Below are 57,671 nucleotides of genomic sequence, written 5' to 3'. Positions count from 1 at the left end.
GAACCGCATCCGATGAACACCCGCTTCAAGATGAAATATCTGACTGGCGGCGATGACTTCTTCGGCCCCAACTACGGCCAGGCGACCATCTACACCAACACCCGCAAAGGCTACAGTCAGGAGTGCAGCAACGTAGGTCAGTTGCTCAAGAACCTGTCCTTCACGCTGAACATGGAAAGCACCCTGATGGGCAACGTGCTGGACGACAAGATGAAGCCTGATGCCGCCGCCAAGGCGTGGATCAAGAAAAACCCTCAAGTACTCGACACCTGGCTCGCAGGCGTAAACACCGTCGATGGCAAGCCAGGCCTGGAGGCAGCCAAAGCCAAGTTGACCCAGTAAGCCGACAGCAGGCGGGACTGACCCGCCTGCTGCCCTCTTCACCTTCCGCAAGCGGACACCCGAAATCATGCTGACTGACCATAAAATCCCTCTGGGCGAGTACATCGCCGCATTTGTCGATTGGTTGACGGCCAACGGCGCCGATTACTTCGACGCGATAGCCTCGACACTGGAAATGATGATCCACGGGTTCACTTTCGCGCTGACCTGGTTCAATCCATTCGTACTGATCGGCCTTATCGCCGCCCTCGCGCACTTCATCCAGCGCAAGTGGGGCCTGACGGTTTTCGTCATCCTTTCGTTTCTGCTGATCCTCAACCTGCATTATTGGCAGGAGACCATGGAAACCCTGGCGCAGGTGCTCTTCGCCACGCTGGTCTGTGTCGTCATCGGCGTGCCGCTGGGCATCATTGCCGCGCACAAGCCGCTGTTCTACACCATCATCCGGCCGTTACTCGACCTGATGCAGACCGTGCCCACCTTCGTCTATCTGATTCCGACGCTCACGCTGTTCGGTCTGGGCGTGGTACCCGGCCTGATCTCGACGGTGGTTTTCGCCATTGCCGCGCCGATTCGCCTGACCTACCTGGGCATCCGTGATGTGCCTCAGGAGTTGCTGGATGCCGGCAAGGCCTTCGGCTCGTCACGCCGCCAGCTGCTGACACGCATTGAACTGCCCTACGCGATGCCCAGCATTGCAGCCGGCATTACCCAGTGCATCATGCTGTCGTTGTCGATGGTTGTTATCGCTGCCCTCGTCGGCGCCGACGGCCTCGGCAAACCGGTAGTCAACGCGCTGAACACAGCCGACATCGCGCTCGGTTTCGAAGCTGGTCTGGCAATCGTATTGCTGGCCATCATGCTCGACCGTATCTGCAAACAACCCGAAGCCAAGGTAGGGTCCGACGCATGAGTATCATCAAATTCGACAAGGTAGACGTCATCTTCTCCAAGGACCCGCGTGAAGCCCTCAAGCTGCTCGATGAAGGCCTCACGCGTGACCAGATCCTCAAAAAAACCGGACAGATCGTCGGCGTCGAGAACGCCAGTCTGGACATCGAGAAGGGCGAAATCTGCGTCCTGATGGGCCTGTCGGGCTCCGGCAAATCCAGCCTGTTGCGCTGTATCAACGGCCTCAACACCGTCAGCCGTGGCTCCCTGTTCGTCGAGCATGAAGGCTCGCAGATCAACATCGCCAACTGCAGCGCAGCCGAACTGAAAATGATGCGCACCAAGCGCATTGCCATGGTCTTCCAGAAGTTCGCCCTGATGCCCTGGCTGACGGTGCGCGAAAACATCAGCTTCGGCCTGGAAATGCAGGGTCGCCCCGAAAAGGAACGACGCAAGCTGGTGGATGAAAAGCTCGAGCTGGTGGGCCTGACCCAGTGGCGCAACAAGAAGCCCGACGAACTGTCTGGCGGCATGCAGCAGCGAGTGGGCCTGGCGCGAGCATTGGCGATGGACGCCGACATCCTGCTCATGGACGAACCCTTCTCGGCGCTCGACCCGCTGATCCGCCAGGGTCTGCAGGACGAACTGCTTGCCCTGCAAACCAAACTGAGCAAGACCATTGTGTTCGTCAGCCACGATCTGGACGAAGCACTGAAGCTCGGTAGCCGAATCGCCATCATGAAGGATGGCCGCATCGTGCAATACAGCGTGCCGGAGCAGATCGTGCTCAATCCGGCAGATGAATACGTGCGTACCTTCGTTGCACACACCAACCCACTCAACGTGCTGTGCGGGCGCAGTCTGATGCGCACCGTCGACGAGTGCACCCACGTCAACGGTTCGGTGTGCCTGGACCCGAGCGGCGACTCATGGCTCGATCTGGCCGACGGCAACGTGATCAAAGGCGCGCGGCAAGGTGCTACGGCCCTCGATCTGCAGAACTGGGTCCCCGGTCAGGACGTCGCCACTCTGGATCGACGCCCTACGCTTGTGCATTCCAACATCGGCATGCGCGACGCGCTGCAGATCCGCTACCAGACCGGCAACAAACTGGTCCTGCAGGACGGCAATAAAGTGGTCGGCATTCTGGGTGATACCGAGCTGTATCACGCGTTGCTGGGCAAAAACCACGGCTGACAAGGCCTGCAACCGACAAGCCCGCTCCACCGCGCTGGACTCATCCAGCCGGGAGCGGGCTTTTTTTCGTCCACAGCCTTTACCCGGGTAACTCCCCTGCCGCTATTTCTGCTCCCTCAGCCGCCATGTCGTAAACGCACCTTTGTGTGGCGTCCATAGGCATTTGGCGTCTTCGGTGCGGCCCTACCATCGCTCTCAGAGGGCTCTGTTCAGCCCGAACGACAAGTCAGGCGCCGCGCCGCCGCTGGGAGATCCGCGATGTTCAGCAAGCAAGACCAGATCCAGGGTTATGACGATGCACTGTTGTCGGCGATGAACGCCGAGGAGCAGCGTCAGGAAGACCATATCGAGCTGATCGCCTCGGAGAACTACACCAGCAAACGCGTGATGCAGGCGCAGGGCAGCGGCCTGACCAACAAGTACGCAGAGGGCTATCCCGGCAAGCGTTACTACGGCGGTTGCGAGCACGTCGACAAGGTCGAGCAACTGGCCATCGAACGCGCCAGACAGCTGTTTGGTGCCGACTATGCCAACGTTCAGCCGCATTCCGGAAGTCAGGCCAACGCAGCGGTCTATCTGGCGCTGCTTCAGGCCGGCGATACCGTGCTGGGCATGAGCCTGGCGCACGGCGGTCATCTGACTCACGGTGCCAAGGTCAGCTTCTCGGGCAAACTCTATAACGCCGTGCAGTACGGCATCGACACCGCGACCGGGCTGATCGATTACGACGAAGTCGAGCGCATCGCCGTCGAGTGCCAGCCGAAAATGATCATCGCCGGGTTTTCAGCCTACTCCAAGACCCTCGACTTCCCGCGCTTCCGCGCAATCGCCGACAAGGTGGGCGCCTACCTGTTCGTCGACATGGCGCACGTCGCCGGTCTGGTTGCCGCCGGTCTTTACCCGAATCCGCTGCCCTACGCAGACGTAGTCACCACCACGACCCACAAGACCCTGCGCGGCCCACGCGGCGGCCTGATTCTGGCCAGGGCCAACGAAGAGCTGGAAAAGAAATTCAATTCCGCCGTCTTCCCCGGTGGTCAGGGCGGCCCGCTGATGCACGTCATCGCCGCCAAGGCCGTGTGTTTCAAGGAAGCCATGGAGCCCGCCTTCAAGGCCTATCAACAGCAGGTCATCGACAACGCGCAAGCGATGGCGCAGGTGTTCATCGAACGGGGCTTCGACGTGGTCTCCGGCGGCACCGACAACCATCTGTTTCTGGTCAGCCTGATCCGTCAGGGCCTGACCGGCAAGGACGCCGACGCCGCGCTGGGCCGTGCGCACATCACCGTCAACAAGAACTCGGTGCCCAACGACCCGCAGTCGCCGTTCGTGACGTCCGGCCTGCGCATCGGCACACCGGCCGTTACCACCCGCGGCTTCAAGGTGACCCAGTGCGTCGAGCTGGCCGGCTGGATCTGCGACATCCTCGACAACCTCGGTGATGCCGATGTCGAGGCCGACGTCGCCAGCCAGGTCGCCGCCCTGTGCGCCGATTTTCCGGTTTATCGCTGAGTCAGGAGTAGCCTCACATGCAGCATTACTCAGGCTTCGGCCTTCTCAAGCATTCCCTCAGCCACCATGAAAACTGGCAGCGCATGTGGCGCACGCCGACCCCGAAAAAGATCTACGACGTGGTCATTGTCGGCGGCGGCGGGCACGGTCTGGCGACGGCCTATTATCTGGCCAAGGAGCACGGCATCACCAACGTCGCCGTGGTCGAGAAAGGCTGGCTGGGCGGCGGCAACACTGCGCGCAACACCACCATCGTGCGCTCCAACTACCTGTGGGACGAGTCGGCCCACCTGTATGAACACGCGATGAAACTGTGGGAAGGCCTGTCCCAGGAACTGAACTACAACGTCATGTTCTCCCAGCGCGGCGTCTACAACCTGTGCCACACCCTGCAGGACATGCGCGACTCCGAGCGCCGCGTCAGCGCCAACCGGCTTAACGGCGTGGACGGCGAATTGCTCAACGGCCAGCAGGTCGCCGAGGAAATCCCGTACCTGGACTGCTCGAAAAACACCCGTTACCCGATCATCGGCGCAACCGTTCAGCGCCGTGGTGGCGTCGCCCGTCACGACGCGGTGGCCTGGGGCTTCGCCCGTGCGGCCGATGCGCTTGGCGTTGACCTGATTCAGCAGACCGAAGTCATCGGCTTTCGCAAGGAAAACGGCGTTTGCATCGGTGTGGAAACCAACAAGGGTTTCATCGGTGCCAAACGTGTCGGTGTGGTCACCGCCGGCAACTCCGGGCACATGGCCAGGCTGGCAGGCTTCCGTCTGCCCATCGAATCACATCCGTTGCAGGCACTGGTTTCCGAGCCGATCAAACCGATTATCGACAGCGTCATCATGTCCAACGCGGTACACGGCTACATCAGCCAGTCCGACAAGGGCGACCTGGTGATCGGCGCCGGTATCGACAGTTGGGTCGGCTACGGCCAGCGCGGCTCGTACCCGGTGATCGAACACACCATCCAGGCCATCGTCGAGATGTTCCCGGTGCTGTCCCGCGTGCGCATGAACCGTCAGTGGGGCGGCATCGTCGACACCACGCCGGACGCCTGCCCGATCATTTCCAAGACCCCGGTGCCGAACATGTTCTTCAACTGCGGCTGGGGCACAGGCGGCTTCAAGGCCACGCCGGGCTCGGGTAACGTGTTTGCCGCCAGCCTGGCCAAAGGCGAGATGCATCCGCTGGCCAAACCGTTCTCCATTGACCGTTTCCACAACGGCGCACTCATCGACGAACATGGCGCTGCAGCCGTAGCCCACTAACAGGAGAACCCGACCATGCTGCATATCTTCTGTCCTCACTGTGGCGAACTGCGCTCCGAAGAGGAATTCCACCCGTCCGGTCAGGCGCACATCCCGCGCCCGCTGGACCCCGGTGCCTGTACCGATGAGCAATGGGGCGACTACATGTTCTTTCGCGATAACCCGCGCGGCCTGCATCACGAACTGTGGATACACGCCGCCGGTTGCCGCCAGTATTTCAACATGACGCGCAACACCGTGACCTACGAGATTCTCGAGACCTATCCGATCGGTACCAGACCGCAGTTCACGGATCAGGGAGACAAGGTATGAGCCAGACCCATCGCCTGCCCAACGGCGGCCGTATCAATCGCAGCAAGGTGCTCAACTTTACCTTCAACGGCCAGACCTACCAGGGCTTTGAAGGTGACTCGCTGGCCTCTGCCCTGCTCGCCAACGGTGTCGATATCATCGGCCGCAGCTTCAAATACTCCCGCCCGCGCGGCATCTTCGCAGCGGGTTCGGAAGAGCCCAATGCGGTGCTGCAGATCGGCGCGACCGAAGCGACGCAGATCCCCAACGTGCGCGCTACGCAACAGGCGCTGTACTCGGGACTGGTCGCAACCAGCACCAACGGCTGGCCGAGTGTGAACACCGATGTCATGGGCATTCTGGGCAAGGTCGGCGGCAAGCTGATGCCGCCGGGTTTCTACTACAAAACCTTCATGTACCCGCAATCGTTCTGGATGACTTACGAGAAGTACATCCGCAAGGCTGCCGGCCTGGGGCGCTCGCCGACCGAGAACGACCCGGACAGCTACGATGCGATGAACCAGCACTGCGACGTGTTGATCGTCGGTGCGGGCCCGGCAGGTCTGGCCGCCGCCCTGGCAGCAGGTCGCTCCGGTGCCCGCGTGATCATTGCCGATGAACAGGAAGAGTTCGGCGGCAGCCTGCTCGACAGCCGCGAAAGCCTGGACGGCAAACCGGCCGCCGAGTGGGTGTCGACGGTCGTCGCCGAGCTGAAAAGCCTGCACAACGTCACCCTGCTGCCGCGTGCCACGGTCAATGGTTACCACGATCACAATTTCCTCACCATCCACGAGCGCCTCACCGACCACCTGGGTGATCGCGCGCCAATCGGCATGGTCCGCCAGCGCATGCACCGGGTACGTGCCAAACGTGTGGTGCTGGCCGCCGGTACTCACGAGCGTCCGCTGGTCTATGGCAACAACGATGTGCCCGGCAACATGCTGGCCGGTGCCGTATCGACTTACGTCCGCCGTTATGGCGTGGCACCGGGCAAGAAACTGGTGCTTTCCACCAACAACGATCATGCCTATCGCGTCGCTCTGGACTGGCTCGACGCCAGCCTGCACGTGGTAGCGATTGCCGATGCACGGCATAACCCACGCGGTCCGCTGGTTGAAGAAGCGCGGGCCAAAGGCATTCGCATCCTGACCGGCAGCGCGGTCATCGAGGCCCGCGGCAGCAAGCGCGTGACGGCTGCCCGCGTTGCCGCCATCGACGTAAAGACGCACAGCGTGACCAGCCCCGGCGAATGGCTTGAATGCGATGTGGTTGCCAGCTCCGGCGGTTACAGCCCGATCGTGCACCTGGCCTCGCACTTGGGCGGCAAGCCGGTCTGGCGCGAGGACATCCTCGGCTTCGTACCAGGCGAGGCACCACAGAAACGTATCTGCGTAGGCGGCGTCAACGGCGTCTACAGCCTGGCTGACAGTCTTGCCGATGGCTTCGAAGGCGGCGTGCGCGCTGCCAGTGAAGCGGGCTTCAAGGTGGTCGAAGGCGTGATGCCCAAAGCCCTCAGCCGTGCTGAAGAGCCGACGCTGGCGTTGTTTCAGGTGCCCCATGAAAAAGGCACCGCTCGGGCACCCAAGCAGTTCGTTGATTTTCAGAACGACGTCACCGCCGCCGCCATTGAACTGGCAACGCGCGAGGGTTTCGAGTCGGTCGAGCACGTCAAGCGCTACACCGCGCTGGGCTTCGGCACCGATCAGGGCAAGCTGGGCAACGTCAACGGCCTGGCCATCGCCGCCCGTTCACTGAATGTGTCGATCCCGGAAATGGGCACCACCATGTTCCGTCCCAACTACACGCCGGTGACCTTCGGCGCGATAGCCGGACGTCATTGCAAACACATCTTCGAACCCGTGCGGTTCACCGCGCTGCATGCCTGGCATGTCAAAAACGGTGCCGAATTCGAGGACGTCGGCCAGTGGAAACGGCCGTGGTACTTCCCGAAAAACGGCGAAGACCTCCCCGCCGCAGTTGCTCGCGAATGCAAGGCGGTGCGCGACAGCGTCGGCCTGCTGGACGCATCGACACTGGGCAAGATCGATATTCAGGGCCCGGATGCACGCGAGTTCCTTAACCGTATCTACACCAACGCCTGGACCAAGCTGGACGTGGGCAAGGCGCGCTACGGCCTGATGTGCAAGGAAGACGGCATGGTCTTCGATGACGGGGTAACCGCCTGTCTCGCTGACAACCACTTCCTGATGACCACCACCACGGGCGGCGCAGCGCGCGTCCTGCAATGGCTGGAAATCTATCAACAGACCGAATGGCCGGACCTGAAAGTGTATTTCACCTCAGTGACCGATCACTGGGCGACCCTGACGCTGTCCGGTCCCAACAGCCGCAAGCTGCTCAGCGAAGTCACCGATATCGATCTGGGCCGTGAAGCCTTCCCGTTCATGACCTGGAAGGAAGGTCTGGTCGCCGGAGTGCCGGCCCGGGTATTCCGCATCTCGTTTACCGGCGAACTGTCCTACGAGGTCAACATTCAGGCCGACTACGCCATGGGCGTTCTGGAAAAGATCGCCGAGGCAGGCAAACAGTACAACCTGACGCCTTACGGCACCGAGACCATGCACGTGCTGCGCGCAGAGAAGGGTTTCATCATCGTCGGTCAGGACACTGACGGCTCGATGACGCCCGACGACCTGAACATGGGCTGGTGTGTCGGCCGTACCAAGCCGTTCTCCTGGATCGGCTGGCGCGGCATGAATCGCGAAGACTGCGTGCGTGAACAGCGCAAGCAACTGGTCGGCCTCAAGCCGGTGGACCCTGCCAAATGGCTGCCGGAAGGCGCGCAACTGGTCTTCGACACCAAACAGACGATTCCGATGAGCATGGTCGGCCACGTGACCTCCAGTTACGCGCACAACTCGCTGGGCTATTCGTTCGCGATGGGCGTGGTCAAAGGCGGCCTGGCGCGTATGGGCGAACGGGTCTTCGCGCCTCTGGCCGATGGCAGCGTGATCGAAGCCGAGATCGTTTCTTCGGTGTTCTTCGATCCGAAGGGCGAGCGGCAGAACATCGAGTAGCACGCGATGAGCCGATCATCCGCAGCACACAGAATTCAAGCAGGTGAATCATGAGCACAGCCAACGTTTACCAGCAGCGCCCGACCATCGACGTCAAAGCCGAGTCGCCGCTGTTCCATGCAAACCTCGACAGCCTGATCGGCAAAGGGCGCGCCAGCCCGGGGGTTTTCCTGCGCGAGAAAAAGCTGCTGGGGCATCTGACGATTCGTGGCAATGCCCACGATCCGGCCTTCGCCGCTGGCGTCCACAAGGCGCTGGGCATGGAGCTGCCCGCCGCGCTGATGCTTGTCATCAACGGAGAAAGCTCACTGCAATGGCTTGGCCCGGACGAGTGGCTGCTGATCGTGCCGAGCGGCGAAGAGTTTGCGGCAGAACAGAAGCTACGCGACGAACTGAGCGGGCAGCACATCGCGATCGTCAATGTCAGCGGCGGGCAGTCGATTCTTGAACTGAGCGGGCCGAAGGTGCGCCAGGTACTGATGAAGTCGACCAGCTACGATGTGCACCCGGACAACTTCCCGGTGGGCAAGGCAGTCGGCACCGTGTTCGCCAAGTCGCAACTGGTAATCCGCCGGACCGGAGAAGAAACCTGGGAGCTGCTGGTCCGCCGCAGCTTCTCGGATTACTGGTGGCTGTGGTTGCAGGATGCGAGTGCCGAGTACGGGCTGAGCATTCAGGCGTGAAGCGCCCGGAACCGGCGCTGAAACCGCAGCGTCAGTCTTAATGGAGACTCCTGCGGGAGCATTTGCACGATAGCCGACACGATGATTATCGTCCCCACGCTCCGCGTGGGAATGCAGTTCCGGACGCTCTGCGTCCAGCTTGAGCAGGCTGGCTGACACTGTCAGTCAGATTTGCGGATAACGAATACTCTGGAGCATTCATTTAATGAGCCGCGCGCCCGACACATGGATTTTGACCGCCGACTGCCCCAGCATGCTGGGCACGGTAGACGCAGTGACGCGCTTTCTGTTCGAGCAGGGTTGCTACGTCACAGAACACCACTCCTTCGATGACCGCCTCTCGGGACGCTTCTTCATCCGTGTGGAGTTTCGTCAGCCCGAGGCTTTCGACGAACAGGCGTTCAGGGCCGGGCTGAGTGAGCGCGGCGAAACGTTTGGCATGATCTTCGAACTCACCGCGCCCAACTACCGGCCAAAAGTAGTGATCATGGTCTCGAAAGCCGATCATTGTCTCAATGACCTGCTCTATCGCCAGCGTATCAATCAACTGTCCATGGACGTGGTCGCGGTGGTGTCCAATCACCCTGATCTTGAGCCACTGGCTGGCTGGCACGGCATTACGTACTACCATTTCCCACTGGACCCGAACGACAAGCCTGCGCAGGAAGCCAAAGTCTGGCAGGTCATCGAAGAGTCTGGTGCAGAACTGGTTATTCTTGCCCGTTACATGCAGGTCCTGTCGCCGGACCTGTGTCGCAAGCTGGACGGCAAGGCGATCAATATCCACCACTCGTTGCTGCCCGGTTTCAAGGGCGCCAAGCCCTACCATCAGGCGTACAACAAGGGGGTGAAGCTGGTCGGTGCCACGGCGCATTACATCAACAACGATCTGGACGAAGGCCCGATCATTGCCCAGGGCGTGGAAGTGGTCGATCACAGTCACTATCCCGAAGACCTGATCGCCAAGGGTCGAGACATCGAAGGGCTGACACTGGCCCGCGCGGTGGGTTATCACATCGAACGGCGGGTGTTCCTCAACGCCAACAGGACAGTGGTTTTGTAGGCGCAAGCTGCAAGCTGCAAGCGATCCGTATTTCTCGCCGCTTGAAGCTTGCAACTGTTCTTCTCTGCTCTAAATCTGCTTCATCACAATAAAAGCGAGGTGACATGTATGTCTGGTAATCGCGGTGTAGTGTATCTCGGCGCTGGCAAGGTCGAAGTGCAATCAATTCCTTTCCCGAAAATGGAAGATCCACGCGGCAAGCGCATCGAACACGGCGTGATTCTGCGCGTAGTCTCCACCAATATCTGTGGCTCGGACCAGCACATGGTACGCGGCCGCACCACGGCGCAGACCGGGCTGGTGCTCGGTCATGAAATCACTGGCGAAGTATTGGAAGCCGGTCGTGACGTGGAACATCTGAAAGTCGGTGATCTGGTTTCTGTGCCATTCAACGTGGCGTGCGGTCGCTGCCGCAGTTGCAAGGAACAGAACACTGGCGTCTGCCTGACGGTCAACCCTGCGCGTCCCGGTGGTGCCTATGGTTATGTCGACATGGGCGATTGGGTCGGCGGCCAGGCTGAATACGTGCTGGTGCCTTACGCCGACTTCAACCTGCTCAAACTTCCGGACCGCGATGCGGCGATGGAAAAAATTCGCGACCTGACCTGCCTGTCCGACATCCTGCCCACCGGCTACCACGGCGCAGTGACTGCCGGGGTGGGGCCGGGCAGCACAGTCTACGTTGCAGGCGCTGGCCCGGTCGGCCTGGCTGCGGCGGCGTCAGCACGCTTGCTGGGCGCTGCGGTGGTGATCGTCGGCGACGTCAACCCGACACGCCTGGTTCACGCCAAGGCCCAGGGCTTCGAAATTGCCGACCTGTCCCAGGACACTCCCTTGCACGAACAGATCGCTGCCCTGCTCGGCGAGCCTGAAGTGGATTGCGCCATCGACGCCGTAGGCTTCGAAGCACGCGGTCATGGTCATGCTGGCGCTCAGGCCGAAGCACCCGCCACCGTTCTCAACTCGTTGATGGGCGTAGTGCGCGTCGCAGGCAAGATCGGCATCCCCGGCCTGTACGTCACCGAAGACCCGGGAGCCGTGGACGCCGCCGCAAAAATGGGCAGCCTGAGCATTCGCTTCGGTCTGGGCTGGGCCAAATCCCACAGCTTCCACACCGGCCAGACCCCGGTCATGAAATACAACCGCCAGCTGATGCAGGCGATCATGTGGGACCGCATCAAGATCGCCGACATAGTGGGTGTCGAGGTGATCAGTCTGGATGATGCCCCGCGGGGTTATGGCGAGTTTGATTCGGGCGTGCCGAAGAAGTTTGTGATTGATCCGCATGGGTTGTTTAGCGGGGCGTAGATCCATCTTCGATCTTTTAAAGCAGCGTAAAGCAGCGCACTTATGCAGGTGCGCTGTTTCCTGAGAGGTCAGTCGAATTTCCTTTCTAAAACCGCACGGCAATATTCACGGAAGACGTGGGATCTGACTGCCTGAAGTTAACACTTACTGAAATACTTTAAGAATGATCTCTCTGCAACATTTCCCCTCTTCTGATTACCTTCAAGGCACGTGCTTGAGAGCGTGAAAGTCTTGGATACTGATAAATTGTATCCATTGGCAGATCTCCAGTGAGCACACGCTGGAATGGCGTTGCGGGAAGCTCGATACGCTTTGGACGGCGCACCACTCCGCTTGGGAGGTGGTAGATATTACGAGGTGCTATTGAGGACTTAGGGGCGGCCCATCTTGTATGCAGCCGCGCGTCGCTTGGTACCGCAGGTAAACGCCGTCGAGTTTTTAAATGAGCCGGCACATTTTCAGGTTGGGCCAGTTTATTGATGAAATCTGGAACAGCTACGGGCCCTTTAGCCCCTGAAACGCCTCCTGTACGCGTTAAACGCGAGGAGGTTGGACTGCCAGGCACAAGAACGCTATGGCGGTGCTCAGTGACTTTTTTCGCAGCGACCAAAGCTTGTCTATTACGGAATATCAGTGCCAGTATTCGAGCATTAACGTGCCCCGTCGGATCAACCCGATTAACCGGATCCCCCCCACAATACCCATACGCATTCACCCCACCCTCACCAAACGGGCTCAGACTGTCCGGGCTGTTAAACCTCATCAGCACGGGGTTAAACGCCCGATACCCGTTACCCAGCAAATAGTGCCCCGTCACCGGATCAACCCGCTGGCCGGTAAAGCCCGGCAGGTTTGCGGTGCCTGAAGGATGACGATGCCCGTAAGGCGTGTAGGCAAACTCCAACCCCTGAGCGACGGTCACTGACTGCTGTTGATCCGTCGCCAACAACGCGCCGTCGCGCTGATTATTTTCTGCGCTCAGGCACGCCAGCAAATGCTCATCCGTGCGCATAAGCGTGTGCTGAACCTGCCCCTGAATCTGCGTAGCCAAGAGTGTCTTCTGATAAAAAAGGCGAGTGCTACCCTGCCCCGCAGGCGAACAATCGGCCAGGCGATCCAATGGATCGTAGCGATAGACACAGAGCACGGATTGCCCGGACGACGCCATGTTGTCACTCCTTTGAAGTCACCCTATGGCAGCCAGTCTGGGCTGACTATCTGCTTGCGCCCAGCTAGCAGAACTACTAGGTGCCAGGCCGAAAGGCGCTGAACACAGTCACGCCGGCGCTCAGACCGAAGCGCCCGCCATCATGGAGTTTGATGCGGACGTGACGAAGAAATTGGTAATTGATCCGTGTGGGTTGTTGAGTATGACTTAAACACTGCAACCTTATTATCACCTTCATGATTAAAAGGCACCCCACCTACCCTCTAACCAACTGGGTGGTTGGCCATTATCGGAGTCGGGTTGGCACGCCTGCCGGCTTCTAAGACGACTTATTGCCACGCCGATGTTTTTCAACCACCTTTTCATAATATTTTTGTTCATTATCCATAGCAAACGGCAGCAAACCATCTCTTCGAACAACTGCTTGATTATCTCGGACCTGCTTAATAAGCAGCTCATTAGCTCCGTGAATGTCTATTGCATTACCCTGCGCATCCACGTACTTATATCGACGAGGAACGGGCGGCGTTACATTGTTCAGTTGCCCTCTCTTGGGAGGAAGGGCCGGCGGAATGCCGTTCAGCTGCCATGTCTTGGGAGGGCGGGGTGGTGGGACAACAAGGTGTGACCCATCAATAACACCAGATGCAGACACATGTACGCTCACCGACTTAGTTGAAGCAGCAACCTGTGTGGACCCGGAACTCTCCGCAGAATTAACCAACGGGGAAGATAGAGACTCTTGGCTATTTTTTCGACCAAGTAAACGCTTTTTCACACTGCGTCCTCTTTTCAAAATTTTCAGTAAAAACGTTGGCCAATGCCCGCTCGGATCAACCCGATTAACCGGATCCCCCTCACAGTACCCATACGCATTCACCCCACCCTCACCAAACGGGCTCAAACTGTCGGGGCTATTGAACCTCATCAACACCGGGTTAAACGCCCGATACCCATTGCCCAGCAAATAGTGCCCCGTCACCGGGTCAACCCGCTGGCCAACGTAGCCAGGCAGGCTCATCGGCCCTGCTGACGGGTGACGATGGCCGTAAGGCGTATAAGCAAACGTCGCCCCCTGAGCCACAATCACGGACTGCTGCTGATCCGTTACCAACAACGTGCCCTCGCGCTGATTATTTTCTGCACTCAGGCACGCCAGCAAATGCTCATCCGTGCGCATAAGCGTGTGCTGGACCTGCCCCTGAATCTGCGTAGCCAATTGAGTCTTCTGATAAAAAAAGCGAGTGCTGCCCTGCCCCGCAGGCGAACAATCGGCCAGGCGATCCAATGGATCGTAGCGGTAGACGCAGAGCAAGGATTGCCCGGACGAAGCCATGTTGTCACTCCTTTGAAGTCACCCTATGGCAGCCAGTCTGGGCTGACGCCCTGCTTCCGCGCAGCTACCAGAACTACTAGGCTGTTCCGCCTGCGGGACAAAAAACGCTGGGGAAGCGCCCTACTCGCGCACAGCCCTCACCAATACCGAGTAGTAATGCTCCTGCACGTAGGCGTTGCTGTCAGGTTCCGGCGACCCGCGCATGCTGTCGATTGACGGGAAAAGCCCCAGATTCCAGTTCCGTCTGGCCGGCAATTGCGGCGTGACTCCGTCTTGATCAGGCTCACGTGCAGGCTCGGACAAATCCGAGGCCAGCACCCCGGTAACCTGCCCGTTCTGGTCCAGCACTTTCCCGGCCACGAACATGAAATGAAACGGGTAGTCGGATGACGGGCTACCCTCCAGCCCCCCTCGCTCGATGAAACCGATACCTTCACCGATCTCGGGAAATGACTGCTCGCCGACGAAGTAGTCAGAGTGGCCGCGTGCATTTATCCAGTCATCGAGCGCTGTTGTCGTGATATTCAGGCTCACCGGCTGGCCATCCTGCAGGGCGACGACTTCGACATTGGGCACCACGGGCGTCGGATCGTTAAGGCTCTCGCCCTGGTAATCGAACGCGACTTGTCCACCGGCATATTTCGACACCAGAAACTCGGTGCTGGAGATGCAGCTTTCAGGCACCGCTGCTCTGGCTTCGAGCCTCACGTAGCCGTCACGATCCGCTGCGATGGGGTGGAACAGGCTTGATGGCACGTTAAGCTTGCCGGGCACCAGAACGTCGTCGTTCATGATGTGCAGGTCCTCATGGTGAACCTGAAGCGTTCCGCTCGCCGTGTCATGAGCGGAATGGGACTCGTGGGTTGCCAAACTACCGGCCGGCCGCCGGGTGCGGATGCTGCAGATCATTTGATCGACGACATTGCCGCCCTTGAGCATTGGCCGGTTGATCAGCGTGAACTCATGCCCGCCGATGTGACGCACCCAGGGCAGTGCCAGGCTCTCGGCGCGCGACCTGCCCTGCGGCGGCACCAGCAGAAACACCCGGTTGCGCTCATCCCATTCGGCCCGGTAGATCCTGCCGTTATCCAGCTTGATGTAGTCACGCCCCTCAATCGAGTAACTGCCGCGCTTTGGCCCGCTGCTGATCGCCTCGGCACCGGTCAGGTCGACAGCCGCGCTGGCAATCCCCACACCTCGGGTTCGCTCGGGATAAAGGGCATCGTCGATGTGCAGTTGCAGTTGCGCACCGCTCAGATGTGCATGCTCGGCCGGCTGCTCCAGGCTGGTGACCGACTCATAGGTGTAGCCGCGCTGCGAGGAAAGAAAAATGCGTCGCGCATCGGTTTCCGAGACGTCATCGAGCGACAGCACGGCGATACTTTCGATTCTCGACGGGTCGCTAAAACAGGCTTCGACATGATCGATGACCGACCCCGCATGACTCAGGTAAAACTCATCGTGCAGATGCCCCGCCAGCATACCGAGATGCCTGGCAGGCGAATGGGCGAACCAGGCTTTTTCCCCTGACTTCAGGCTGACTTCAGCCATCATCAGGTTGTTGCGGGCCAGCTTCTCCTGAAGCTGACTGACCAAGGCAGCTCGCTCGCTGGCGTGCGGCGGAATGTTTTCCTGCGCGGCCAGCAGCGGCCCGTTCAGACGAAGCTGCTTGAGGATACTTTCCCCCAGGCTCAACTCCCGAGATCTCGATGCCGCCCCCCATTCAATGGTATGGCCCAGCAAGGTATTGGCCAACGCCGCCTGGTTGCGCGCAGCAAAAAGAATGGCCAGTTCCTCGGGGGTATCGAGTACATAGTATGGATTTTCCACCGAGGTAATGGACGAGGGCAGCCGCGACTTGATTTTGGCCACGGCGTCGATGTTCCTGGCGACCCACTGAGGGTTGCGTGCATAGGCTTCGTTCGCCGCTTTCGCGCCATAGAACAGCTCCAGCGCAAAGTCATCATGGGCGATGCCGTCGCGATAATCCGACTGGTCGTGCCACAGGTGAGGCAACGCCCGTTTGGGATCGGCTTGCGGGCTGATTTTCTGCAGGGTCAGGGCAACAGGCCGCTGGTCGTGCAACGTCTCGCCCGGCGCCAGCGCCAGGAAGTGCTCGATGGGCAGCGTGCCGCGATAGTGAACGCCGCGATCCGCTTCGATCACCAGTTCCTGCCCGCGGCCATCACTGAGCGTCGCCAGAACGCCGGCCACGGTTTTTCTGCCGACCAGACCTTGCAGCGTATCGCTTATCCGGACAGTCACGAACATGCCCTGAGCGGCAACAATCTGTGCCTGAATTTCAGGCTTGTAGGTCGGGATTGCGGGCAAGACCCTGGCGACGTCCATGCGGCTGCCGTCAGCGCGAATGAAGGCGGTCGTCTCAACATCGGTGCCCGCATGTTCGAGTACTTCGACATGACCCTTACGCTCGGTGACGTATTTGTGCTCGATCACGCCAAGCGCCACGCTCTGCTGGCTTGCCCTGCCATCTGCGTCGATGACCCGCACGGAGGCTGTTTCAAGTGTCACCACGCAGTTGTCATACCAGCTGACCGTGTTGGCGGGAGCCAGAAAACGCTGCGGTCGGCCGCTGAAGCCAAGCGGAAAATCTTCGGTGTGGGCAAAACGTGAAAGCTGCGGGGCGTCGACCGTTGACTGCGGATGCCTGCGCCATTGCCCTGCTTCCAGGTCCAGCGTATGCAGCGGTCGCAATTCCGTTCCCGCCAGCCCGCTGACCATCCGGCAGGCATAGCCGTTGAGCATGTAAATCTTCTCGCTTATCCCACCCAGCAGCACCGCCCGAGCACCGCCCTCGACCATCGCGTTGCCGTTCCAGTCGAGGCGCGTGACCTTTCTGCCCGTGGGCCTTTCGGATATCTGTCCATCCTCGGAGACCCGCCAGTGCGAGCTGCTTGTCGACGGCCGACGCCTCGCGAGGTGTTCGCCCTCGGCTTCGCGCTCGATGGCATCGCTGTGCTCAGGGTGTCGAGCCGTTTCGGTCAGATCAGACCTGTCAGACACGCCGTGCTCGCTGACGATCTGTTGATAATGCAGTGTCGCGGAGCGCAGCCCTTTCACCGCCGATATGCCGCAGTGCAGCGCCGAACGCAGACCGACCAGCAGAAAACCGAAGTTCTTCACCGACGCCTCGTAGTCGTTGGCCCTGATCGACTCGCCGAGGGCCTGGACCTGCTGGCTCATCGTCCAGCTGTTGGTGCCTTGCAGCATCAGCACACCCAGCACCCTGGGAGGGAGCGTGCGCAGCTTGCACAGCACCAGCTCGGCAATGATGTTGAGTGCATCCATAGCGATGCCTTCATCATTGCCGTCGTAAATATCGAACCCCAGGTTGATGAAGTTGCCCAGCACAGGAATCAGTCCGCCGACCTGATGCACCAGTTGCAGCACATGCTGCGCGCTGGTCGACATGTTCTGAATGTCATCATCGTTAGCTCGGGCACTCAACATCTGCCTGAACGCCAGAGCACTGGCTTCAAGCCTGACCTTCTCGTCGGCGCTCAATAACTCGATGCAATGAACCGGCCTGTCACTGTCCGACAGCGTAGCCCCTTCCAGAGACTGCAAACGCTCGGCGGCCGTACCGGAGCCCAGCACGAGCCGCTCGGCCTCCAGCGCCCGGTAGATTTCGGTCGCCTGGATGGCGTAGTTCTCGGCCTCGCGCTTGAACGCTGCTTGTGGTGCGGTCAGTCGAGCAGGCAGAAGGCTGTTGTTGACGAAGGCAATGTTCGCCTCGAATAAACCGGTCAGCTTCGCCTGCAACGCGTCCAGACTTGCGGTGTAACGGGTTTTATCGGCGAGCGCCTGAGCCAGCTGCCCGAGCCGTTCATCACGATTGTCGGCAAGCGCCAGCTCGCGGCGCAGGTCTTCGTCATACACCACACTCAGCAGGGTTCGATAACCAAGCGACTCTTCGTGCCTGAAGAACGTGCCGGTATTGATCCAGCCGGCCTGGTAACTGATATCGAACGAAGACCGCGCAATCACCGGCCAGCAGGATTCGTTCAGCCCCAGATAACGGCACAGTTCACGCGCCACGAACTCCGGCTGGGTCGGCTGCAGAACGACTTGCAGTCGCTGTTGGTCCTCGAGGTTCTGCGCAATCACGCTGTAATAGGCGTTGACGGAATCATTCAAGCGCCGGGTATAGGCCGCCTGACGCTGCGCGTGCGGCAACGCCGGCAGGTCCTCCTGGTAATGGGCCAGCAGATAACGGACCGCGCGCTGCAATGTCACAGCGCGGCCGGCGTCCCATTGCACCTCGCGCAGCTCCTCGGTCAGCGCCACAAACCGCGACCTGATGACGTCATAAGCGCCCAGTGCAAGCGGGTCTACGTACAGAAACGGAGGTTCTTTGCTGCGGATATCGAAGGCTTCGATGTCGATATCGCTCAGCGGATGACGACGCTGGACAGGATTGGGCACGATCACTTGCACGATCAGCCGTTCGATATTGATCGCCCCCTCGGCCTCGCCATAGCGAATGGTATTGATCATGTAAGACGACAGTTCCTGGCGCGCCACGTCTAAATATTCGGCAAGATCTTTCGCGCGCCAGGGATTGACGGTGTGCTGCTCCCGGTAGATATCCTGGTGGCCGTCGCTGTCGTAAACGACCAGTTTCAGGGTGATGCCACCGGCTTGCTGGAACATTGTCAGCAGCGCGTTTTCGTTGTCTTGCAGCGATGCACCGAAATGCCGGTAGCTGTTCAGCAAGGTGCGGCATCGACCCAGATGCCACTGCATCTCCTTCTCCAGCTCAAGGTCGATGACACCGTAATCGTCAGTGCCATGCGCCTGGACCTTGTGCTGCCGAAAGGTGTAGACCTGCGACGTATCGAGCATGAAACGCTGGTGTTCTGCCAGGGTGAAAGGCAACGCGGGCGCCATCACTGCGGGGTCGGCTTCGCGCTCTCCGGGCAACAGCGCAGTGATCGCCTGCAGCAGATCGTCTCGGGTGGCAGCCAGGGGAATGTCGACACCGTAGTAATCGAGCAGGCCGTGCAATGAGACGGTTCGATCGTCGCGAATGGCCAGAATGCACCTGGCATCTGCGGACTCCAGATGCGGCGCCAGCGGGGCCAGGCAGTCCGTGAAACGGATCACTCGCAGGTGCAGGTCTGACAGCGTGGCGTGCGCAGGTTGCCGGCCCTCGGAAATGCCCTGCAGTTGCAGCGAGTGAACCGGCCTGCCCTCATTCATCCTGACATGCAGCACACAGGTGAAAGGCTGCCTGAAGTCCACCTGAGTCGTGTTGACCAGATCAAGAACGTAGCGCAGGTCTTTAAGGCGTACCCCGGGCAACAGATCTTCATCGATATCGCCAGCAGGGTCCACGCCGGCGATAGCCCGGAGCAACACCTTGAACTGCTGCACGATAGAACCGCCAAAAGCGACGCTCGCAAACAACGGCGAGTCATCGGCCACGGCCATGAACACTCTGTTGGTCGCACAGGTGCCGGTCGTCACGTCCCGTATTCGTGCCCGCAGCGTATTCAGCAACCTGCGGTAATCGCCCCGGGTACGATCGATGCGCTCGCTTCGGACACACGACGAATGTGACTCGCGCTGATGACTCTGCGCAATATCGAACGCCGCTTTGGCCAGTTCGTGCTCGGGGCCTTCCCCCGATGCCGGCGAAGCGACAGAACGGGTAACGCGTTCTGCGCTGTCGCTGAGGGCGTTCAGGTCGTCATCGAACAGCATTGATTTCAGGGTACTCAGGAGTTCGATGTCGTCGGCCCATCGCCCGAACGAGCTGGCAGCCCCAAGTACCTGGATCTCGTCCAGTAGCGTGAAACCTTCGGGTCGGGGACGTTGCAGAATGGCGGCCAGTTGCTCGCGACCTTCAGTTGCCAGTACGAGATGAAGGCTTTCCCTGGTGGCAGCTGGCATGGAAGGAAGTGAGGTGTAGGTGTCGGTCATTGCTGATGCTCCGTGCATTCCAAATGACCGACACCATGCTGTTTCGCGGAAAAAGCGGGGTAATACATAGATGTTTCAGGACGACCCAGGTCCAGTCACCGAGCAAATACCGGACGTTGCCGTGGTTCGCGGCCCCGCCCCGGGAACAAGCTTCTGTTCCTCCAGTCAAACCCTCTGCTTCATCGCCCACTCACGGGCGGTTCGAGTTCGATAAAGGTGACGCAATGAAAACTGCACGCGCAATGGCTTTGGCAACGTTGATGGCTGTGGCGGCAAGCCCGGCATTTGCCTTCAATCTGAATGACGCCGCGAACGCGGTCTCCAATGCCACCAACGGCAATCAGAAAGCCACGGCGGCACCCGAAGTCGCGGGGCTGCTCAATACCCTGGGTACGCAGCTCAATGTCACCCCGGAACAGGCGGTTGGCGGGACGGGCGCATTGCTCGGGCTGGCGAAGAACAAACTGACCAGCACCGATTACTCGCAGTTGGCCAAGTCGGTCCCGGGCCTGGAGCAAATGTCCGGCACGTCCGCGCTGGACAGTCTGGGCGGCGCCAACGGGCTGGGCAGTCTGCTGGGCGGCAAGTCAGGCAATAGTTCGATGCTCAACAGCGCACTGGGCAACGTGCAGAGCATGGGTGATGTGAACAATGCCTTCAAGGCGTTGGGCATGGACAGCACGATGGTCAGCCAGTTTGCCCCGCTGATTCTGCAATACCTGGGACAGCAAGGTGCCAGTGGTTCGGCGTTGCAGAGTCTGAGTGGGTTATGGGGTACCGGGAGCTGAGCCGGACCTTATACGCGTAGCCTTCCTCAATATATCTCCGCTCTTGTACTGCTTTTTTTGCATAGCGCCCGAGATCATCGCACCTGCTGAATTGAAGGCCGCACCCACCATGGCGGTGCTGCGGCCTTCAGGTAATTGCCGAGCCCATTTGAAAGCAGCCGCCCCAAACGCTGTCGAGTCGTTTTTTTTCCCGGAGTACACTTGCGACGCCAGTCGCGCGTAATACTCGGCCTGCTCAAAACTCAACCCTGAGTCTCCGTGACTGGCAAAATTGCGATTCACTTGACGGAGGTTTTTGATGAAGGAAGACTGGCTGTCATTGAATGGTTCAAGCGCGTCATCAAGCCATTTTCTACTGCCTTGCAGAGGCATCGGTGAGCTAGCAGCAGGGATTAAGCCTTTGCGGGTTGTTTCAATCACATCGCCAAATTGCTCGCTGATCAGTTTTACCGACTTTAGCGCACGCGGAATGAACACTGCCAAAACCATCTGAAATACTTGCCCCGTCGGATCGACGTTATTGACAGGGTCTCCTCCACAGTAGGCATAACCATTTATCCCGCCCTCACCAAACGGGCTCAGCGTATCCGGGCTGTTAAAGCGCATCAGCGTCGGGTTGAACGCGCGAAGTCCATTGCCCAGCAAGTAATGTCCAGTGATCGGATCAATCGTCTGCCCTGTAAAGCCTGGTACGTCCGGTGCAGCTGTTTGCAGGGATCGCCTGCCATAAGGGCTGTAGACAAACGCCTGATTGCGCATGGCATCAAGGCTGTGCAGCACCGAGCTGGCTTGATCTGTCGCAAGCAGATCGAACTGGAGCTGATCAGATTCCACACGGCGCAATGCCAGTAAAAGATCCTCTGTCTGAACGACAGACTGGCGGGAAGTGCCCTGTATTGCTGTGGTCAGGCGGTTGTTTCGATAGAAACGCCTGACGACCTCCTGCCCCGCTGGCACTATGCTTGCCAGTCGGTCCAGTCCGTCGTAACGGTATAAGCCGATCAGCGAAACATCGGGCGATGACATGAGAGCGGATTCCGGCAACATTAAAGGCCAGTCTCATCCGCCCGTTTCGCCTCGTCTACCTGTCAGAACTGTCAGTGCCCGGGCAACTCCAGCCGCAACGCCGCAATACGCGCGTCCTTTTCGTCCCAGAGCTGATTGACCCAGCCCTGCACTTTCTCGCGAAATACAGGGTCGTTTTCGTAATCGCCCTGCCACAGCGCCGGGTCCAGTTCACGGGTCTTGATATCGACGATCACTTTGGAGACCCGACCGCAGAGCATGTCCCAGAAACCGGGAATGCCTGAATCGGGATAGACGACCGTGACGTCCAGAATGGCATCGAGTTGCTCGCCCATTGCCGCCAGCACGAAGGCTACGCCGCCGGCCTTGGGTTTGAGCAGATGGGTGTAGGGAGAGCCCTGGGCGGCATGTTTGGCTGCAGTGAAGCGCGTGCCTTCCAGGTAGTTGACGATGGTCACCGGCTGGCGCTTGAACAGCTCGCAGGCAGCCTTGGTGATTTCCAGGTCCTTGCCCTTGAGCTGCGGATGCTTCGCCAGGAACGCCTTGCTGTAACGCTTCATGAACGGGTAGTCCAGCCCCCACCATGCGAGGCCCAGCAGCGGTACCCAGATCAGTTCCTTTTTCAGGAAGAACTTGAAGAACGGCGTGCGCCGGTTGAGTGCCTGGACCAGCGCGGGAATATCCACCCACGACTGATGATTGCTGATGACCAGATAGGAGGTGTCACCACGCAGCCCCTCATCGCCACGAATGTCCCACTGCGTCGGTATGCAGGTGGCGAAGATGACCTTGTCGATCTCGGCCCAGGTTTCGGCGATCCACATCACCGCCGCTGAACAGCGATCGCGCATCCGGCCTCTGAACAACAGCTTGAGCAACGCAAAAATCAATAGCGGACCGATAAGCAGCAGCGTATTGATCAGTAACAGCAGGGCAACAAAACAGCCGGTGAACAGACGGCGCATGACGGACTCTTGAAGGTTCAGGGGCGGCAATAATAAAGATCCTCGCGTTTTACGCCAATTACACAGGTACTTACAAATGTTTCACGTGTCGGCCTTTATGCTGACGCCACATTTATCCTGACGAACCTACTGCAGGTTCGCTGTCTAAAACCGGGCGCCAATCGGGCGCTGACTATTGCGAGGAACCTCCCACGTGAAACCGATCCTGGCGCTATTGTCTTTGCTGGCCCTGCCGGTCATGGCCGCTGAACCGACGTTGTATGGTCGCTACGAGAACATCAAGGTTGCGGAAATAGGCCAGACCTTCAAGGCCAAGATGGACACCGGCGCACTGACCGCCTCGCTGTCGGCTAAGGACATCGAGTTGTTCAAGCGCGATGGTGATGACTGGGTACGTTTCCGCCTGGCAACCAAGGGTGCAGACAACAAGGTGTATGAGCACAAGGTGTCGCGGATCAGCAAGATCAAGGGGCGTGCAGAAGGTGACGACGATGACGACGAAAGCATCAACCCTGCCAAGCGCCCCGTCGTTGACCTGGAACTGTGCCTGGGCGACAAGAAGCGTACGGTCGAGGTCAACCTGGTGGACCGCAGCCACTTCAACTTCCCACTGTTGATCGGCGCCAAGGCATTGCGTGAGTTCGACGCCGCAGTCAATCCGGCCCGTCGTTATACCGCTGACGAGCCTGATTGCTGAGGTTGTTCACAGCCTTCAGCTACCGTGCCGTGCGGCGCAGACCTGTGACGCAGAGCATCACCCACGGCATTCCCACGCTGGAGCGTGAGGAACGATACCGCCCGCGAGAACACCATCGTACCCATGCTCCGCGTGGGTATGCATTTCTGGACGCTCCGCGTCCTGGCTGACTGTGCGGCGCGGCGCAGATCTGTGACGCAGAGCGTCACCCACGGCACTCCCACGCTGGAGCGTGAGGAACGATAGCCGCCCGCGAGAACACCATCGTGCCCATGCTCCGCGTGGGTATGCATTTCTGGACGCTCCGCGTCCTGGCTTGACTGTGCAGCGCGGCGCAGATCTGTGANGCTGGAGCGTGAGGAACGATAGCCGCCCGCGAGAACACCATCGTACCCATGCTCCGCGTGGGTACGCATTTCTGGACGCTCCGCGTCCTGGCTTGACTGTGCAGCACGGCGCAGATCTGTGACGCAGAGCGTCACCCACGGCATTCCCACGCTGGAGCGTGAGGAACGATAGGTGACCGTAAGAACACCATCGTACCCATGCTCCGCGTGGGTATGCATTTCTGGACGCTCTGCGTCCTGGCTTGACTGTGCAGCGCGGCGCAGATCTGTGACGCAGAGCGTCACCCACGGCATTCCCACGCTGGAGCTTGAGGAACGATAGCCGCCCGCGAGAACACCATCGTACCCATGCTCCGCGTGGGTATGCATTTCTGGACGCTCTGCGTCCTATCCCGAATGTGCGGCGCGGCGCAGATCTGTGACGCAGAGCGTCACCCACGGCACTCCCACGCTGGAGCGTGAGGAACGATAGCCGCCCGCGAGAACACCATGGTACCCATGCCCCGCGTGGGTATGCATTTCTGGACGCTCCGCGTCCTATCCCGAACGTGCGGCGCGGCGCAGATCTGTGACGCAGAGCGTCCCCCACGGCATTCCCACGCTGGAGCATGAGGAACGATAGCCGCCCGCGAGAACACCATCGTACCCATGCTCCGCGTGGGTATGCATTTCTGGACGCTCTGCGTCCTGGCTTGACTGTGCAGCGCGGCGCAGATTGACTCAGACCGGCGGCTGGGTCGCGATCATCGACGGGCGTTGACTGACGTCCAGGTACCAGGCGGCCAGTCGCGGATAAGTGCTGCGCCAGTTCAGATCCGGCTGGCGGAAATCCAGATAGCCGAGCGCCGCGGCGACGCTGATCGATGCGACATCGAACGACGTGCTGAGCTCGGTGACCGCATCGCTTTCGAAGTAATGCAGCGAGCGTTCAATCTTCTGCTGCTGGTTGTCCAGCCACTGATCCCAGTGTTTTTCCTGCGGACGCAAGGCGGTTTCATAGCGGATCAGCACCGCTGCATCCAGCACCGCATCGGCCAGCGAGGCCAGGGTCATGCGCCTCCAGCGTGCCGAACCTTCCCGTGGGATCAGTGGCAGGCCCACGTGCTGATGGTCGAGGTAATCAAGAATCACCCGGCTGTCATGAATGACGTTGCCGTCGGCCAGCCTTAACGCGGGAAGTTTGCCGGCCGGGTTGTCTTCATTGAGCTCGGCAGACGGGCTGACCGGTGTCAGTACTGTGGTCTGCAACTCGACGCGATCGAGCTGAGCGGTTTCATGCAGCATCACCATCACCTTGCGGGCGAAGGGCGAAGCGGCGTTGAAGTACAACGTCATCGTGGGCGCTGACATGGGTATTCCTCGAATGAGACAGGATCCTAGACTAGTCAGCCTGTGCTGTGCATGCAATCAGCGCTTCAATCAACCGCGCCGTACCAGCAAGCCCTTGATACTCAACAGGGCCGCCGTCCCCATGCCCAGCCACGCCAGCGTATCCCACCAGCCGTCACCCAATAGCGCAGCGAACAGCCCACCGCCGATAAGCAGCGCTATGACGGCGGGTATCGCAAAGGTCTTCCAGAATCGCGATGGCTTCGAACTCATTGCGCCACCTGAGCCTGAACAGCACTCACCGAGCGCGCGGCACGACGCCTCACCCACCACAGATAAACGCCGCTGCCGAGTACGATGATGGTCAGCACGTCCAGCACCGCCCAGAGAATCTTCATCGGCATGCCGCCGTAATCACCGAAATGCAGCGGTTGCGACATCCCCAGTGCGTCCATGTACCAGGGACGTTCGACCACGGCGGTGACGTGCAGGGTCTGGGCGTCGATCAGCACCGGTGTGGCGAGGTGCGCAGTCAAGTGTGTATTGCCTTTGAGGAACACCGCGTAATGATGCTCGCTGGAGAAGCGCGTGCCGGGGAAGGCGATGAAATCGGCCTGCATGCCGGGCGCAGCGGATTCGGCAATTTCCAGCAATCGAGTCGCCGGGGCGCGCTGGGTCAATGGCGGCGCGTCCTTGTAAGGGGCGATCATGGTGGCCAGCGCATCGTTGCGCCAGGAGGCAATCAGCAGATCGGCGCAGGCGCTGATCACCCCGGTCACGCCGACCACCAGCGCCCAGGTCAATGTCACTACGCCAATCAGGTTGTGCAGGTCCAGCCAGCGCGTACGCCTGGATTTATTGACCCGCACCTGACCGAACTCCAGCTTGCGCATGAACGGCGCATACAGCACGGTCCCGGAAACGATCGCCACCACGAACAGCAAGCCCATGAACGCCAGCAACAGTTTGCCGGGCAGATTGGCGTACATGTCTACGTGCAGGCGCAGCATGACCATCATGAAGCCGCCGTTGGCAGAAGGCATCTCCAGTGCCTCACCGGTGCGCGCATCGAGGGCGAAGGTGTGCGAGGAGTTGGGCTCGGTGCCGGCGGTTGCAGCGGTGATTGCCATGACGCCATTGGGGTCTTCATCGTCCCAGCCAAAATACTGCATCACCTCGCCGGGGCGATGCGCTTCGGCAGCCCTGGCCAGTTGCTCCAGGTCCAGGCGTGGCGTATCGGCAGGCATCTCTTTGTAATGCGGAGCGTCGCCAAGCAGATGATCGATTTCATGATGAAAGATCAGCGGCAGGCCGGTGACAGCCAGCATCAACAGGAACAGGGTGCAAATCAGGCTGCTCCAGGTATGCACGATGGACCAGCGGCGCACGGTTTGGCTTTTCATGGTTTATCCACAGACGAAGAGACGCAGCGCTGGGCGCGTCCCCGAAATGACTTGTAAGACTAAGCCGCTCGAAACCGAAAAAGTGTCAGGGCGATCCGTTGTCCGCATGAAAGGGTATGTTTCAGAGTTTTGCCGGAGGGGTGCCGGGCTGTTGATCCCTGGGCAGCACCGACACCCACCACGCAGTGTGTTGCTCGATCTGCACAGGCAAGGTCGGCAACAGCGCCTTGAGTGCCAGGTCGGTGTCTTGCAACGGGAAGGTGCCGGTGACGCGCAGATCGGCCACCTTCGGGTCGACGCCCAGATGTCCTGTCCGGTAACGCCCCAGTTCAGCGAGCATGTCTGCCAACCGCGCGTTGTCCACCACCAGCATGCCGCGCGTCCAGGCGTCGACGCCGGAAGGCATGCCAAGCAACGGGCCAAGTCCGTTGCGGGTCAATAGCACCTGTTGGCCCTCGCGCAGAACCTGTTCACCGGAAGCATTACGCGGGTGGGCGACAACCGCCGATTGCAACACGCTGAGCAGGGTTCCATCGGACTCGCGCCGGACCAGAAAACGCGTCCCCAGGGCGCGCATCTTTCCATCCGCCGTCTCGACGATGAAGGGCCGCGGGTCGTCATGATCGCCGGTCTGCACCAGTATTTCACCGTCCTGCAGAATGACCCGACGTTGCTGCGCATCGAAGCGCACATCGATTGCGCTGTGGGTGTTCAGGCGAATCAGGGTGTTGTCCGCCAGACGCACGTCGCGCTGTTCACCGGTGGCGGTGCGCTGGTCGGCAAGCCAGTAATCGATCGGCAGATAGCGATCGCCGACGAACAATGCCAAGCCCAAGGCCATGAACACTCCGGCCAGACCGCCACCGAGCTTGCGCAACCTGTGTCGCAGGGCACCCGGTGACTGTTGCAAGGCCTTGCAGGCCGGACCTGCGGGCAAAGCAAAGCGCTGATTGACCATGCCCAACTGGCTCCAGGCCCGGGCATGCTCTTCGTCGGCGGCCAGCCAGCGCGCCAGCTCGGCGTCATTGCCGCCGTTGCTGTCCATGTTCAGTTGCCACTCGATGGCCGCATTGAGCACACGGGCAGAGACCGGTCTGGTGTTCACGTCGGCTCACCGTAGAGCGCCACGTAGCACTGACGCATGGCCTGAGCCAGGTACTGCCTGACGCGCGAGACCGAAACGCCCAGCTGCTCGGCAATCTCGGCGTGACTCATGCCGTCGAGGCGACTGTACAGAAAAGCTGCACGCGCTTTGCTGGACAGTGTGCCGAGCATGCGGTCGATGGCCTTGAGGTCTTCCACAATCAGCAGCTGCTCTTCCGGAGAGGGCTGCTCGGCCTCGGGCACCTGCATCAATTCCCCGAGGTAAGCCTGCTCCAGCGCAGCGCGTCGGAAGTGATCGAACATCAACCCTTTGGCGACGGTTGCCAGGAAAGCACGCGGTTCTCTGGGCGCAAGCAATTCATGGCGCCCCAGCAAGCGCACGAACGTGTCCTGACTCAAATCCTGAGCACGTTGCGGGCAGGCGACATTGCGTCTGAGCCAGGCCAGCAGCCAGCCGCGATGATCGCGATACAGCGCACCAACGATCTCGCTATGAGTGCTTGGGACTGACGACACGAATGGCCTCGATGAGAAAGTTCTAACTAAAGAGAATCATTCGCGATTGTGGCAGAGCGGAGGGGTAGTGGCAATTCGCGTCTGTCGGGAGGAGGGTCTGAATCGAGCGGGTTCTCGTCCCCACGCGGGAGCGTGAGGAACGAGAATCTCGTAACTATCGTGCCAATGCTCCAGTGTGGACATGCATTCCACGCTGGAGCATGCACAACGCAAGGCGTCCCGGGAGGACGCCTGGTCGTCGGATCAGGCCTGGTGGCTGATCTCGCGCAGCGGCTTGCCACGTGCCGGCTTGTCGCCTGCGACGAAGTAGTCGGCCGTGCTGCGTGGCAGAGGCTGACGACCACGGATCTTGTCGGCGATTTTCTCGGCGATCATGATCGTCGGTGCATTCAGGTTACCGGTGGTGATGATCGGCATGATCGAGGCATCGACCACGCGCAGGCTTTGCAGGCCATGCACGCGACCCTGACCATCGACAACCGCCATCTCGTCGGTGCCCATCTTGCACGAGCAGGACGGGTGATAAGCCGTTTCGGCATGCTCACGCACGAACTGGTCCAGCGCCTCGTCGGACTGCACGTCGATGCCAGGGCTGATTTCGCGGCCACGGTACGGGTCCAGCGCCGGTTGCTGCATGATCTCGCGAGTCAGGCGGATGCCGTCACGGAACTCCTGCCAGTCCTGCTCGCTGGCCATGTAGTTGAACAGGATGCTCGGGTACTCGCGCGGGTCTTTGGATTTGACCTGCACACGACCACGGCTCGGCGAACGCATGGAGCCGACGTGAGCCTGGAAACCGTGCTCCTGAACGCCCTTGGTGCCGTTGTAGTTAATCGCCACCGGCAGGAAGTGGTACTGAATGTTCGGCCATTCGAACGCTTCGCTGGAGCGAATAAAACCACCGGCTTCAAACTGGTTGCTCGCGCCGATACCTGTACCGAGGAACATCCACTCGGCACCGATGGCCGGCTGGTTCCACCACTTCAGCGAAGGATACAGCGACACCGGCTGGGTGCAGGCGTACTGCAGGTACATCTCCAGGTGATCCTGAAGGTTCTGGCCAACGCCCGGCAGGTCATGAACCACCGGGATATCCAGCTTGTTCAGCACTTCGGCCGGGCCGACGCCGGAACGCTGGAGAATCTGTGGCGAAGCGATCGCGCCGCCACACAGCAGCACTTCCTTGCGGGCACGGGCCTGGATGCGCGTGTCGCTGTCGCCCACCAGGTAGGCCACGCCGACGGCACGCTTGCCTTCGAACAGAATGCGATCGGTCAGCGCGTGAGTGACGATGGTCAGGGTCGAGCGCTTCTTGGCCTCGTCCAGATAACCACGGGCGGTACTGGCGCGACGACCGTTAGGCGTCACGGTGCGGTCCATCGGACCGAAACCTTCCTGCTGATAACCGTTGAGGTCGTCAGTGCGCGGGAAACCGGCTTGCACGCCCGCCTCGACCATCGCGTGGAACAGCGGATTGTTGCCCGCCTTGGGCGTGGTCACGCTGACCGGACCTTCACCACCGTGGTAATCATTCGGACCGATGTCGCGGGTTTCGGCCTTGCGGAAGTACGGCAGGCAGTCGAGGTAGCTCCAGTCTTCGAGACCTGGCTCCTTGGCCCAGCCGTCGTAGTCCATCGCGTTGCCGCGGATATAGCACATGCCATTGATCAGCGATGAGCCGCCCAGGCCTTTACCGCGACCGCATTCCATCCGGCGGTTGTTCATGTGCGGCTCTGGCTCGGTCTCGTAGGCCCAGTTGTAGCGACGGCCCTGCAGCGGGAATGCCAGGGCGGCAGGCATCTGGGTACGGAAATCCAGACGGTAGTCCGGGCCACCGGCTTCGAGCAGCAGAACGGTGACGCCTGCGTCTTCGGTGAGACGGGCTGCCAGGGTGTTACCGGCCGAGCCGGCACCAATGATGATGTAGTCGTATTCGGATTGAGTCGTCATAGAGGCTCCCTCATAGAGCTGCGAGTTTCAAGCCTTGGCCGCAAGCAGAAGCCGCCAGGCGATACTCGTGAAAATGGGGTGCGGCAGGCAGCTTTTGAGTGCGTCTGCTTGAGGCCTGCCGCGTGCCACTGAAACCGTGCTTAGAAAACCGAGGCGTAATCGCCCAGTTCGATCTGTACCGACTTGATGCGCGTGTACTGGGCCAGCGAGCTGATGCCGTTCTCACGGCCGACGCCCGACTGCTTGTAACCGCCGACCGGCATTTGTGCCGCCGACTCGCCCCAGGCGTTGATCCAGCAGATACCGGCTTCCAGCAGATGAATCACACGGTGGGCGCGGTTCAGGTCACGGGTCACGATGCCTGCGGCCAGACCGAAGTCGGTGTCGTTGGCGCGGCGCACCACTTCATCTTCGGTGTCGTAACCGAGGATGCTCATCACCGGGCCGAAGATTTCTTCACGCACGATGGTCATCTCGTCGGTGCAGTCGGTGAACACGGTCGGCGCAACGAACGCGCCTTTGTCGAACACACCGCCGGTCAGGCGATCGCCGCCGCACAACAGACGTGCGCCCTGCTCTTTGCCCTTGGCGATATAGCCCAGCACGCTTTCCATGTGCTCGAAGCTGACCAGCGGGCCGAAATTGATGTTTTCGTCTTCCGGGTTACCGGCGCGGATGCGCTTCACACGCTCGAGGATCTTCGCTTCGAACTCGGCTTTCAGGGCATTCGGCACGAACACGCGGGTGCCGTTGGTGCAGACCTGGCCGGAGCTGTAGAAGTTGGCCATCATCGCGATGTCAGCGGCGCGATCCAGATCGGCATCGTCAAACACGATCAGCGGTGACTTGCCGCCCAGTTCCATGGTCACTTCCTTGAGCGACGAGCTCGAGGCGCTGGCCATGACTTTCTTGCCGGTGTCGGTGCCGCCGGTGAAGGAGACTTTCTCGATGCGCGGGTGCTCGGTGATCCAGGTGCCGACTTCACGGCCGCTGCCGGTCAGCACGTTGAATACGCCGTTCGGTACACCCGCTTCGGTGTAGATTTCTGCCAGCTTCAGGGTGGTCAGCGAAGTGACTTCACTCGGCTTGAAGATCATCGCATTGCCGGCCGCCAGAGCCGGGGCGGATTTCCACAGTGCGATCTGGATCGGGTAGTTCCAGGCGCCGATACCGGCTACCACACCCAGCGGCTCGCGGCGGGTGTACACGAAGGAGGAATCGCGCAGCGGGATCTGCTCGCCTTCGATGGCCGGCACCAGACCTGCGTAGTATTCCAGCACGTCGGCGCCGGTCACGATATCCACGTAGCGGGTTTCGGAGATGGCCTTGCCGGTATCCAGGGTTTCCAGGGCGGCCAGTTCATCGTTGCGCTCGCGCAGGATGTCGACGGCACGGCGCAGGATGCGCGAGCGCTCGACCGCAGTCATGGCGGCCCAGATTTTCTGACCCTTTTCGGCCGCGACGACGGCGCGCTCGACATCGTCCTTCCCGGCGCGCTGGATCTGCGCCAGGACTTCGCCGTTCGCCGGGTTGATGGCGTCGAAGGTTTCAGGGTTGCTGGCATCGACATAACCGCCATCGATGTAAAGTTTCTGCAGTTCAAAACGGGCCATAAAGTCCTCGCAAATTCAGTGGGGGGCGATGACTGCTTTCAGTGTGCCGGGTTGGTTCGGCAACAGGCTTATACAGTCGCTCGGTGAGGAGCTTCGAAAGCTTCAGCTCGCCGATTTCGCCAATTGAAAATCCATGTACTCGTAAGCGATCCGTTGCGCTTGCTCGGTGTCGAATGCATCGCCTGACAGCGCGCCTCTCAGCCACAACCCGTCTATCAGGGCTGCCAGCCCGCGGGCGGCGCTGCGTGCCTGTTCCAGTGGCAAGGTGCGGCGGAACTGACAGCACAGGTTCGAATACAAACGGTGGTCGTTGATACGCTGCAATCGGTGCAGCGAAGGGTGATGCATGCTGGTCGCCCAGAAGGCCAGCCAGGTTTTCATGGCCGGGCCGCTGACCTGACTGGCGTCGAAGTTGCCTTCGATGATCACTTGCAGGTGAGCCCTGGGGCTGTCTTCGGTCAGCGCCTGACGGCGTTCGCGGACGTTCTGGATCAAGGCGTTCATCAGGTGCCGCATCGTGGCAGCGATCAGGCCGTTCTTGTCCTGAAAATAGTGACTGATGATGCCGTTTGATACGCCTGCCAGCCGCGCAATCAAGGCAATGCTGGCGTCACCCATACCGACCTGATCGACCGCAGTCAGCGTGGCCTGGATCAACTGTTGGCGGCGGATGGGTTGCATTCCGACCTTGGGCATTGGCGCGATTCTCCCGGGTGTCTGCAGTGATCGTTGTATCGAAATGACGGGGCCAGTCTAAAGATTTTTTATTGAACGATCAATCAATAAAAAAAAGAGGCGCGTTTTCACTGCCTGTCGGGCAGTCTGAATCCGTCCAGCCATCACTTTGCGGCAAGGCACAGATCTGTGACGCGGAGCGTCACGCAAGGCATTCCCACGCTGGAGCGTGCGGAACGATAGGATCTACAACTATCGTGCCCATGCTCCGCGTGGGTATGCCGTTCTGGACGCTCCGCGTCCTCCCTTGAGCAGGTGGCGCGGCTTGGATCTGTGACGCGCAGAGCGTCACGACAGGCATTCCCACGCTGGAGCGTGAGGAACGATGACCTCAACTATCGTGCGACGCTCCGCGTCGCATGCCGCTCTGGACGCTCTGCGTCCGCTCTTCAGCGCCGGAACAGTTCAATCCTGCAAAACCACATCCGCCAGCTCAACAATCGCTTCCTGCCGCTCAGCCTGATTCGGTTTGGGATGTGGGTTGAGCGTCGACCACTGCGGGTGGGCGCGGGCTCGGGAGAGGGGTTCGGGGATTTTGCCTTTGCGCCAGGTCTTGTCCTGCGGTGTGGTCAGTTCGATGCTGTGCAAGGCAGCGTGGCCCCTGACACCCAGCGCCAGCAGCAAGTGACGCTGACGCAGGGCAAGCAGGCGCAGCACCGCATCATCGACGGTCAGTTCTCTGCGCCCCTTGAGCTTGCCGAGCAACCGGCCGCCGTAGCTGCGCGCGGTGGATAACGCACCACCGGCAATCGCTCCGACCAGCGCCGCCGCACCCAGCGTCACGCCGCCGACCATCAGGTCGACCCCTGCCCCGGCCGCCGCGCCAGCCGCCACGCCGCCGCCAACGCGCACGCCCATCAACTTCAGGGTTTCCGGGTTGAACAGGTCATCGCCCCAACGGCCGTCCATCAACGGCAAATCGCTGCTGGACACATCATCCTTGCGAAACGCATACAGCTTGAGCAGCGCCTCGACGCACTGCTGTTCGCGCTGCCGAACCGCCTTGCGCAGCGCTTCCACGGCCTGCTGCTCCTGGTCGGCGGTGGTTTCGACACTGCGTCGGCACGCTGCGCAATCAATCAGCAGCTCGGCGATCAGGCGAGCAGCGCTGTGGCGTTTGGCCGAGCGCTGTTTTTCCTGATCATCAATCAGCCGTTCAAGCCGCGGCCGCGCGCTTTCCAGCAACAGCGCCAGGCTTTCATACAGACGACGACCGCCATCTTCCGGGGGCGCTACGCTGTCGAAACGTACCAGCGCATGCAGGCCCAAGCGGGAAAGCGCTTCGCGCCATTCCGGCTCGCGGTGCTGCTGCGCACTGACGAAATTCAGCACCGGTAGCAGCGGCTTGCCACAGCTCGCCAATACCGCCAGCTCGTCACGGTATTTGGCCAGCACCGGCTCACGTGCATCGATCACATACAGACCTGCGTCCGAGTCGAGCAACTGGCGCATGACCTTGGCCTCTTGCTCAAAACGCTGGCGTGCCTCGCTGCCCTCCAGAAAACGCGCCAGTCGTGCCGGCCCGTCCAGACGCTCGCCGGGGCGGTCCAGGCGCTCCAGATAATCGAGCAGCGCAATGGCGTCTTCCAGACCCGGCGTGTCGTACAGCTCGACCACGGCCTGACCGTCCACAGAAAGGCGCGCGCCCTCGACATGGCGAGTCGTACTGGGACGATGGGACACTTCGCCGAAGCTGACATCACCGGTCAACGTACGCAGCAGCGAGGTCTTGCCGACATTGGTATGACCGACCACCGCCAGCTTGATCGCACGAGTGCCGTCTGCTTCAGTCATGGCCTGTCTCCAGCCAGTTCAAGGGCACAGTGTCGGCGTGCGGCAACTGCAATTGATCCAGCGCGACGTGCCAGTCGCCGAGGCGCTCAGGGTCAAGCCTCTGCCCGGCAGGCGCGGGCAGCAGCCAGATGCGCGCTGCACCGGCGCAGCGTGCCAGTTCGGCGATCAACGCCAGACTGCCACGGTCCGGCGAACGGCGCGGGTCGCAGGCGATCACTATGCGCGCAGGCGGATACTGGGTCAGTTGCTCCAGCAGTTTGTGGCGCGACTCACGGCTGTCGAGAATGCCTGCATCGGCCACACCCGACGGCAGCGCTGGCGGCCAGACCTGCTGATCATCCAGCTCGATGGCCACTAACAAGGCGCCATTGCTTTCAACAGCCCCCAGGCCGGACTGCACCTGATGCAGCGCAGCAGGTTCGGCATCGTTGACACCCAGGCGCTCGCTGCTGGGCATCAGGCGCTCACGCAATTCAAGGTATTCGGGCAAATCCAGATCAAGGCGCAGCGCCGCCCTGCCCTGCTTCCAGCGCCACAGGCAGAAACCGGCCAGCAACAGACGCGGCACGATGCCGTACACCAGCAACACACTCACCAGCCACGCCGCCCAGGCCTGACGCGCATTCTCGATACTCAACGCGCCATTGCCGCTGGCACGAATCATGGTTTCGTCCGGCACGCTGAACCCCAGCCATGCCGGGACGGTACTGAGCGTCTGGGTAAGGCTGACAAACGTGTCGCTGCTCAGAATGGTGGTTTCCCAGACAAACCCGTAACGCCGGGTCGCCATCAGCATCAACAGCAACAGCAGCGCAGTGAGTAACGCCAGCAGCCACAGGCTGTGAACCACCAGCCCGAGCGCCCAGCGATTCAGGCGCTGGCGTTGCAGCAGCAAAACCAGCGCGGGGGCGAGTTGTGCGGCCTGGGCGTCACGGGCGAGCTTTTCACTCAGCCACAGCCACACCCGGCCCAGCCCGGTATTACTGCGCCCGGCGAAGATCAGGCCCAGCGCCCAGGTCAGCAACAGCACAAGGTTCAGCCCAAGCAGACTGCCCAGCGCCCAGAACACATTGACCGGTGCCTGCCCGTCGCCCATTGCGGCGAACGCCAGGCCCGCGCCACTGATGACCGCGAGCACTGCCAGCGCAATCAACGCCAGCCGTGCGCCCTGCTTCCAGTGATGCAGCGCGCCAAGCATGCCGTCGCGCTGCGCCAGGCCGAGGGCACGGTGGGTAATGCGCGCAGTCAGGTCGCCTCCGGCAGCGCGGGCACGGCGATTGGCTTCCAGATCATCCAGCACGCCAGCCTGCTGTTCACGCAGGCGCACGGCTTCGGTCAGCCAAAGGGTATCGAGGGGGGTCAGTGCAGTCACACAGTGTCTCTTGATTGAATTCAGCGGTGAGCATAACCGCAGTCATGGGACTGAGCACGGCGCATGTCAGTTCATTCGCCTGCCCTGCGACCTCTGATATCCTCGCGGCATGAAAACTCATCTCCCCCTCAGCCTGATTGCCGCCCTCGGTGAAAACCGAGTGATTGGCGTCGACAATTCCATGCCCTGGCATTTGCCGGGGGATTTCAAATACTTCAAGGCCACGACGCTCGGCAAGCCGATCATCATGGGCCGCAAGACCTGGGATTCGTTGGGCCGCCCGCTGCCCGGCCGCCTCAACCTGGTGGTCAGCCGCCAGACTGACCTGCAGCTTGAAGGCGCGGAAGTCTTCGCTTCGCTGGACGCCGCCGTTGTGCGTGCCGAGCAGTGGGCGCAGGAACAGGGTGTCGACGAGGTGATGCTGATCGGCGGCGCGCAGCTTTACGCCCAAGGCCTCCCTCAGGCCGATCGCCTGTACCTGACTCGCGTGGCGCTGAGCCCTGATGGCGACGCGTGGTTTCCGGAGTTCGATACCGCGCAGTGGGCGCTGGTATCCAACACCGAAAACGCCGCCGTCGATGGCAAGCCTGCCTACAACTTCGAAGTCTGGGAACGCGTCTGATCAGCGGTTTTCGGGGCAACTGCAACCGATGACGAAAAACTGCAACAAAAGTGTCGTTTTTGGTTTCACCGTCGCAAATAAAGGGGCAAACGGCGTCATTTGGCCTTTTTCGGGTCGCTGACGTACTTTTGCCTTCACAATAATTTGTTACGGTCTGCCCCTTCGTTTTTTCGACAAGGGGAAATCGCCTATGAAACTCGTGCCAAAACTGTTGGCCGCTGCCGTCTGCTTCGGGCTTGCCAGCCAGGCTATCGCGGCCACCGAACTGAAGCATTGGCCCGAGCCTGCCGCCAAGGCGCTCGACGCAATGATTGCGGCGAATGCCAACAAGGGCAATTACGCGGTCTTCGACATGGACAACACCAGCTATCGCTTCGACCTCGAAGAAGCGTTGTTGCCGTACATGGAAAACAAAGGCCTGATCACCCGCGAAACACTCGATCCCTCGCTGAAGCTGATCCCCTTCAAAGACACCGCCGAGCACAAGGAAAGCCTGTTCAGTTACTACTATCGTCTTTGCGAAATAGACGACATGGTCTGCTACCCGTGGGTCGCGCAGGTGTTTTCCGGCTTTACGCTTCAGGAGCTCAAGGGCTACGTCGATGAGCTGATGGCGCTGAAAAAGCCGATCCCTGCGACCTACTACGAAGGCGACACCGTCAAGCAAATCAACGTCGAGCCGCCGCGGGTATTCACCGGGCAGGCCGAGCTGTACAACAAGCTGATGGAAAACGGCATCGAGGTGTATGTGATGACCGCGGCGTCGGAAGAGCTGGTACGCATGGTCGCTGCCGATCCGAAGTATGGCTACAACGTCAAACCACAGAATGTGATCGGCGTGAGCACGCTGCTCAAGGACCGCAAGACCGGCGAGCTGACCACCGCACGCAAGCAGATCACGGCGGGTAAGTATGATCCGAAAAGCAATATGGGCCTGGAGCTGACGCCTTATCTGTGGACCCCGGCGACCTGGATGGCCGGCAAGCAGGCGGCCATTCTGACTTACATCGATCAGTGGAAAAAGCCGGTCCTGGTCGGCGGCGACACCCCGACCAGCGACGGTTACATGCTGTTCCACAGCGTCGACGTGAGCAAGGGCGGCGTGCACTTGTGGATCAACCGCAAGGACAAATACATGACCCAGCTCAACGGCATGATCAAGGACAATGCCGAAGCTCAGGCCAGGGAGAAACTGCCGGTTACGGCGGACAAGAACTGGGTGATCGTCAAGCCGGACGAGATTCAGTAAGCGGCACAACATCGCGGGATTGCGGGTTGTTACCAACCCGCAATCCCGGTCAGTCGACTTTCTCGAACTTCAGATCCCAGACGCCGTGTCCGAGCTTCTCGCCACGGCGCTCGAACTTGGTGATCGGCCGTTCCGCAGGGCGCGGGACGTACTGGTTGTCTTCAGCCTGGTTGCGATAACCGGGCGCCACGCTCATCACTTCCAGCATGTATTCCGCGTAAGGCCCCCAATCGGTGGCCATGTGGAACACCCCGCCGACCTTCAGCTTGCTGCGCACCAGTGCGGCGAATTCAGGCTGCACGATGCGCCGCTTGTGGTGACGACTCTTGTGCCACGGGTCCGGGAAGAACAGCATCAGGCGATCCAGGCTGTTATCCGCGACGCAGCGGTTCAGCACTTCGATGGCGTCGCAATCATAGACGCGCACATTGGTCAGCCCTTGGGTCAGGACGCCGTTGAGCAGCGCGCCTACGCCTGGAGAGTGCACCTCGACACCGATGAAGTCGTGCTCGGGAGCCGCAGCCGCCATTTCCAGCAGCGAGTGGCCCATGCCGAAGCCGATTTCCAGCGTACGCGGCGCAGAGCGACCGAACACCTGATCGAAATCCACCGGCGTGTCGGTCAGCGACAGGCCATACAACGGGAGGCCTTGATCGAGGCCGCGCTGCTGACCTTCGGTCATGCGGCCGGCTCGCATCACGAAACTCTTGATGCGGCGGTGCGGGCGCTCTTCGCCTTCTTCGACAGCAGGCGACTCTGGGTGCGGAACGTGCGAATCAGTCATCAACGGGCTCTTACTTGATCAGGCCATCCAGCGGCGAAGACGCGCTGGCATAGAGTTTTCGTGGCATGCGCCCGGCGAGGTAGGCCAGACGACCGGCAATTACGGCGTGTTTCATGGCTTCAGCCATCATCACCGGCTGCTGGGCGTGGGCGATGGCCGAGTTCATCAATACGGCTTCACAGCCCAGCTCCATCGCGATGGTGGCGTCGGAGGCAGTACCGACACCGGCATCGACCAGCACCGGCACTTTGGTTTCTTCGAGAATGATCTGCAGGTTGTACGGGTTGCAGATGCCCAGACCGCTGCCGATCAGGCCGGCCAGCGGCATGATCGCGATACAGCCGATTTCGGCCAGCTGGCGGGCGATGATCGGGTCATCACTGGTGTAGACCATCACGTCGAAGCCGTCCTTGACCAGGATCTCGGCGGCCTTGAGGGTTTCGATCACATTCGGAAACAGGGTTTTCTGATCGGCCAGCACTTCGAGCTTGACCAGATTGCGGCCGTCGAGCAATTCCCGGGACAGGCGGCAGGTGCGCACGGCCTCGGTCGCATCGAAGCAGCCAGCGGTGTTCGGCAAAATGGTGTAGCGATCAGGCGGCAGCACGTCCAGCAGGTTCGGCTCGCCGGGGTTCTGGCCCAGGTTGGTGCGGCGCACGGCAACGGTGACGATCTCGGCGCCCGAGGCTTCGATGGCCAGACGGGTCTGTTCCATATCGATGTACTTGCCGGTGCCCACCAGCAGGCGCGACTCGAAAGTCCGACCGGCCAGGACGAAAGGCTTGTCGCTGCGAACATTGCTCATCGGAAATCCTCATAACGTGCAGATGGGGTTGGGCGCAGTGCGGATTGCGAACTAGCCACCGCCAATGGCATGCACCACTTCGACCTGATCGCCTTCGCTCAGGACGGTCGTCACATGCTGACTGCGCGGCACGATATCCAGGTTCAGTTCCACCGCGACCCGGCGCCCTGCAAGGTCCAGACGGGTCAGCAATGCCGCGACGGTTTCGCCATCGGGCAATTCAAAGGGTTCGCCGTTCAACTGAATGTGCATGCGAGAGCAGCCATCATTTTTGGGGGGCCAGCATTCTAGCCCGATCAGCCGGTATGACCAAGGCAAAGCCACGCCATTCGTCTCATGCGCGCCTGCTTTGCGGGGAGCAGATACTCAAGGAGGCGAACCCAGCCTCCAGGCCGCCAGCCCGAGCATCGACCAGCCGAACAGAAAGGCCAGACCACCGAACGGCGTGATGATGCCCAGCTTGCTGAAACCGGTGAGGGTCAGGGCGTAGAGGCTGCCGGAAAACAGCAGAATACCGACCGCGAAGGAGAATCCGGCCCAGGTGACCAGGCGTCCGGGGATGTGCGTTGCCAGTATCGCCACGCCGAGCAGGGCCAGCGCGTGAATCAGCTGATAAAGCACTCCCGTGTGGAACACCGCCAGGTACTCGGCACTCAGGCGTTCCTTGAGGCCGTGGGCGGCAAACGCGCCAAGGGCCACACCGGTGAAGCCAAAGAAGGCGGCCAGCATCAAAAAGCTACGAAGCATCAGGGACTCCAGGGAAAAATCGTCGAAAGGCGCACGGTCTGTATAATGGCCCGCTCAACGGGTTCGGCCAAGCCATCTCTATGCTGCAGTCTATTCTTCGTCGCATCGTCAAAGCCCTGCTGTGGTTCGCCGCAGGCAGTGTTCTCGTGGTTCTGGTTCTGCGCTGGGTGCCGCCACCGGGCACGGCGCTGATGGTCGAGCGCAAGGTAGAATCCTGGTTCGACGGCGAGCCTATCGACCTGCAACGCGACTGGGAACCGTTGGACAAAATCTCCGACAATCTGAAAATCGCGGTCATTGCCGGCGAAGACCAGAAATTCGCCGAGCACTGGGGTTTCGACGTCGACGCGATTCAAGCGGCCATTCTGCATAACGAGCGTGGCGGCTCGATACGCGGCGCCAGCACGCTCAGCCAGCAGGTGTCGAAAAACCTGTTCCTGTGGTCCGGCCGCAGCTACCTGCGCAAGGGACTGGAAGCCTGGTTCACCATGCTGATCGAGCTACTGTGGTCCAAGGAGCGCATCCTCGAGGTGTACCTCAACAGTGTCGAGTGGGACGAAGGCGTATTCGGTGCCCAGGCTGCGGCGCAACACCACTTCCGCACCAATGCCAGCGCACTGTCGGCGCAACAGGCCAGCTACCTCGCCGCCGTCCTGCCCAACCCGCGCCAGTGGAGCGCCAGCCACCCGAGCAGCTACGTCTCGCGTCGTGCAGGCTGGATTCGTCAGCAGATGCGTCAGTTGGGTGGGGATGAGTACCTGCAGGGGCTGAACAGCAGCCGTCGGTGGTGATGTTTGCGCTCGGTTTCAATGGCCTCTCGCTACCTACGTTCGAGCATGAGAACGGGCCTTTGTAGGAGCGAACTTGTTCGCGAAGGCATTGTTTCAAACGACGAATCTTTTGCGACTGTACGGGCCCTTTCGCGAACAAGTTCGCTCCTACGTTTGGGCATGGGAGCCGGATGGCTTTTGTAGGAGCGAACTTGTTCGCGAAGGCATTGTTTCGAACGACAAATCTTCTGCGACTATACGGGCCCTTTCGCGAACAAGTTCGCTCCTACGTTTGGACATGGGAGCCGGATGGCTTTTGTAGGAGCGAACTTGTTCGCGAAGGCATTGTTTCGAACGACAAATCCTCTGCGACTATACGGGCCCTTTCGCGAACAAGTTCGCTCCTACGTTTGGGCATGGGAGCCGGATGGCTTTTGTAGGAGCGAACTTGTTCGCGAAGGCTTTGTTTCGAACGGCAAATCTTCTGCGCCTGTACGGGCCCTTTCGCGAACAAGTTCGCTCCTACAAAACTATGCAGTTCGTGACGCTCTGCGTCACAAAGAGGACGCAGAGCGCCGCACGATAGCTGATACACAAACAAAAACGCCCCGATCATCTCGGGGCGTTTTTCGTTGCCGGGTAGCCTTACGCGGCGATCGACGTCTTGAGCTTGTTCATCGCGCTTTTTTCCAGCTGACGAATACGCTCCGCGGAGACGTTGTACTTCTGCGCCAGGTCGTGCAGCGTGGCTTTTTCTTCTGCCAGCCAGCGCTGGTAGAGAATGTCGCGGCTGCGTTCGTCCAGCACGTCCAGCGCCTGATGCAGATTGGCGGTGGAGTTGTCGGTCCAGTCGGAATCTTCCAGTTGACGCGCCGGGTCGTAGCGGTGGTCTTCCAGATAATTGGCCGGCGACTGGAACGCGCTGTCGTCATCCGCTTCGGCGGCCGGGTCAAAGGCCATGTCATGGCCGGTCAGACGGCTTTCCATCTCCCGCACTTCACGCGGTTCGACGCCCAGGCTTTCCGCGACGCGATGCACTTCATCGTTGTTCAGCCAGGCCAGACGCTTCTTCTGGCTGCGCAGGTTGAAGAACAATTTGCGCTGTGCCTTGGTCGTGGCGACCTTGACGATGCGCCAGTTGCGCAGGATGAACTCGTGAATTTCGGCCTTGATCCAGTGCACGGCAAAAGACACCAGACGCACGCCCATTTCCGGGTTGAAACGCTTCACGGCCTTCATCAGACCGACATTACCTTCCTGGATCAGGTCAGCCTGAGCCAGACCGTAACCCGAATAACTGCGAGCGATGTGCACGACAAAGCGCAGGTGGGCGAGGACCATTTGTCGGGCCGCGTCCAGATCCTGCTCATAGTAGAGACTCTCAGCCAGTTCACGCTCCCGCTCGGGCGTCAGCAATGGAATGCTGTTGACCGTTTGCACATAGGCCTCGAGGTTTGCACCCGGGACTAAAGCATAAGCAGGTTGCAAAGAAGTGGTCATACGAAAAAACCTCCAGCGCACAGGTTATGTGCAGTTCAGCATTAGCCAGATTGACCCGGAACCGCTAACCAAGTTCCTTGATTTTCAGAGGCCAGTCTGGTGAAACAATAATGTGGCTCTACCGGGGCGCCAGTTCACGAAGATGTCGGGCCACCGCAATCCAGGCACCGATATACCCTAACAGAACCGCTCCAAGCAAGAGGGAAAGACCATCACCCATCGGCACACCGGCCAGCGCGAAGTCACTGCCATAGAGACCTGCCAGCCCGACGACCGCGCCGTTCAGCCAGTTCAGGCCATAAGCCAGAACGCCCCAGGACAGAATGCCTGCCCCGAAGCCGTACAGCGCGCCCATATAAAGGAAGGGCCTGCGCACGTAGCTGTCGGTACCGCCCACCAGCTTGATGACTTCGATTTCGATGCGGCGGTTTTCAATGTGTAGACGAATTGTGTTACCAATTACTAACAGCAAAGCCGAGACCAGCAAAACCGTCAAGCCGAAAACGAACCGATCACCCAGTTTGAGGATCGCGGCCAGTCTTTCGACCCAGACCAGGTCCAGCTGCGCCTGCTCTACTTTAGGCAATTGGGCCAGTCGCGTACGCAAGGCTTCCAGCGCAGGCTTGTCCACTTCGTCCGGCGTCACCAGCACCACGCCCGGAAGCGGGTTCTCCGGCAATTCCTTGAGCGCCTCGCCCAGCCCGGACTGTTGCTTGAACTCGCCCAACGCCTGTTCGCTGCTGATGTACTCAGCATCTGCCACGCCGGGCATCGCCTTGATTTCATCGCGCAGGCGAGTGCCATCAGCGGTGCTGGCATCCAGGTTCAGGTAGATCGAAATCTGCGCCGCGCGCTGCCACGAACCTCCCAGACGCTCGACATTGCTCAGCAGCAACGACAAGCCCATCGGCAGGCTCAAGGCAATCGCCATGACCAGACAGGTAAAGAAGCTGCCAATCGGTTGCTTGCCCAGACGGCGCAGGCTGTCCAGCAGACTGGAGCGATGGCTTTCCAGCCAGGCAGACAACAGCGCGCTGAAATCAGGGCCGTCGTCATCGTGGTCGTGGCGCTGCTTTTTCTGTTTCGGCGGCACTGGATCGGCGGCTTTGGGCGCGACGCGCTCTGAAACCTTGGGGCTGCGTGTGGCACTCATACTCCGGCCTCCCCGTCACCGATCAGACGACCGCGCTGCAGGGTCAGCATGCGATGGCGCATGCGGGCGATCAATGCAAGGTCGTGACTGGCAATCAGCACGCTGGTCCCCAGTCGGTTGATATCTTCAAAAACACCCATGATTTCCGCTGCCAGGCGTGGGTCGAGGTTACCGGTCGGTTCATCGGCGAGCAGCAGGGCCGGGCGGTGAACGATAGCCCGGGCAATGCCGACACGCTGTTGCTGACCGGTAGAGAGGTCACCGGGGTACAGCTCGGCCTTGTCGGACAACGCCACCCGCTCAAGCGCCGAGTCGACCCGCTTGGCGATCTCGGGCTTGGACAGGCCGAGGATCTGCAAGGGCAACGCGATGTTGTTGAACACCGTGCGATCGAACAGCAACTGATGATTCTGGAACACCACGCCGATCTGGCGACGCAGAAACGGGATTTGTGCGTTGCTGATTTGCCCAAGGTCCTGACCGGCCAGCATCAGTTTGCCGGTGGTCGGACGCTCCATGGCCAGCAACAGGCGCAGCAGCGTGCTTTTGCCGGCACCGGAATGACCGGTGACGAACAAAAACTCGCCGCGACGTACTCGAAAGCTCAGTTCATGCAACCCGACGTGTCCATTCGGGTAGCGCTTACCGACCTGCTCGAATCGAATCATGGACGCTCCCGCTCCGCAAACAGTGCCTGAACAAAGGGTTCGGCCTCGAAGGTACGCAGATCATCGATACCTTCACCGACGCCGATATAGCGAATTGGCAAGCCGAACTGCTTGGCCAGGGCGAAAATCACGCCGCCCTTGGCGGTGCCATCCAGCTTGGTCAGCGCCAGCCCGGTCAGCGTGACGGTCTGGTTGAACTGCTTGGCCTGATTGATAGCGTTCTGCCCGGTGCCCGCATCGAGGACCAGCAGGACTTCGTGAGGAGCGTCTGCGTCCAGCTTGCCGATCACGCGGCGAACCTTCTTCAACTCCTCCATCAGGTTGTCCTTGGTGTGCAGACGACCGGCGGTATCGGCGATCAGCACGTCGATGCCACGAGCCTTGGCGGCCTGCACGGCATCGAAGATGACAGAAGCCGAGTCGGCACCGGTGTGCTGGGCGATGACCGGTATGTGATTACGCTCACCCCAGACCTGCAATTGCTCGACGGCTGCAGCGCGGAACGTGTCACCCGCCGCCAGCATGACCTTCTTGCCTTCCAGTTGCAGCTTCTTGGCCAGCTTGCCAATGGTCGTGGTCTTGCCCGCGCCATTGACGCCGACCACCAGAATCACGAACGGCTTGTGTTCGGCCTTGATCACCAGCGGTTGCTCGACAGGCTTGAGCATCGCGGCCAGCTCGCCCTGCAACGAGGTGTACAACGCCTGGGCGTCGGTCAACTGCTTGCGCGCGACCTTCTGGGTCAGGCTTTTGATAATGACCGAGGTGGCTTCAACGCCGACATCGGCGGTCAGCAGACGGGTTTCGATTTCTTCGAGCAGGTCGTCATCGATGGCCTTCTTGCCCAGAAACAGGCTGGCCATGCCTTCGCCGATGCTGGCACTGGTCTTCGACAGGCCCTGCTTGAGGCGTGCAAAGAAGCCGACCTTGCCGGTTTCCGGCTCGGGTGTCAGAGCAGGAGCAGGCACTGCAAGCGCTTGCGCAGCAGGCTGAACCGGTTGCGGCACTGCCTGCGCGACGACTGGCTCTGGCTCTGCAACAGGCTGAACCAGCACCGGCTCAGGCATCCCGAGCGGCACGATATCCGCCACAGGCTCCGCTACGACGGGTTCAGGCTCCAGCGGCTCGGGCGCAACAGGGGCATGGCTTTGTTCAGGGATGGCCGGCGTGACATGCGGCTCGCGCTCGTCGCTCAAGGCCACCGGCTCTTCGGTCACCGGCAAGGTCAGCCAGGGCTGAGGCGAAGGCGCGCCGGGCTCCACATGCAGTTGCGATGCAGGCGCAGTTGCTTCGACAGTGACTTCAGGCACCGATTGCGAGGCAACATGAGGCTCAACCTGCGGCGTCGCGGCAACCTGATCGGCGATCGGGTCGGGTTGCGTCGGGGATGATTCTGCTGGCTTCGGCTCGGTTTGCTGCGGCTTCTTGCGCAGCCATCCGAACAGGCCTTTCTTCTCTCCAGCCTCGGCTGGGGTCTTCTTGTCGTCGTTGGAACCAAACATGGATGACGGCTATCTCAAGGTTGCGGGGCGCCAGAGGGCGACCCGGAAAATTCTGACATGCAAAACAGACTGCGTTTAGGACTTCTTGTTCACTCAACGGCCGCTTGTGCAGCTACCTTTACCTGCGTTTCAGACAGGTTTCACTCGCAATCGGCCAGTGAAGGCTGTCTCTGAAGCAAACGGATCAGTATCCTAACACCCCCGCGCCCGCCGACGCTAAGTTCACGCGGGCCGTCCTACAGGTTCAAACTACGAATGAATGCTTTAGCCCGCCGCGCCGCAGGCCTGCTGCTCAGCACAATTTGTCTGCCTTTGACAGCATTGGCTGCCGATCCGCAACCGACTCACGAATTCACCCTCGACAATGGCCTGAAAGTTGTTGTCCGCGAAGACCACCGCGCTCCGGTGGTGGTTTCGCAGATCTGGTACAAGGTCGGCTCCAGCTACGAAACGCCGGGCCAGACCGGTCTGTCCCACGCACTTGAACACATGATGTTCAAAGGCAGCAGCAAAACCGGACCGGGCGAGTCTTCGCTGATTCTGCGCGATCTGGGCGCTGAAGAGAATGCGTTCACCAGCGACGACTACACCGCCTATTACCAGGTACTGGCGCGTGACCGCCTGAGCGTCGCGCTGGAGCTGGAAGCCGATCGCATGGCAACCCTGAAATTGCCCGCCGACGAGTTCAGCCGCGAGATCGAGGTCATCAAGGAGGAACGTCGCCTGCGTACCGATGACCAGCCAATGGGCAAGGCGTTCGAGCGCTTCAAGGCGATGGCCTACCCTGCCAGCGGCTATCACACGCCGACCATCGGCTGGATGGCGGACCTGGAGCGCATGAAGGTCGAAGAACTGCGCCACTGGTACGAATCCTGGTATGCGCCGAACAACGCCACGCTGGTGGTGGTCGGCGATGTGCTGCCGGACGACGTCAAAGCCCTGGCAGAACGCTTCTTCGGATCGATCCCGCGCCGCGCTGTACCGCCTTCGAAAAAACCGCTTGAACTGGCCGAACCTGGCGAGCGCAAGATCACCCTACACGTCAAAACCCAGTTGCCGAGCCTGATCTACGGCTTCAACGTACCGAGTGTCGCAACCGCTGAAGATCCACGTTCGGCGAACGCCCTGCGCCTTATCGCAGCGCTGCTCGACGGTGGTTACAGCGCACGCATTCCCGCACGCCTGGAACGTGGCGAAGAGCTGGTCTCCGGTGCCTCGTCGCGTTACGACGCGTTCGCTCGCGGCGACAGCCTGTTCATGATCAGCGCCACACCCAACCAGCAGAAGAAGAAAACCCTGGCCGATGTGGAAGCCGGGATCTGGCGCCTGCTCGATGAGCTGAAAACCAAGGCACCGTCCGCCGAGGAGCTGGAGCGTGTCCGGGCTCAGGTCATTGCCGGTGTGGTCTATGAGCGCGACTCGATCACCAGCCAGGCGACCATGATCGGAGAGCTGGAAACCGTCGGTCTGTCCTGGAAGCTGATGGACAATGAACTGGAGGCGCTGCAGAGCGTGACCCCGCAAGACATCCAGAAAGCTGCCAACACCTATTTCACCCGTGAGCGCCTCAGCGTTGCGCACGTTCTGCCTGAGGAGAAAGCCAAATGATCACGCGCAATGCTCCACGTCATGCGCTGCTTGGCCTGATCCTGGCCGGTTCGCTCGGTGCCTTTTTCGCACTGCCGGCCCTGGCCGACGACGCCCCTGCCGAGCAGGGCCAGGCCGCTCCCGCGCTGGGCAGCAACCTGCAGACCCTCAAGGAACTGGACGGCAAGGCTCCGGCCCGTCGCGCCCTGAATATCCAGACCTGGAATACCGCCGAGGGCGCCCGCGTGCTGTTCGTGGAATCCCGCGAATTGCCGATGTTCGACATGCGCCTGACGTTCGCCGCCGGTAGCAGCCAGGACCAGAAATCGCCCGGCATTGCCCTGCTGACCAACGCCATGCTCAACGAGGGCATCAAAGGCAAGGACGTCAACGCCATCGCCCAGGGCTTCGAAGGCCTGGGCGCCGACTTCAGCAACGGGTCCTACCGCGACATGGCGGTGGCCTCGCTGCGCAGCCTGAGTGCTGCGGACAAGCGCGATCCGGCCCTGAAGCTGTTCAGTGAGGTGGTGGGCAAGCCCACCTTCCCTGCCGACTCCCTGGCCCGCATCAAGAACCAGTTGATCGCCAGCTTCGAGACTCAGAAACAGAGCCCCGGCGCTATCGCCAGCAAGGAGCTGTTCAATCGTCTGTACGGCGATCACCCCTACGCTCATCCGAGCGAAGGCGACGCCAAGAGCGTCAACGCCATTACCCTGGCTCAGCTCAAGGCATTCCACGCCAAAGGGTACGCGGCGGGCAATGCGGTGATTGCCCTGGTCGGTGACCTGTCGCGAGACGAAGCGCAGGCCATCGCGGCACAGGTATCAGCCTCGCTGCCCAAAGGCCCGGCACTGGCCAAGGTCGCTGACCCGGTCGAGCCCAAGGCCGGCACCACGCACATCGAATTTGCCTCCAACCAGACGCACCTGATGCTCGCGCAGTTGGGTGTCGATCGCAACGACCCCGACTATGCAGCACTGACCGTGGGTAACTCGGTACTGGGCGGTGGCGGCTTCGGCAGCCGGCTGATGACCGAAGTCCGGGAAAAACGCGGCCTGACCTACGGCGTGTCTTCCGGCTTCACCGCCATGCAGGTGGCGGGGCCGTTCATGATCGGCCTGCAGACGCGTGCGGAAATGAGCGAAAACACCCTCAAGCTGGTGCAGGACATCGTTCGCGACTTCCTCGCCAACGGTCCCACGCAGAAAGAAGTCGACGATGTGAAGCGCGAACTGACCGGCAGCTTCCCGCTGACCGCAGCCAGCAATTCGGCCATCGTGGGTCAGTTGGGTGCCATCGGCTTCTACAACCTGCCGCTGACCTACCTCGAGGACTACATGGCCGCCGCCCAGAACGTGACCGTCGAACAGGTGAAAGCGGCCATGAGCAAGCACCTGAGCGCCGACAAGATGGTCATCGTCACCGTGGGTCCTACCGTTGAGCAAAAACCATTGCCGGCGCCGACCGACAAACCCGTCCGCCAACCTGCAGGGGTCCCGGAACACTGATGGCCAATCCACGTCCGAAGGGCCACAACGGCCTGGGTCAGCTTCGTATCATCGGCGGAGAATGGGGCAGCCGCCGCCTGACCTTCCCCGACGCACCCGGCTTGCGCCCGACGCCGGACCGCGTGCGCGAAACCCTGTTCAACTGGCTCGCGCCTTACATTGCCGGCGCCAGGGTACTGGATGTCTTCACCGGCAGCGGTGCGCTGTTTTTCGAGGCCCTGTCGCGTGGTGCCAGCATGGGCCTGGCGCTGGACAGCAACGCCGCGGCCATCGCCAGCCTGCGCCAGAACCTCAATGCCCTGAACTGCACCAGCGGCCAGGTCTCCCAGACCGACGCCCTGCGCCATCTGGAAACCGCCGCTGCTTCACCCTTCGACGTCGTGTTCCTCGACCCGCCCTTCCATCAGGGCCTGCTGGCTTCAGCCTGCAACCTGCTGGAAAGCCACGGCTGGCTGGCCGACACCGCCTGGATCTACACCGAAAGCGAAACCCCGCCATCGACCACCGGCTTGCCGGGCAGCTGGCGATTGCACCGCGAGAAAAAGGCTGGACAGGTGTATTACGCGTTGTGGCAGCGAGGCCAGGGCTGACAGCTCACGTACCAATGCTCCGCGTTTGGCATGCAGTTCTGGACGCTCCGCGTCCTCTTGACGACGCAGAGCGTCATGAACGGCGTTCCCACGCTGGAGCGTGCGGAACGAGACTCTTGTAACTATCGTGCCGATGCTCTGCGTCGGCATGCAGTTCTGGACGCTCCGCGTCCTCGTGGTCATGCAGAGTGTCATGAATACATTCCGGCGCTTCCCCCTTACATCCCCGACTGCTTAGTGGCAACGTATAGCCAGTCACCCCTGAATTGATCGTTGAGCAAGCACGTGCCCACACGCCCTACCTTTGTGTCCCATGCCAATCCATTCGTCCCGGCCGTCGGCATGGGCAATCCGCATTTGCAGACGCTTTGGGGGCCGCTGCTGCGCAAGCCGACGTTGCTGGCGCGCACGCGCGAGCGGTTGTGGTTGCAGGACGGGGACTTTCTGGACATGGACTGGCATGGTCCTGATCAGCCCGATAAACCCTTGGTGCTGGTACTGCACGGCCTGACCGGATCGTCCAACTCGCCCTATGTCGCCGGTCTGCAAAAAGCCATGGCGGCGCAGGGCTGGCCGAGTGTGGCGTTGAACTGGCGCGGTTGCTCGGGAGAGCCCAACCTGCTGTCGCGCAGTTATCACTCCGGGGCGAGCGAGGATCTGGCCGAGGTGATCGCCCATTTGCGTTCGCTGCGGCCATTGGCTCCGATTTATGCGGTGGGGTATTCGCTGGGCGGCAATGTGTTGCTCAAGTACCTGGGTGAATCCGGCGCCAACAGTGATTTGCGGGGGGCCGTGGCGGTGTCCGTGCCGTTTCGTCTGGACGAATGCGCCAACCGTATCGGCCAAGGCTTCTCGCGGGTTTATCAGCGGCACTTCATGCGCGAAATGCTGGCTTATATCCGTGACAAGCAGCATCGGTTCCAGCATGAAGGCATCAGCGAGGGGCTGGCCGAACTCGCCGCGCTGGGTTCACTGGAGAACATGCGCACCTTCTGGGACTTCGATGGCCGGGTGACTGCACCACTGCACGGCTTTACCGATGCCACGGATTATTACCGCAGGGCGTCCAGCCGCTACTACCTGGGCCAGATTCAGACGCCGACGCTGATCATCCAGTCCAGCGACGACCCGTTCGTGTTCCCCCACAGCCTGCCCGAACCCAGCGAGCTATCGTCCTGCACCGAATTCGAACTGCACACCAAAGGCGGGCATGTCGGCTTCGTCGAAGGCTCGCTTCGCACTCCGCGTTACTACCTCGAACGTCGCATCCCGTTGTGGTTATGCGCCGCTCAGGAGCGCGAAGGCTCGCCCACGATTTGATAACGAATCAGGCGCCCGTGGCGATTTCACGCTCAGGATCGGTGATCCACTCGCTCCACGACCCCGCATACAGCGTAGCCAGCGGATAGCCAGCCAGACACAGGGCGAACAGGTTGTGGCAGGCGGTGACACCTGAACCGCAATAGGACACCAGACTCTCCGGCGGGCGATCCTGCAGCTTTTCGGCGAAACGCTGCCTGAGCTGCCCGGGCGGCAAAAAGCGTCCGTCCGCGCCGAGGTTGTCGGTACAGGCGGCACACTGCGCACCGGGAATATGCCCGGCCACCGGATCCATAGGCTCTACGTCGCCTCGAAAGCGGGCTTCGGCGCGCGCGTCGATCAGGGTCATTTCCGGGCGCCCCAGACGACCCTGCAAGCGACTGCCGCTGAGCACCATGGACATGTCTGGCTCACCGCTGAAATGACCGGATTCACGGTTCGGCGCATCGAGGCTCAACGGCAGCCCCGCCGCGTGCCAGGCCTTCAGCCCGCCATCGAGCAGGTAGACGCCTTCACGCTTGCCCATCCACGCCAGTAACCACCAGGCCCGTGCGGCATACATTCCCGGCCCATCGTCATACAGCACCACATCGCTGTCGGCGTTGATGCCCCATGCCTGAAAGCATTGCAGCAAAGCGGCGGGATCGGGCAGTGGATGACGCCCGGTCTTGCCCTTGATCGCAACACCGCTGAGGTCGCGCTTCAGGTCGGCAAAAGATGCGCCTTCGATATGCCCTTGGGCGTAACTGCGTTGACCGTAGTCGGAATCTTCGAGCGCGTAACGGCAATCGAGAATCACCAGGCCTGGAGTTTTCTGGCGTTCAGCCAGTTGCTCAGGGTTGATCAGTTGCGCAATGGACATGACACTCTCCCGTGGCAGAGAACTGACAAGCAGGCTGCTCGTCGGTCCCGGAATTCACATCAGAACCTCGGGCAGCGACGCGTGAAACGTTTCGCACAGTGCATCGAACGCTTCGCGAGCCTGAGGCGCGACAAAAACAGATTCGAGCATAAGTACCTGATAGACGCCACGTCGAATAGCCGACTGGTTGATCTGCGTGGAGTTTTCCCGGTTGGTGCACAGAAAACGCACCCACGACGTGAGGACGATCCAGGTGTTGAGACTGGTCCACTCGATCTGCGACTCATCCATCTTCAGGATGCCTGCCTTGATGAATCCCCGATAGATGGTCATCGCCTGCATCAGACAGCGGTATGAGAAACGCCGATAGCGCCGCGCCAGCTCCTCATCGGACGTCAGCAGGTGCTCAAGGTCACGGTGCAGAAAACGGTAGCGCCACATGGCGTCGATGATCGCCAGGAAGTAATCGCGCTTGTCCTCGATGGTCGGCGCACGATCGGCTGGCAAGGTCAGGAAACTGCCGATCAGCACCTCGTACTCGGAGAACAGTTCGGCGATGATCGCCTGCTTGTTGGCGAAGTGGTAATAGAGATTGCCGGGCGAGATTTCCATATGCGCAGCGATGTGATTGGTGGTCACACTACGCTCACCCTGCTGATTGAACAGTTCCAGACTGGTTTGCACGATTCGTTCACGGGTTTTGGTACGCGGTGCCATGCTGGGCCAGACCACTCTATGCTGATCAGATGATGGCAATCTTAGCGCAGGCTGATGCTGCAATGGTGGCAGAATCGTCGCGGTGAGAGTGTTATGTCGACGCAGGCACACGGACCTGGGCCGACACCCGGACGGACCGAAAATCCGCATGACACCTCGCTCATCAACCAGCGTCATCCTTACAAACTTTTTCATACGCCGACCAGGCCCCGTGACTGCGCCAAATAGCCCCAAAATCAGGGATTTCAGTAGAAACATGGCCGATAATCGGCGCAATACGACGTTTGATACCTGCCGCACAGCTTGGCCCATCGGAAAGGCTGCGATACCATCCGAGTCCCACAACGGACTCCGACCAGGACGACGCGATGAACCGAGTGTTGTACCCAGGCACCTTCGACCCGATTACCAAGGGCCATGGAGATCTGGTCGAGCGCGCCTCGCGCCTGTTCGACCAAGTGGTCATTGCGGTTGCCGCCAGCCCGAAGAAAAACCCGCTGTTCCCTCTGGAGCAACGCGTCGAGCTGGCCCGCGAAGTCACCAAGCACTTGCCCAATGTGGAAGTGGTCGGTTTTTCGACCCTGCTGGCGCATTTTGCCAAGGAACAGAATGCCAATGTCTTTCTGCGCGGACTTCGTGCCGTCTCGGACTTCGAATACGAGTTTCAGTTGGCCAACATGAATCGTCAGCTGGCACCGGACGTCGAAAGCCTGTTCCTCACGCCGTCGGAGCGCTACTCGTTCATTTCCTCGACGTTAGTGCGTGAAATCGCCGCGTTGGGCGGTGATATCACCAAGTTCGTTCACCCTGCAGTTGCCCAGGCGCTGACCGAACGCTTCAAGCGCTAGACGCGCTGCATGTGAAGGTGCATCCCGAAGCCTAATGCGGCACAATTCGCCGCATTGGTTTTAATGTGCCCCGGCGTCGGCCGCGGCAGGAGCAATTCATGTCCCTTATCATCACTGACGATTGCATCAACTGCGACGTCTGCGAACCCGAGTGCCCAAACGAGGCGATTTCACAAGGCGAGGAGATCTACGTGATCAACCCGAACCTGTGTACCGAATGCGTCGGTCACTACGACGAGCCTCAATGTCAGCAGGTTTGCCCGGTCGACTGCATCCCCCTGGATGAGAATCACGTCGAGAGCAAAGAGCAGTTGATGGACAAATACCGGATCATCACCAGCAAGGCCTGATAACGGTCTTTACTGCTGCTTGCCGTACCCGTCGCCCGTGCAACCCAGACAACGCACGAAGGCTGCCTTGCCCGGATCCACCACCAGCGCCTTGCCTGTTGCCCCGAGGTTGCCGCCTGCCGCCGCAAAAGGCGCAGCGATCACGAACAGTCCCGTGCCGATGACGGTTGCCGCGATCAGCAAGGGTCGGGCAATCAGCAAGTCACCGATCATGGCAAACGCCGGCGGGTTCTGGATGGTGTAGACCGGATCGCCGCTGCCTGTGGTGACATCGGCGGCAACCGCCGGCAGCGCCTGCAGGCCGATGAACAATGCCAGCGTGGCAGCGAGAATACGAAACGGGCTCATGGCTTGATCCTTCAGGCGTAGCAAATAGTTAAGGTGCCATCACTATAAACAGGGCTGTGGGTTAAGCAAATGGCCCAGAGCCCCTGTCATACGTATTTCAGCGCTGGCATTTCGGGCAATACACGCTGGCGCGCTGGCCGAGTTTGACCTCACGCAGCGTCGTGCCGCACACCTTGCATGGCTGACCGCCACGCCCATATGCAAACAATTCCTGCTGGAAATACCCGGGCTTGCCGTCACCGCCGATGAAGTCACGCAGGGTGGTGCCGCCACGCTCTATGGCGTAGGCCAGAATGCGTTTGATCTCGATGGCCAGCTTCAGGTAACGCGCCCGGGACACACTCCCCGCTTCGCGGCGCGGGTCGATGCCGGCGGCGAACAGCGCTTCGGTCGCATAGATATTGCCCACCCCGACCACAACGGCGTTGTCCATGACGAACGGCTTGACAGCGATCGACTTGCCACGCGAACGCTCGTAAAGACGCTCGCCATCGAACAGATCGGTCAGCGGCTCCGGCCCCAGGCGGATCAACAGTTCGTGGTTATGCGGATCAAGACTCCAGAGCATCGCGCCGAAGCGACGCGGGTCGGTATAACGCAAGGCCAGCCCGGACTCCAGTTCGATATCGACATGCTCATGTTTGAGCGCCGGAAGCCCGGCCTCGACCAGACGCAGATTCCCGGACATGCCCAAGTGGCTGATCAGGGTGCCCACCTCGGCCTGGATCAGCAGGTACTTGGCGCGCCGATCAACCTGCACGATGCGCTGGCCGGACAGGCGCACGTCCAGATCTTCGGGAATGGGCCAGCGCAAGCGGCTGTCGCGCACGATCACGCGGCTGACGCGCTGACCTTCAAGATGCGGCGCAATGCCACGACGGGTGGTTTCGACTTCAGGTAATTCAGGCATGGACAACTCGGTCGTGCAGAAAGGACAGGCCGGGACGGCGCCGGATCAGCGCGCGCCCAGCTCGCGAATGCTTTCCCTCAGGTATTCAAAGTCATATTCGGACAAACCCACGTAGTCCAGCACCAGCGCACCGATGGATTCCCACTCGTGGTCCTCGTCCTGGTTGCCCAATACCCGATAGGACTGGCAGATATGCTCGGCCATTTTCAGGGGCGCCAGGAGGTTCTTGAGCGTGGCATTACGACTGGTATCGTCCTGAAAGATCGCCAATGCGTTGTGATGGTTGGCAATCGCGTCGGTAATGTGCGCAGGCAGACGCCAGGATTTGGCCGTGTAATAGCCAACCACCGAATGGTTGGTGTCGAAGGCGCTGTTTTCAGTATCGACGATGCGGCAATCGGGCCCCGCGTTGGCGTAGGCCTCTTCCAGCACTGGCATGTAGTTGGGGAAACGCTTGAGCATCAACGGAATGCCGCAGTCGTGAAACAGGCCCAGAGCATAGGACTCGTCTGCCGTCTGCGAGCCGATGCGCTTGGCCAGGGTCAGACTGGTCATGGCGACATCCTGCGCCGTATCCCAGAAGCGGTTGAGCGCGACGATGGTTTCATCGGTCATCTCGCCCCTGATCGACTGCGCGTTGATCAGGTTGATCACCGTCCGACTGCCCAGCAGGTTTACCGCCTTGTCGATGGAGGCAATCTTGTTGGACAGGCCGTAGTGGGCGGAGTTGACGATCTTCAACAGCGCCCCGGACAACCCGGGATCCTGCGCGATCAATCGCGCAATCGCCCCCAGGTCCGGGTCGGGCATGTATTGCTCCATCTGCAGGTCCACCATGATTTGCGGCTGCGGGGGCACACTGATGCCCTGCAACGCTTGCTGGATCTGTTCTGGGCTTAGCTCTTCGGACATAGGAATTTACTCACGGTGATGACTGGATTCTGACCCCTTGCGGAGAAACGGTCCATCATCCGAGACGAAGATATTCTCGGAACTTTGCCTGGTACGAAGCTTCGGACTCTGTGTTAACGGCGTGAACGGCGGCTGCAAAACGGCCTGCCAGACGCTACTTTTAAGCCCGACACTGGAGGATCCCATGTCTAAAGCATTGACTGGCAAACGCATAGCAATTCTTGTAACCGACGGTTTCGAACAGGTTGAACTGACCGGTCCGAAAGAAGCGCTGGAGCAAGCAGGCGCCACCGTGGAAATCCTTTCCGCTGAAGAGGGCAAGGTCAAAGGCTGGAATCACGACAAACCTGCCGATGACTTCAAGATCGACGGCACGTTCAAGGCTGCCAATGCCAGTGACTACCATGGTGTGGTGCTGCCGGGCGGAGTACAGAACTCAGACACCATCCGCATAGACAGCGACGCGCAGAAGATCGTCAAGGACATCGAGGCCGCGGGCAAGCCGGTGGCGGTTATCTGCCATGGCAGCTGGCTGTTGATCTCGGCCGGCCTGGTAAAAGGTAAAACCCTGACCAGCTTCAAGACGCTGAAAGATGACCTGGTCAACGCTGGCGCGAAATGGGTCGATCAGGAAGTTGTCACCGACGGCAAGCTGATCAGCAGCCGCCAGCCCGACGACATCCCCGCGTTCAACAGCAAACTGATCGAAGCACTGTCTGCCTGACAGATTCCGTCAGTTAATTGCAGTCATCCCGGCCCAGCGCCGGGATGACGCGTTATAATCCCGCTCTTTTTTCAGGAGCGACGTCATGTCCCTGCCTAGCTTGCGCCTCAAAGCCAACGCCGACCGCCGCCTGCGCGCCGGTCATCTGTGGGTCTACAGCAACGAGATCGATGTAGCCGCCACCCCACTGCATGGTTTTGCAGCCGGTGATCAGGCCATCCTCGAAGCTGCGGGCGGCAAGCCGCTGGGCATCGTCGCCATGAGCCCCAACAACCTGATCTGCGCACGCCTGCTGTCGCGCGACATCAAGCTGCCGCTCGACAAGTCTCTGCTCGTCCATCGCCTCAACGTTGCGCTGTCGCTGCGTGAGCGCCTGTTTGACAAGCCCTTCTACCGCCTGGTCTACGGTGACTCCGACCTGCTGCCGGGTCTGGTGGTCGATCGTTTCGGCGACATTCTGGTCGTTCAGCTGGCCTCGGCCACCATGGAAAACCACAAGGAAGACATCATTGCGGCGCTGGTTCAGGTCATCAAGCCAAGCGGCATCCTGTTCAAGAACGATTCGGCGGCTCGCGATGCGGAAGGCCTGAATCGTTACGTCGAGACTGTTTTCGGTCTGGTACCGGAATGGGTCGCACTGGAAGAGAACGGTGTGAAGTTCGAAGCACCGGTCATGGCCGGGCAAAAAACCGGCTGGTTCTATGACCACCGCATGAACCGCGCGCGCATCGCTCCTTACGTCAAAGGCAAGCGTGTGCTGGACCTGTACAGCTATATCGGCGGCTGGGGGATTCAGGCAGCGGCGTTCGGTGCCAGCGACGTCACCTGCGTCGACGCGTCGTCCTTCGCCCTCGATGGCGTGGAGCGCAACGCAGCCCTGAACGGCTTTGCAGAAAAAATGACCTGCATCGAAGGCGATGTCTTCGAAGCGCTCAAGGAACTGAAAGCCGCTGAAGAGCGTTTCGACGTGATCGTCGCTGATCCGCCTGCGTTCATCAAACGCAAGAAAGACATGAAAAACGGTGAAGGCGCCTACCGCCGCCTGAACGAGCAAGCCATGCGCCTGCTCAGCAAGGACGGCATTCTGGTCAGCGCGTCGTGCTCGATGCACCTGCCGGAAGACGACCTGCAAAACATCCTCCTGACCAGCGCCCGCCATCTGGACCGCAACATCCAGCTGCTGGAACGCGGCGGCCAGGGCCCAGACCATCCGGTACACCCGGCGATCGCCGAAACGCGCTACATCAAAAGCATCACCTGCCGGTTGCTGCCCAACAGCTGATACCGAAGCGCCCCGACCTCTTCGCTCCTGCAAGAGCTCGCTGTTCCTGACTATGACTATCGTGCCAATGCTCTGCGTTGGCACGATAGTCAAGACCGCAGCCACTGCCGCAAAAGTGCTTTTCTCCCACGGTGGCGCTGACGACGCAGAGTGCGACGTTAGTGACGGCTGAGTCCTGGCGCTGATCCGGGGGTAGCCTGGCAGGACGCCAGGCTAGCCGCACCGGGCCCA

51 protein-coding genes (1 of these 51 running past the window's edge) are annotated in these 57,671 nt (G+C 60.5%); 23 read left to right on the top strand and 28 right to left on the bottom strand.

The features are described from left to right. The 10 genes from KBY08_RS23230 to fdhA all read left to right on the top strand — a co-directional run. Window positions 1-342, top strand: the final stretch of a protein-coding gene (locus KBY08_RS23230) for a choline ABC transporter substrate-binding protein (RefSeq protein ID WP_011269185.1). 606 nt of this gene lie to the left of the window's left edge; only the last 342 of its 948 coding nucleotides appear in the window; its start codon lies off the left edge, out of view; the stop codon is at window positions 340-342. A 64-nt stretch (window positions 343-406) separates the two neighbouring features. Then, a complete protein-coding gene (gene choW / locus KBY08_RS23225) occupies window positions 407-1,255 on the top strand; it encodes a choline ABC transporter permease subunit (protein ID WP_170846044.1) in 849 nt (282 codons plus the stop codon). Then, window positions 1,252-2,430 (top strand): choline ABC transporter ATP-binding protein, encoded by a 1,179-nt coding sequence (gene choV, locus KBY08_RS23220; RefSeq protein ID WP_003402193.1) that lies wholly within the window; start codon window positions 1,252-1,254, stop codon window positions 2,428-2,430. The genes choW and choV overlap by 4 nt, the downstream gene beginning before the upstream one ends. Before the next feature lie 258 nt (window positions 2,431-2,688). After that, window positions 2,689-3,942 carry a serine hydroxymethyltransferase gene (gene glyA / locus KBY08_RS23215; protein WP_024640219.1) on the top strand — a complete coding sequence of 418 codons (1,254 nt, stop codon included), beginning with the start codon at window positions 2,689-2,691 and terminating at the stop codon, window positions 3,940-3,942. A 17-nt stretch (window positions 3,943-3,959) separates the two neighbouring features. Next, on the top strand, window positions 3,960-5,210 hold the full coding sequence (locus KBY08_RS23210; protein ID WP_024640218.1) for a sarcosine oxidase subunit beta family protein: 1,251 nt from the start codon (window positions 3,960-3,962) through the stop codon (window positions 5,208-5,210). A 15-nt stretch (window positions 5,211-5,225) separates the two neighbouring features. Continuing rightward, the gene (locus KBY08_RS23205) at window positions 5,226-5,522 is read left to right on the top strand and encodes a sarcosine oxidase subunit delta (RefSeq protein ID WP_003316160.1); all 297 of its coding nucleotides are present in this window, start codon (window positions 5,226-5,228) and stop codon (window positions 5,520-5,522) included. Beyond that, a complete protein-coding gene (locus tag KBY08_RS23200) occupies window positions 5,519-8,539 on the top strand; it encodes a sarcosine oxidase subunit alpha (protein ID WP_024652484.1) in 3,021 nt (1,006 codons plus the stop codon). The genes KBY08_RS23205 and KBY08_RS23200 overlap by 4 nt, the downstream gene beginning before the upstream one ends. Before the next feature lie 50 nt (window positions 8,540-8,589). Beyond that, window positions 8,590-9,222, top strand: a complete 633-nt coding sequence (locus KBY08_RS23195) for a sarcosine oxidase subunit gamma (protein ID WP_024660891.1) — start codon at window positions 8,590-8,592, stop codon at window positions 9,220-9,222. A gap of 205 nt (window positions 9,223-9,427) precedes the next feature. Beyond that, complete coding sequence (gene purU / locus KBY08_RS23190; protein ID WP_003402204.1) at window positions 9,428-10,285, top strand: formyltetrahydrofolate deformylase; 858 nt, start codon at window positions 9,428-9,430, stop codon at window positions 10,283-10,285. Between the two features lie 108 nt (window positions 10,286-10,393). After that, window positions 10,394-11,593: a formaldehyde dehydrogenase, glutathione-independent gene (gene fdhA, locus KBY08_RS23185; RefSeq protein ID WP_024640215.1), complete on the top strand. Its 1,200-nt coding sequence runs from the start codon at window positions 10,394-10,396 to the stop codon at window positions 11,591-11,593. Window positions 11,594-11,750: 157 nt separating this feature from the next. Here the strand turns inward: fdhA and KBY08_RS23180 are convergent, their stop codons facing one another. The 3 genes from KBY08_RS23180 to KBY08_RS23170 form a co-directional block, all read right to left on the bottom strand. Continuing rightward, window positions 11,751-12,761: an RHS repeat-associated core domain-containing protein gene (locus KBY08_RS23180; RefSeq protein ID WP_225650804.1), complete on the bottom strand. Its 1,011-nt coding sequence runs from the start codon at window positions 12,759-12,761 to the stop codon at window positions 11,751-11,753. Window positions 12,762-13,080: 319 nt separating this feature from the next. After that, window positions 13,081-14,097, bottom strand: coding sequence for an RHS repeat-associated core domain-containing protein (locus KBY08_RS23175; protein WP_024659767.1), 1,017 nt, complete (start codon window positions 14,095-14,097; stop codon window positions 13,081-13,083). 120 nt (window positions 14,098-14,217) lie between these two features. Beyond that, window positions 14,218-20,043, bottom strand: coding sequence for a hypothetical protein (locus KBY08_RS23170; RefSeq protein WP_225651272.1), 5,826 nt, complete (start codon window positions 20,041-20,043; stop codon window positions 14,218-14,220). A 224-nt stretch (window positions 20,044-20,267) separates the two neighbouring features. Here KBY08_RS23170 and KBY08_RS23165 point away from each other — a divergent pair, with 224 nt between their 5' ends. Beyond that, window positions 20,268-20,831: a DUF2780 domain-containing protein gene (locus tag KBY08_RS23165; protein WP_003402209.1), complete on the top strand. Its 564-nt coding sequence runs from the start codon at window positions 20,268-20,270 to the stop codon at window positions 20,829-20,831. On the opposite strand, the gene KBY08_RS23160 is transcribed toward KBY08_RS23165, so the two are convergent. Both KBY08_RS23160 and KBY08_RS23155 read right to left on the bottom strand, forming a co-directional pair. Next, window positions 20,811-21,857: an RHS repeat-associated core domain-containing protein gene (locus tag KBY08_RS23160; RefSeq protein WP_225651271.1), complete on the bottom strand. Its 1,047-nt coding sequence runs from the start codon at window positions 21,855-21,857 to the stop codon at window positions 20,811-20,813. The two genes, KBY08_RS23165 and KBY08_RS23160, sit on opposite strands and share 21 nt — an antisense overlap. A gap of 71 nt (window positions 21,858-21,928) precedes the next feature. Next, entirely contained in the window at window positions 21,929-22,822 is an 894-nt protein-coding gene (locus tag KBY08_RS23155; RefSeq protein WP_024641133.1) for an acyltransferase, read from the bottom strand. A gap of 193 nt (window positions 22,823-23,015) precedes the next feature. Between KBY08_RS23155 and KBY08_RS23150 the strand changes: the two genes are divergently transcribed. Next, window positions 23,016-23,519 (top strand): ATP-dependent zinc protease, encoded by a 504-nt coding sequence (locus KBY08_RS23150; protein WP_003402218.1) that lies wholly within the window; start codon window positions 23,016-23,018, stop codon window positions 23,517-23,519. A 1,067-nt stretch (window positions 23,520-24,586) separates the two neighbouring features. Here the strand turns inward: KBY08_RS23150 and KBY08_RS23145 are convergent. From KBY08_RS23145 to KBY08_RS23100, 10 genes are all read right to left on the bottom strand, one after another. Further along, window positions 24,587-25,216 carry a glutathione S-transferase family protein gene (locus KBY08_RS23145; protein WP_011269197.1) on the bottom strand — a complete coding sequence of 210 codons (630 nt, stop codon included), beginning with the start codon at window positions 25,214-25,216 and terminating at the stop codon, window positions 24,587-24,589. Window positions 25,217-25,285: 69 nt separating this feature from the next. After that, window positions 25,286-25,468: a hypothetical protein gene (locus KBY08_RS23140; protein ID WP_003402221.1), complete on the bottom strand. Its 183-nt coding sequence runs from the start codon at window positions 25,466-25,468 to the stop codon at window positions 25,286-25,288. Beyond that, a complete protein-coding gene (locus KBY08_RS23135) occupies window positions 25,465-26,598 on the bottom strand; it encodes a PepSY-associated TM helix domain-containing protein (RefSeq protein ID WP_011269198.1) in 1,134 nt (377 codons plus the stop codon). Before KBY08_RS23135 ends, KBY08_RS23140 begins: the two co-directional genes overlap by 4 nt. Window positions 26,599-26,719: 121 nt before the next feature. Continuing rightward, a complete protein-coding gene (locus KBY08_RS23130) occupies window positions 26,720-27,703 on the bottom strand; it encodes a FecR domain-containing protein (RefSeq protein WP_060405806.1) in 984 nt (327 codons plus the stop codon). Continuing rightward, entirely contained in the window at window positions 27,700-28,218 is a 519-nt protein-coding gene (locus KBY08_RS23125; protein WP_011269200.1) for an RNA polymerase sigma factor, read from the bottom strand. Before KBY08_RS23125 ends, KBY08_RS23130 begins: the two co-directional genes overlap by 4 nt. A 243-nt stretch (window positions 28,219-28,461) precedes the next feature. Beyond that, entirely contained in the window at window positions 28,462-30,168 is a 1,707-nt protein-coding gene (gene betA / locus KBY08_RS23120; RefSeq protein ID WP_003402225.1) for a choline dehydrogenase, read from the bottom strand. Window positions 30,169-30,308: 140 nt separating this feature from the next. Further along, complete coding sequence (gene betB, locus KBY08_RS23115; RefSeq protein ID WP_003393629.1) at window positions 30,309-31,781, bottom strand: betaine-aldehyde dehydrogenase; 1,473 nt, start codon at window positions 31,779-31,781, stop codon at window positions 30,309-30,311. A gap of 102 nt (window positions 31,782-31,883) precedes the next feature. After that, window positions 31,884-32,477, bottom strand: coding sequence for a transcriptional regulator BetI (betI, locus tag KBY08_RS23110; protein WP_002555619.1), 594 nt, complete (start codon window positions 32,475-32,477; stop codon window positions 31,884-31,886). A gap of 444 nt (window positions 32,478-32,921) precedes the next feature. Beyond that, window positions 32,922-34,310 carry a GTPase/DUF3482 domain-containing protein gene (locus KBY08_RS23105; RefSeq protein ID WP_225651270.1) on the bottom strand — a complete coding sequence of 463 codons (1,389 nt, stop codon included), beginning with the start codon at window positions 34,308-34,310 and terminating at the stop codon, window positions 32,922-32,924. After that, window positions 34,303-35,682, bottom strand: a complete 1,380-nt coding sequence (locus KBY08_RS23100) for a DUF2868 domain-containing protein (RefSeq protein WP_225651269.1) — start codon at window positions 35,680-35,682, stop codon at window positions 34,303-34,305. Before KBY08_RS23100 ends, KBY08_RS23105 begins: the two co-directional genes overlap by 8 nt. A 109-nt stretch (window positions 35,683-35,791) precedes the next feature. Between KBY08_RS23100 and KBY08_RS23095 the strand changes: the two genes are divergently transcribed. Further along, window positions 35,792-36,304: a dihydrofolate reductase gene (locus KBY08_RS23095; protein ID WP_003402228.1), complete on the top strand. Its 513-nt coding sequence runs from the start codon at window positions 35,792-35,794 to the stop codon at window positions 36,302-36,304. A gap of 190 nt (window positions 36,305-36,494) precedes the next feature. Then, complete coding sequence (locus tag KBY08_RS23090; protein ID WP_003402229.1) at window positions 36,495-37,553, top strand: hypothetical protein; 1,059 nt, start codon at window positions 36,495-36,497, stop codon at window positions 37,551-37,553. A gap of 49 nt (window positions 37,554-37,602) precedes the next feature. Here KBY08_RS23090 and trmB read toward each other — a convergent pair whose 3' ends face one another. The 4 genes from trmB to KBY08_RS23070 all read right to left on the bottom strand — a co-directional run bounded on the left by trmB (window position 37,603) and on the right by KBY08_RS23070 (window position 39,889). Then, window positions 37,603-38,250: a tRNA (guanosine(46)-N7)-methyltransferase TrmB gene (gene trmB / locus KBY08_RS23085; protein ID WP_213582310.1), complete on the bottom strand. Its 648-nt coding sequence runs from the start codon at window positions 38,248-38,250 to the stop codon at window positions 37,603-37,605. Window positions 38,251-38,347: 97 nt separating this feature from the next. Next, window positions 38,348-39,142: a thiazole synthase gene (locus tag KBY08_RS23080; RefSeq protein WP_003304387.1), complete on the bottom strand. Its 795-nt coding sequence runs from the start codon at window positions 39,140-39,142 to the stop codon at window positions 38,348-38,350. Window positions 39,143-39,193: 51 nt separating this feature from the next. Continuing rightward, window positions 39,194-39,394, bottom strand: a complete 201-nt coding sequence (gene thiS / locus KBY08_RS23075) for a sulfur carrier protein ThiS (protein WP_003402231.1) — start codon at window positions 39,392-39,394, stop codon at window positions 39,194-39,196. Window positions 39,395-39,508: 114 nt separating this feature from the next. Beyond that, window positions 39,509-39,889, bottom strand: a complete 381-nt coding sequence (locus KBY08_RS23070; RefSeq protein ID WP_011269203.1) for a DUF423 domain-containing protein — start codon at window positions 39,887-39,889, stop codon at window positions 39,509-39,511. 80 nt (window positions 39,890-39,969) lie between these two features. Between KBY08_RS23070 and mtgA the strand changes: the two genes are divergently transcribed. Then, window positions 39,970-40,680: a monofunctional biosynthetic peptidoglycan transglycosylase gene (gene mtgA / locus KBY08_RS23065; RefSeq protein ID WP_003402232.1), complete on the top strand. Its 711-nt coding sequence runs from the start codon at window positions 39,970-39,972 to the stop codon at window positions 40,678-40,680. 624 nt (window positions 40,681-41,304) lie between these two features. Here the strand turns inward: mtgA and rpoH are convergent. From rpoH to ftsY, 4 genes are all read right to left on the bottom strand, one after another. Continuing rightward, window positions 41,305-42,159, bottom strand: coding sequence for an RNA polymerase sigma factor RpoH (gene rpoH / locus KBY08_RS23060; RefSeq protein WP_003402233.1), 855 nt, complete (start codon window positions 42,157-42,159; stop codon window positions 41,305-41,307). Between the two features lie 118 nt (window positions 42,160-42,277). Then, window positions 42,278-43,312 (bottom strand): permease-like cell division protein FtsX, encoded by a 1,035-nt coding sequence (ftsX, locus tag KBY08_RS23055; RefSeq protein ID WP_003402234.1) that lies wholly within the window; start codon window positions 43,310-43,312, stop codon window positions 42,278-42,280. Further along, window positions 43,309-43,980 (bottom strand): cell division ATP-binding protein FtsE, encoded by a 672-nt coding sequence (gene ftsE, locus KBY08_RS23050; RefSeq protein ID WP_002555631.1) that lies wholly within the window; start codon window positions 43,978-43,980, stop codon window positions 43,309-43,311. The genes ftsX and ftsE overlap by 4 nt, the downstream gene beginning before the upstream one ends. Further along, a complete protein-coding gene (gene ftsY, locus KBY08_RS23045; protein WP_024659962.1) occupies window positions 43,977-45,482 on the bottom strand; it encodes a signal recognition particle-docking protein FtsY in 1,506 nt (501 codons plus the stop codon). Before ftsY ends, ftsE begins: the two co-directional genes overlap by 4 nt. Before the next feature lie 255 nt (window positions 45,483-45,737). Here ftsY and KBY08_RS23040 point away from each other — a divergent pair, with 255 nt between their 5' ends. The 4 genes from KBY08_RS23040 (at window position 45,738) to KBY08_RS23025 (ending at window position 50,487) form a co-directional block, all read left to right on the top strand. Beyond that, window positions 45,738-47,090, top strand: coding sequence for a M16 family metallopeptidase (locus tag KBY08_RS23040; protein WP_011269209.1), 1,353 nt, complete (start codon window positions 45,738-45,740; stop codon window positions 47,088-47,090). Beyond that, window positions 47,087-48,577 (top strand): M16 family metallopeptidase, encoded by a 1,491-nt coding sequence (locus KBY08_RS23035; RefSeq protein ID WP_057457954.1) that lies wholly within the window; start codon window positions 47,087-47,089, stop codon window positions 48,575-48,577. The genes KBY08_RS23040 and KBY08_RS23035 overlap by 4 nt, the downstream gene beginning before the upstream one ends. Beyond that, window positions 48,577-49,167 carry a 16S rRNA (guanine(966)-N(2))-methyltransferase RsmD gene (gene rsmD / locus KBY08_RS23030; protein ID WP_024650547.1) on the top strand — a complete coding sequence of 197 codons (591 nt, stop codon included), beginning with the start codon at window positions 48,577-48,579 and terminating at the stop codon, window positions 49,165-49,167. The genes KBY08_RS23035 and rsmD overlap by 1 nt, the downstream gene beginning before the upstream one ends. 285 nt (window positions 49,168-49,452) lie before the next feature. Continuing rightward, window positions 49,453-50,487 (top strand): hydrolase, encoded by a 1,035-nt coding sequence (locus tag KBY08_RS23025; RefSeq protein ID WP_032619941.1) that lies wholly within the window; start codon window positions 49,453-49,455, stop codon window positions 50,485-50,487. A 7-nt stretch (window positions 50,488-50,494) separates the two neighbouring features. Here KBY08_RS23025 and KBY08_RS23020 read toward each other — a convergent pair whose 3' ends face one another. After that, window positions 50,495-51,349 (bottom strand): sulfurtransferase, encoded by an 855-nt coding sequence (locus tag KBY08_RS23020; RefSeq protein ID WP_011269212.1) that lies wholly within the window; start codon window positions 51,347-51,349, stop codon window positions 50,495-50,497. Window positions 51,350-51,403: 54 nt separating this feature from the next. Beyond that, window positions 51,404-52,066, bottom strand: coding sequence for a TetR/AcrR family transcriptional regulator (locus KBY08_RS23015; protein ID WP_011269213.1), 663 nt, complete (start codon window positions 52,064-52,066; stop codon window positions 51,404-51,406). A 368-nt stretch (window positions 52,067-52,434) separates the two neighbouring features. Between KBY08_RS23015 and coaD the strand changes: the two genes are divergently transcribed. Both coaD and KBY08_RS23005 read left to right on the top strand, forming a co-directional pair. Continuing rightward, entirely contained in the window at window positions 52,435-52,914 is a 480-nt protein-coding gene (coaD, locus tag KBY08_RS23010) for a pantetheine-phosphate adenylyltransferase (RefSeq protein ID WP_003348749.1), read from the top strand. Window positions 52,915-53,012: 98 nt separating this feature from the next. After that, on the top strand, window positions 53,013-53,264 hold the full coding sequence (locus KBY08_RS23005) for a YfhL family 4Fe-4S dicluster ferredoxin (protein WP_003316325.1): 252 nt from the start codon (window positions 53,013-53,015) through the stop codon (window positions 53,262-53,264). A gap of 9 nt (window positions 53,265-53,273) precedes the next feature. Here KBY08_RS23005 and KBY08_RS23000 read toward each other — a convergent pair whose 3' ends face one another. The 3 genes from KBY08_RS23000 to KBY08_RS22990 all read right to left on the bottom strand — a co-directional run bounded on the left by KBY08_RS23000 (window position 53,274) and on the right by KBY08_RS22990 (window position 55,380). Continuing rightward, on the bottom strand, window positions 53,274-53,612 hold the full coding sequence (locus tag KBY08_RS23000; RefSeq protein WP_003411945.1) for a hypothetical protein: 339 nt from the start codon (window positions 53,610-53,612) through the stop codon (window positions 53,274-53,276). Window positions 53,613-53,709: 97 nt separating this feature from the next. Next, window positions 53,710-54,522 (bottom strand): bifunctional DNA-formamidopyrimidine glycosylase/DNA-(apurinic or apyrimidinic site) lyase, encoded by an 813-nt coding sequence (gene mutM, locus KBY08_RS22995; RefSeq protein ID WP_003372546.1) that lies wholly within the window; start codon window positions 54,520-54,522, stop codon window positions 53,710-53,712. Between the two features lie 45 nt (window positions 54,523-54,567). Then, window positions 54,568-55,380, bottom strand: coding sequence for an HDOD domain-containing protein (locus KBY08_RS22990; RefSeq protein WP_172452203.1), 813 nt, complete (start codon window positions 55,378-55,380; stop codon window positions 54,568-54,570). A gap of 238 nt (window positions 55,381-55,618) precedes the next feature. On the opposite strand from KBY08_RS22990, the gene KBY08_RS22985 reads away from it, so the two are divergent. Together KBY08_RS22985 and KBY08_RS22980 are read left to right on the top strand one after the other, a co-directional pair. Continuing rightward, on the top strand, window positions 55,619-56,158 hold the full coding sequence (locus tag KBY08_RS22985) for a type 1 glutamine amidotransferase domain-containing protein (protein ID WP_003372548.1): 540 nt from the start codon (window positions 55,619-55,621) through the stop codon (window positions 56,156-56,158). A gap of 85 nt (window positions 56,159-56,243) precedes the next feature. After that, window positions 56,244-57,440: a class I SAM-dependent rRNA methyltransferase gene (locus KBY08_RS22980; RefSeq protein ID WP_003393654.1), complete on the top strand. Its 1,197-nt coding sequence runs from the start codon at window positions 56,244-56,246 to the stop codon at window positions 57,438-57,440. The last annotated feature ends 231 nt before the right edge of the window (window positions 57,441-57,671 follow it).

It is taken from the genome of Pseudomonas sp. P135 (assembly GCF_020312125.1).
In the GTDB taxonomy this organism is placed as follows: Bacteria; Pseudomonadota; Gammaproteobacteria; order Pseudomonadales; family Pseudomonadaceae; genus Aquipseudomonas; species Aquipseudomonas fragariae.
The sequence above is the reverse complement of the archived record's forward strand: the minus strand, read 5'-3'. Positions and strand labels throughout refer to the sequence as shown.

Coding starts and splice junctions, on each gene's coding strand:
- choV (WP_003402193.1), top strand. CDS start 1,252: ATGAGTATCATCAAATTCGACAAGGTAGACGTCATCTTCTCCAAGGAC.
- glyA (WP_024640219.1), top strand. CDS start 2,689: ATGTTCAGCAAGCAAGACCAGATCCAGGGTTATGACGATGCACTGTTG.
- KBY08_RS23210 (WP_024640218.1), top strand. CDS start 3,960: ATGCAGCATTACTCAGGCTTCGGCCTTCTCAAGCATTCCCTCAGCCAC.
- KBY08_RS23205 (WP_003316160.1), top strand. CDS start 5,226: ATGCTGCATATCTTCTGTCCTCACTGTGGCGAACTGCGCTCCGAAGAG.
- KBY08_RS23200 (WP_024652484.1), top strand. CDS start 5,519: ATGAGCCAGACCCATCGCCTGCCCAACGGCGGCCGTATCAATCGCAGC.
- KBY08_RS23195 (WP_024660891.1), top strand. CDS start 8,590: ATGAGCACAGCCAACGTTTACCAGCAGCGCCCGACCATCGACGTCAAA.
- purU (WP_003402204.1), top strand. CDS start 9,428: ATGAGCCGCGCGCCCGACACATGGATTTTGACCGCCGACTGCCCCAGC.
- fdhA (WP_024640215.1), top strand. CDS start 10,394: ATGTCTGGTAATCGCGGTGTAGTGTATCTCGGCGCTGGCAAGGTCGAA.
- KBY08_RS23180 (WP_225650804.1), bottom strand. CDS start 12,761: ATGGCGTCGTCCGGGCAATCCGTGCTCTGTGTCTATCGCTACGATCCA.
- KBY08_RS23175 (WP_024659767.1), bottom strand. CDS start 14,097: ATGGCTTCGTCCGGGCAATCCTTGCTCTGCGTCTACCGCTACGATCCA.
- KBY08_RS23170 (WP_225651272.1), bottom strand. CDS start 20,043: ATGACCGACACCTACACCTCACTTCCTTCCATGCCAGCTGCCACCAGG.
- KBY08_RS23165 (WP_003402209.1), top strand. CDS start 20,268: ATGAAAACTGCACGCGCAATGGCTTTGGCAACGTTGATGGCTGTGGCG.
- KBY08_RS23160 (WP_225651271.1), bottom strand. CDS start 21,857: ATGTCATCGCCCGATGTTTCGCTGATCGGCTTATACCGTTACGACGGA.
- KBY08_RS23155 (WP_024641133.1), bottom strand. CDS start 22,822: ATGCGCCGTCTGTTCACCGGCTGTTTTGTTGCCCTGCTGTTACTGATC.
- KBY08_RS23145 (WP_011269197.1), bottom strand. CDS start 25,216: ATGTCAGCGCCCACGATGACGTTGTACTTCAACGCCGCTTCGCCCTTC.
- KBY08_RS23140 (WP_003402221.1), bottom strand. CDS start 25,468: ATGAGTTCGAAGCCATCGCGATTCTGGAAGACCTTTGCGATACCCGCC.
- KBY08_RS23135 (WP_011269198.1), bottom strand. CDS start 26,598: ATGAAAAGCCAAACCGTGCGCCGCTGGTCCATCGTGCATACCTGGAGC.
- betA (WP_003402225.1), bottom strand. CDS start 30,168: ATGACGACTCAATCCGAATACGACTACATCATCATTGGTGCCGGCTCG.
- betB (WP_003393629.1), bottom strand. CDS start 31,781: ATGGCCCGTTTTGAACTGCAGAAACTTTACATCGATGGCGGTTATGTC.
- betI (WP_002555619.1), bottom strand. CDS start 32,477: ATGCCCAAGGTCGGAATGCAACCCATCCGCCGCCAACAGTTGATCCAG.
- KBY08_RS23105 (WP_225651270.1), bottom strand. CDS start 34,310: ATGACTGAAGCAGACGGCACTCGTGCGATCAAGCTGGCGGTGGTCGGT.
- KBY08_RS23095 (WP_003402228.1), top strand. CDS start 35,792: ATGAAAACTCATCTCCCCCTCAGCCTGATTGCCGCCCTCGGTGAAAAC.
- KBY08_RS23090 (WP_003402229.1), top strand. CDS start 36,495: ATGAAACTCGTGCCAAAACTGTTGGCCGCTGCCGTCTGCTTCGGGCTT.
- trmB (WP_213582310.1), bottom strand. CDS start 38,250: ATGCGAGCCGGCCGCATGACCGAAGGTCAGCAGCGCGGCCTCGATCAA.
- KBY08_RS23080 (WP_003304387.1), bottom strand. CDS start 39,142: ATGAGCAATGTTCGCAGCGACAAGCCTTTCGTCCTGGCCGGTCGGACT.
- thiS (WP_003402231.1), bottom strand. CDS start 39,394: ATGCACATTCAGTTGAACGGCGAACCCTTTGAATTGCCCGATGGCGAA.
- KBY08_RS23070 (WP_011269203.1), bottom strand. CDS start 39,889: ATGCTTCGTAGCTTTTTGATGCTGGCCGCCTTCTTTGGCTTCACCGGT.
- mtgA (WP_003402232.1), top strand. CDS start 39,970: ATGCTGCAGTCTATTCTTCGTCGCATCGTCAAAGCCCTGCTGTGGTTC.
- rpoH (WP_003402233.1), bottom strand. CDS start 42,159: ATGACCACTTCTTTGCAACCTGCTTATGCTTTAGTCCCGGGTGCAAAC.
- ftsX (WP_003402234.1), bottom strand. CDS start 43,312: ATGAGTGCCACACGCAGCCCCAAGGTTTCAGAGCGCGTCGCGCCCAAA.
- ftsE (WP_002555631.1), bottom strand. CDS start 43,980: ATGATTCGATTCGAGCAGGTCGGTAAGCGCTACCCGAATGGACACGTC.
- ftsY (WP_024659962.1), bottom strand. CDS start 45,482: ATGTTTGGTTCCAACGACGACAAGAAGACCCCAGCCGAGGCTGGAGAG.
- KBY08_RS23040 (WP_011269209.1), top strand. CDS start 45,738: ATGAATGCTTTAGCCCGCCGCGCCGCAGGCCTGCTGCTCAGCACAATT.
- KBY08_RS23035 (WP_057457954.1), top strand. CDS start 47,087: ATGATCACGCGCAATGCTCCACGTCATGCGCTGCTTGGCCTGATCCTG.
- rsmD (WP_024650547.1), top strand. CDS start 48,577: ATGGCCAATCCACGTCCGAAGGGCCACAACGGCCTGGGTCAGCTTCGT.
- KBY08_RS23020 (WP_011269212.1), bottom strand. CDS start 51,349: ATGTCCATTGCGCAACTGATCAACCCTGAGCAACTGGCTGAACGCCAG.
- KBY08_RS23015 (WP_011269213.1), bottom strand. CDS start 52,066: ATGGCACCGCGTACCAAAACCCGTGAACGAATCGTGCAAACCAGTCTG.
- coaD (WP_003348749.1), top strand. CDS start 52,435: ATGAACCGAGTGTTGTACCCAGGCACCTTCGACCCGATTACCAAGGGC.
- KBY08_RS23005 (WP_003316325.1), top strand. CDS start 53,013: ATGTCCCTTATCATCACTGACGATTGCATCAACTGCGACGTCTGCGAA.
- KBY08_RS23000 (WP_003411945.1), bottom strand. CDS start 53,612: ATGAGCCCGTTTCGTATTCTCGCTGCCACGCTGGCATTGTTCATCGGC.
- mutM (WP_003372546.1), bottom strand. CDS start 54,522: ATGCCTGAATTACCTGAAGTCGAAACCACCCGTCGTGGCATTGCGCCG.
- KBY08_RS22985 (WP_003372548.1), top strand. CDS start 55,619: ATGTCTAAAGCATTGACTGGCAAACGCATAGCAATTCTTGTAACCGAC.
- KBY08_RS22980 (WP_003393654.1), top strand. CDS start 56,244: ATGTCCCTGCCTAGCTTGCGCCTCAAAGCCAACGCCGACCGCCGCCTG.